Source organism: Serratia ureilytica (genome assembly GCF_013375155.1).
GTDB lineage: Bacteria > Pseudomonadota > Gammaproteobacteria > Enterobacterales > Enterobacteriaceae > Serratia > Serratia ureilytica.
This window is the reverse complement of the sequence record NZ_JABXOF010000015.1, coordinates 1-57671: the sequence shown is the minus strand read 5'-3', so window position 1 is coordinate 57671 and position 57671 is coordinate 1. Positions and strand designations below refer to the sequence as shown.

Sequence of the window (57671 nt, the reverse complement as noted above, 5' to 3'; positions counted from 1 at the left end):
AACGGCCGCCGACGTGATGCCTTTTGAGAGTTTATGCACCACCAACCACCACACCGGCACCTTCGCCGTCTGGCCGTTCATACTCGACATGATGTTTGCGTAGCCCGTTTCATCCGGCTTTTTCGGTGTCCAGGTACCACAGGTCGCCGCCCGGCTGCTGTCGTATTTGATGGTGTCGAGGCTGACATTCATCAGCGGCAGACAACAGGCCAGCATCACAAAGAATGCCCCGTAGAGCAGGTTTTCGATGCGTGGCAGAGACAGCATCCCTTTGTTGCCCTCATCTTCCCCTTCCTCTCGCACCTTCAGCCAGACGGCTGCCACTTTGAACAGCAGCGGCAGCACAAACAGCCCCGTACTGACCAGCAGCTCCCACAGGCCATTGTTAATCAGCCAGCCGAGCAGCGTCAGGAAATACTCCAGATAGCTGTTTGTCATCATAAGGTCAGCCCTCCACCAAAGAGGCTGTATTCACAGGCCAGGGAAAATACCGCGCAGGCGATGGCCATGCGTTTGAGGGGTTGCCGGTATTCTGGTTTGCAGCCCGGCGCATGCCAGACTTTCCAGAACCCCCAGGCCAGCGCGGCGTAAAGCGCCAGGCGCCAGCTCAGCCAGCCATAACGGGTGCTGTGCACCCAGTCACGCAGCGCGGCACTCTCTCCCGGGTGATTGACACCCCAGTGAGCCATGCCCAGCGCGACTATCATCGCTATCACCAGCATGCCCAACATCTGCAGAACACGCTTTGCCCGCAGACCAAACCGGCGCCTCCTGGTAGGCGTCACCGCTTTTTTCTCTGTTCCGGTCATTGATTCATCCTCACAATTACTGGTCGCTTTCCGGCACGGCCAACTGGTTGAATTTAGTATCCGGGCTGTCAACCGACTGACGCTGCGGGTTGGTTTCCGCCCGATTGTTCTCCCTGTCGATGATGGTCAGTACCGCGTTACGCGCAATTTCACGCTTCATCTCCATCTCGTTCTTGAGCGCCGTGATCTCACGATCCAGCGCCTCGATACGCCGATCACCCTCTTCCATCGCGACTTTCTGCGCAGAGGCATTCGGCTCAGACATCCCGGTGGTGATCATGCGCCGCATGATAAAGGCCGTTTCGATGGTATCCGCCATCGCCAGTTCACTGGCCAGGCGCCCAACCAGGGCGGCATTATCTGGATCGCGCTGCAGTGCCTTGATAACGCCGGCGGTCACCGTCAGGCTACCCGTCTTGAGTTTGGCCAGGTTGCCCGCGGTGGGTTTTTCTGCCCCATTGACCAGCTTGGCCAACTGCTCGTTATTCGTTTTCGTCGCCTCTTCCAGCATCGGCGCAAAACCTGTACCGGCTACGGTGCTGCCTGGCTGTTCGGTCCCTTCGCCACTGGTGCATTGCGCGGCGTCCTTGCAGGTGCGCAGCGAGGTGTCGCCCAACACCTTCACCACAGCGGCTGCCGCTTCTTCACTGCTGGCATATTTGGTACAGGCACCGCCTGTACAGCTGCTGCCGGATACGCTGGAGGTGCTGGTGACCGGCAACGCATTCATCATGTTGTAGCCGGCTGCAGCCAGATCGTGCGTCGGTTTGATCGCCGGCTGACCGGCGCCGCCGCGCTTCTGTCCACCGATCCAGGTCTGGCCGGATTGCCCGGTTACTTTCTCGGTGGCATTCATCGACCGCACTGCATCGGCATCCCCGTTATTGATCAGGCTTTTGGCCTCCTCCATCGCCGCCGCCTGGCTCCAGCCGCCGGAATCCGCCATATCCATCATCCGTTTGGAGAGGTTCTGGCAATTGAGCTGGGCTTTGTCGAATGCCATATTGGCCTGCAATACCCCGTTGGTCAGCATTTCATACAAGCCCGGGTTAGCACGCTGGATAGCCATCGCAGGCAGACTGGCTACCGCACCGGTAGCGCCCTGAATAACGTTACCCATCAGGCTCTTGAACCCGTCCGTCACGCCATTAAGCTGGTTACCGATGGTGCTCTTCAGGTCGAAGTTGCCGCACATCAAATCCGAGCTCCAGCCCAGATTCATCCCCAGGCGCTGCATATTGCCGCGCGTCGCCGGCTGCGATATCACCGAGCCTCCGCCCAGGGAATAGAACAGCTTGTCCGAGACGGCGCCGCTTGCGTTCTTACCGTAACCGATATTGCTGTCATTCACCTGGGGCAGTGAAATACCAAACAGGGTGCCGTTATCGTCATTGTCGTCAGCATGTGCGCTCACACCGGCCATCGCCAGGCTGCCGGCAACCACCAAAGGCAGTAGACTGCGTCGTCCCCAGAGAGATTTATTCATTGGTTTTTTCATCATTTATGCCTCAAAAATCCGTGCTGTAGAGGAAACGCTGCCCGCGGCGCTGGCAGCAGCTGTAGGGTTGCCACAGGGCAAAGGCAGCGTTCGCATCCGCGGCTGGCGTATGGTCACCGTCCGGGAACACGGCGCAGGACTGGCTGAGCTGCGGCGCCAGGCGTTGCCATTTGTGGTTGCTGGTTCCGGTATTTTCCTGAACCGCACCTGGTGGCCAGTACCCTTCCGAGCGCTGGCCCATCAGGGGCTGGTAGACGTGCGGCTGACCAGAGCGAGTGATGATGTCCGCCACCCGCTGTGCCACCAGAGCCCCCGCCTTGTCGTCATCGACCTGAGTCACAAATCCCGAACGGGGGTAGACGTTGCCCCACATATTCGCGGCCGCCTGACTGCCGACCTCACGCTGACCAGGCACCAACGCTTCGGGATAAAGGGATTCCGGCATGCCTGTACGCCATGCCAGGCTGTCCAGCGTGCTGAGGAAATACGGCACGAAGGGGGTCGCCGCACTGCGGCACGAATAGCCGGCAATGCTGCCGCCAATCAGGGTCGTCGCCGGATGGCCAATGGCGTCAGCGTATTTGAAATGCAGGTTGGTTTTGCGCTGCCCGGGGGTTTTCAGCTCATTGTTGCCACCGCCGGCTGCAACGCCGCCCAGTGCGCTGGTGATACTGCTCTCGAGTCCGCCGGCGGCCTGACTGACCATCGACATCTCACGCCATGGGTTGCCTCCTGGAGCGTTATACGCTGATACCACTGCCTCCGGGATGAAATGGGAAACTTTGACCGAGGTTCTGACGGTGCATCCGCCCCAACTGCAGAACAACCAGTAGCAAATGCCGCTGACTCGCCAGCTGATGCAGGACTGTGACACGGCACTGGCAACAATCTGCGCGCTGTTGAGCGCGGCATTCGCCGCCGGCACACCGGCCGCAGACAGCATCATGGCCACACCGAAGGATTTAAGGGTCAGCCGGGGTTGTCCGGGTGATGCCAACTGCAAAGGAGATCGTTGCATATCACTGGCCCTCCAATGACTTCACGCGCAACGCGGTGGCCCGGGCGATATCGGCGGTGCCATACACCACATCTCGATCGTCAAACACGACCGCGGGGACTTTTTTGACGCCCAGTTCCCACGCGCGCACCACCGCGCGGTAAACCGTGGCCAGCTCCTGTTCATGCGCCTGCCATTGTGGTGACTGCAGTACGGCTTGCGCCTGCCGCTGCGCTTCATCCGGGTTCGACGACAGTGCGCCGAAGAGCTGCGTCTGCAACTGCTCCGGACCGTCAAGATAAATCACGGTCACGGAAGCATCATTATTCGTCGGGGGATGGTGGGAATCGGTATACAGTACCGTGCCGGCAAGCACCGATGCCGGCATCAGCAGAGGGAACAACGTCAGCAACGTGCTGATTTTCATGGCGTACACTCCTGCGTGGATAGAATCCACACAGGATGCTATGGAGCGCTCAGAAAGACAGCAAAGAAGTCTTTATTGGATTGCGATAATTTCCCTACCAAACGGCGGAATGAAGCTCTGCCATAGCTCACTCTCAAAGGCTATTGACTTGTACAGCTTGAATTTTCCAGCGGACAATGTACTGGCCCAGACTTTTGGCCCACGAACCAACGAAACCTGCCGCGAATTATTGACGCTGCTCAAGCCTTTTAACATTGGGATGATAACCAGCGACGACTGGGGGAGTTATGCCAGAAAGGTGCCGAAGGAAAAGCATCTGACCGGCAATATTTTTACTCAACGCATTGAGCGCAACAACCTGACGCTGAGAACCCGAATCAAACGCCTGGCCCAAAGAACCATCTGCTTCTCACGCTCTGTAGAGCTTCATGAAAAAGTCATTGGGGCCCTCATCGAAAAATACATGTTCTACTAATTGGAGTCATTACCAAAAATACATTGATTAAACTTACTGATTAGTAAATTAAACCATTTATCTACGGCGTCAGGGCCTTAGATATAGGAATCCCGGTCACATTGGCCGGGATTTTGTTACTTTTATTTAAGAGTATCGGTATACGGATTTTTAGCGAGGATATCATCAATTTCATCCTGAGCCTTTAATCTCCATTCATCACTAATAACACCCATAAGATCAAGCACTTTATTAAATGCAACTCGCCGCCCATCTCTGTTCTCAACATGATTTTCCAGTTCATATTGAAAGGCAACTTTATAAATAAAGTCAGACATAATCCAAAAAAGCAACTCATCTTTTGAATTCGTTGTTTTTCTAAAAAACTCCACCCCTCTCTCAGAGTATATATAATTGTACAACCCACCATCATAGGAAATATGTGGCCTACCATCACCAGGTGATGATGAGAAAATGTGCAAATCACTTTCAGGAATCCCCACACTCTTCCCTAGATCGTTTACCTTTTTTTGTATCTCAGAAAAAGAAAGCAGCATAATTACTTTATCTCCCGTAGATATCCATTTTTCACCAGCCAATCAACATTCACTCGTTCTTGCATGTTAGGTAATATTTGAATCCCCCCACCTGGTTCACCAAAAGCAGGAGCAATTTTTCCTTGAATGGCAGGCAATGGTTTTACTACCTCATATTCATAATATTTTTCAGCTTTAGCACCAGGCGCAAGTGCACGTTGTTCGTAAGGTGTTCCTTTTGGTGCAAGGAAAGAACCACCAGGCTCACCATATCTATCCAAGCGAGTGCCTACAGGTATTGTGGTTTTGATAGGATCCCCTTCAAATCCTAAATTCTTAGGCCAATCCCATCCCCCATTGGCATTCTTGAATTGATCATAGTAAGAATACCCGCCAGCCTCAACATCGGTAACGGCACTTGAACTATTGGGGTTATTAGATGGTTTTTTAAGGTTTGGTGATTCAACTTTGCCAACAACATTGGCCGATGCTCCCTCTGAAGGAAGGATCTTCGCTGAAATTAGAGCGCCTGATAATACCCCAGCAAAACTCTCCAGTGCCTTCTGATCGCCATTGGCCGCTTTAATGGTTGTGGATTTAATCCCTTCCCACGCATCGCCATTCATGATGGCAGTCAGTGTGGCTGCCGCTCCTGCATCTTTTTTCGCTAAATCACTTTGGGCCTGACCGCAGTAGCTGCCTCCGGTTGCACAGGTCGCCAGTGCTGCTGTCAAATCGAATGCAGTATCCCCACCGAGCATCACGAAGTCACTGGTTTCACTGCTGGCATTAATCAAACCATTGACAAGCTGGGACGCGATATTTTCCCCCAGTTTATCCCTGACCTCAGTTTTCCACCATTCTGCGCTTTGTTTAACTGACTCCCGCGCTTTGTCCCCGGCCAGCGAGTTATTCTCAACAACAACCCCAGCCGCAAAGGCTGGGGTTCGTCAGCTTACTTATTCGGCTTTTTACTGCCCTTACGTTCTTGTATCCTCGCTTTTATCCATAGCCCCAGACCAAGAGCTGAGCCGACAATTCCCCCTTTTTGAAGCGAGAGCAGGATAGTTTCTTTCCAGTTTAATTCAAAATAACCGATTTTAAAATAAACCAGCAACGCGCCCAAAACACTTGCCATAAAACAAATTACAAAAAACACAAAAAAGCAGCGATAAATTAGGGTAAAAAGCTCATATGTTTTATTTTTTTTCATCTTTATGCTCCGCTTTATCAAGGGCATCTTTTGCAGCATCGCTGACTATTTCACTAGCTGTAGAACCACCAACAGCTCCAATCACCTCAGCCGTCCCCTCTTTAACTGCTGTCGATAACCCTCCAGTAATATATTTTTCCGCTTTACTCCCCGCAACGGAACCTAGTCCAGCCCCAATAACCGAATTAGTAGGATCCTCCCCTTTAATACCACTGCCAATGGCAGCCCCCCCCATATTTATAGCTGCTGATGATCCAATACCTTTTCCTGTTGTCGCGGCTGATGTTATCCCTGCCATTATTGCATCGACATAACTGAACGGTTCTTTTCCTGACAACTGAGATACTGTATTAACACCAACACCGATTGCAGCATTAAGCGCCATACCTTCTTTTATGGTAGTACCTAGCACATTGCCACCAAACATCAGCGGCGCATCACCTATGCTGGCATTCGATTTATGGTAGCCCCAGGTGTTCATGATGCTCTGAGCTTTTGACATGGCTTCAGAGTCAGGGTTACGTTTCATGTAATCCTGGCCAGAGAGCAGCCCGGTAACCAGCTGTTGTGCTACCGCTGGCCCGTAGGCTTTTTCCATTTCAGAAGCATAAATACGAAGATACCCGGCCAGTTCAGCCCGCTCATTACTGCTCATCAGTGAAGGATCTTTAGTAAATTTAGAAACCAGCGCATCACTGCGTTTGTCGGCATTTTCCAGCTTAATAAGCTCATTGGCTGTAGCTAATGACTTATCACCGTTCTTAATTTTCTCAACTGCTTTGTCGAGCTTGCCTGAAGATGTCGCACCAAGGAGGTTATTCTCAACCGCATTCTTGCCGGTCTGCGCCGCCGTCATGCCTCCTGCAGTATCGCCCGTCGCCAGCCCGCCTGCAAGTCCTGCCGCCAGTTGACTCAGGGCGCTCACCTGCTGTTTCTGCACGTCGCTCAGTTGCTCCGCCGTCTTGCCCGGGAACAGCTGGCCGCCAATGTAGCGCGCCGCCAGTTCACCACCGCCGGCACCCAGCCCACCGGCCAGCGCCGACTGGTTATTCAGTTGCGCGGTCACCGCGCCCAGAACAGCGTGCGCCATTGTGTTGGCAGCAACGTCGACTTCACCGGTCAGCGGATTGGTAGTCAGTTTCTTGATTTCCGTCGCCAGGTACGGCGAGGCCCCGCTCGCCAGCGCTCCCGCCAGGTTGTTGCCCGCCAGTGCCGTCAGCGCCCCCGTCACCGCCTGCGCCGCCTTCTGCAGGTCGCTGCCGGTGCCGTACTCCTTCATCGCCTTTTGGTAGGCGTCGGTCTGCTTCAGCGCCGTCTCGTTGCCCTTAAGCTCGGGATGCGCCTTCAGGGCCTCTTTAAGCCCCGCAAGGTCGCCCTGCGTGCGGATAACATCCATCGCCTGACCGCCGATTTCTCCTATCAGCTGCGCCTGTTTGAGCCGGTTCTGCTCCTTTTCCTTGTCAAAGATGGGGCTGATGCTGCCGGCGTTGGCGTTATCCGTATCCCGGTTAAGCTGCGCCACATCCTGCTGCTGTTTGTCGGTGTTGCGGATAAGCAGTGTACCCTCACTGACGCCGGCCTTGGTCGTGCCTTCGACATGCCCGCTGTTGTTGGCGCCCGACAGCATGCCGCCGGCCATATTGGTCAGCAGGTCTTTGCCCACCGGTCCGCCGGTGCTGAGACTGCCGCCGCTGTGCTTCGCGCTGTAGTCCGCCTGGTTGTGGATGTCCGTCCAACCCAGCGTACCAGTCTCCAGACGGTTCTTGTCTTTTTCCGCGGTACTGGCTATCACCGCGCCATCAAGCTGGGTGTGTTCTTTAACCTTGATGTCATAGCCGCCCTTGCCCGCAAACAGCCCGGTCTGCTCTTTCACCGAGTCGAAGTTGCTGTGCAGCTTGTCCTGACTGGCGCTCAGGTTGGCCGAGCCGGTCCCGGCGCCAATCGGCACACTGACGCCGCCACTGACGCTGCTCTGCTTCGCATCATAGCGGTCGCTGTCCTGCCGGCTGCCGAGCGTCAGGTTGCCGCCGACGTCGGCAGTAATTTTCTCCCCGCTGACCTGGGCGCCGGCAAGCGTGGTATCCCGCCCGCTGTGCAGCGTCACCGAGCCGCCGCTGTCCACGGTCGTCTCGTTCCAGGTGGTGCCGTTGCCACTCTCGCGCCCCTGGCCCTTGTTGGCGTTGGCGAACACGCTCACGCCGCTGTTCTGACCCACCCCGACGCTCACGCCCACGCTGCCACCCCGGCTACTGTTGCTGCCGTCGGTCTTTTGCGTGTCGTCCACAGCCGTGAGCCGCAGGTCGCGACTGGCGTCAAGCGTCGTCTCCCTACCGGCCTTGAGCTGGCTGCCGGTAATGCGAATATCACCGCTTTGCCCTGTGTGGTTTTTACCGGTTGCGGTAACCGACAGGGTCTGCCCGGCGGTGAGCGTACTGCCCTGCGACAGGTTGCTTTCGGTGTGGGTCTCGCTTTTCGACGACTGGCTGCCCAGCGAGGCGCTCACCCCAAAGCCGGCGGCCTTGTCGTCCCCAATCAGGTCACCCTTGGCCTGCGCCTGCGCCGCCTGCACGCCGGACAGCGCCGCCTTGGTGTTTTGCAGCGCATTCAGGCGCCCATCGCCTTCCTTTCGCGCCTGCTGCGCCGAGCTGACGGCGGTGTTGAGTGCGCCGCCCACGGTGCCCGACAGCGCCACGCTCAGGCCGCTCTGCTTCTGCTCAAAGGTTTCCTTGCGGGTGCGCTGGTCATAACCCGGGTCGATGGTCACGCTGTCACCGGTGAGAGCCAGGTCCTTGCCCGCCACCAGGTCGGCGCCGCCAATGTGCAGTTGGTTGCCCGCCGTGATGTTGACGCTGCCCTGGCTGCTGCCGACGGTGCTGACGCTCTGGCTCTGGGTCCGGCCTTTCTCGTCGATTTCGTGTTTGCTCGACTGTTTGCCAATGGTGAACCCAATACCACCGCTGCCCAGCAGGCCGCTCTTTTTCTTCTCTTCCAGCCGGTAGTGTGTGTCGGTCTCGGTGGCCGCACCGATATCGACGTTATTTCCGGCCTGCAGGTTCACGTCCCGGTCAGCGGCAATGGCCGAGCCGGAGACCGTCAGGTCATTGCCGGCGTTGACGCTGACACTGTCGCCGCTGAGCAGGCTGCCCTTCTCGCGGGTGGTCGCATCGTTGGCAATACTGTGGCTGCTGCTTTTTTTCAGAAAGCCTTTTTTCTGAGACCGTTCTTCACTGAAGGTCGACTCGCGTTCGGTGGCGGTATTGAGGGTGATATCCTGCTTCGCCTGCAGGGCAACGGCACTCTGTTCGCTGTGCAGGGCGCTGGCCGTGGCGGTGATGCTACCGTCCTGCGCCACCACCGTGACACCATCACGCCCGCTAAGGGTGCTGCCCACCACGTTTTCCCGCAGGACTTCTTCGGCGCGCTCACCCTTGGTTTTCCTGCCGCGGCTCTCCTCATTGGAGACGCGATGTTCGCTGTCGGTGGTGTGGTTAAGGACCACATCCTTTTTCGCCTGCAGGGCAATGGCACCCTGGTCACTGTGCAGGGTGCTGCCGGTGACCGTGACATCCCCCTCACGCCCGATAACCGTGACGCCCTGCTGACCGCTGAAGGTGCTACCGGTGCTGATTTCACGTTCGGTTTGCTCTTCCCGATGGCTTTTGGTTTTGCCCTCGCGTTTGTTTTCGCTGTCCTGGTCTTGCGTGCGGGTGCGCGCGTCTTTAATGGTCACGTCCTGCGCACTGAGTCCAATGCGACCACTTTGGCTTGCAACCTGCGCGCCTTCGACCAGCAGTTGGTTACCCGCCACCAGGGTGACGCCCTGGTCGCCGCCGAGCGTGCTTAATGTCAGGCGCTCTTCCTGGCGGTCGTTGCTGACCGAGGAAGTACGGCTGTTGGCGTCCAGGTGCGTGGTGTTGGTGGTCGTCTCGGCCTGGATGTTGATATCATTCCCGGCCCGCACGCCGAGCTGGCCGCCGGCTTTTGCCTGGCTCCCCGTAAGCAGAACGTCGTGCACGGCCGTGAGCGTGAGATTGCCGCCGGCGTTAAGCGCGCTCCCCTGTGCCTGCTGCCACTCGCCGCCGACGTGCGTCAGCCGCTCACCGGCCGCTTCCGTGCCGCCGCGGGTGCGGTTGCCCATAGAACCCGAGATGAACTCGAGGTCGGCGATATGACTGCTTTTGGCGGCGGTGATGGTCAGGTCATTGCGCGCGCTCAGGCTGAGCGTATCGGTCGCATTGAGCTTCGCCCCCGTGAGCGTGATATCGGTGCCGCGCAGGCGAATATCGCCGGCGCTCATGGTCGCCTGGCGCAGTGCGTCCTGCAGATTAGTGCTCAGGGCCAGACTGTCGGCCTGCACGTCAATGCTGCCGGCTTTGATGTCGCCGCCCTGATGCAGGAACTGCCCGGCGTCGACCGTCAGGGCTTTGTCGGCAAACAGATTGCCGGCATTGGTGATGCTGTTTGCCGAGAGTTGCAGGTCGCCACCGCCAATCACCGCGCCATCGCCGGTCAGGCGCAGCGTAGTCTGTGCCAGGTACACCTTCGGTAGCCACACCGTTTGCGGGCCGCCTTCCGTTTGCACCGTCTCGCTCACCAGCCAGACGATATCCTGTTGCAACGCTGCAATTTGCTCCGGCGTCAGGGCCACGCCCGGCACCAGATGGAAGTCCTGGGCGACTTTGCTGCCATTGTTCATCAGTTGCTGATACTGCTCCATCGCATCCCAGCCCTTGACGGACGGTTTACCGGTCAGCGCCAGCACCTGCTCGCGCACCAGACGCTGCTCGTAAAAGCCGTCGCCCAGGCGCTTATGGGCCTGCGCGGGGTCATACCCTACGCGTTCTAGCATATAGTCGCTGCTGATAAAGTTGTCGCGGCGGGTAAAGCGTTCATCGGTCACCACCAGGAACGGGCTGCCGGTCGCCGTATGCTGACTAAACAAGCCGTTATTGGGGATGGCGGTGGCCACATTGCCCAGGTGCTGTAACTGCGTCAGCGCCAGCTCAGACGGCAGCAGTGGGCGCCCCAGCGGCGAGGACGGCGCGGCGCCCGGTCTTGTCATTTGCTCGCCCGGCGCCAACGCCGTATCGCCGTCAGGTCGGGCAGCGCCCTCTACCGTGAAGGCCAGCGGATTGCGCTCAAGCTCGGCGCGTTCGGCATCCACCGCCTTTAACGCCGCATCAAGTTGACTGATTTGCGCCTGATTGACCGTGGTGTTGGTGATGCGGGCTCCGTTGATGGTGACCGTGCCATTGCCGGTGATCACCCCGTCAACGGTCGCCAGCGCCGTGGTTTCGTCCCGGTTGAACGTGGGGTACCAGTGATGCGTGTCCTTGTCATAATGGTCAACGATAGCCGCCTGGCGCCGCTCATTAACCGAGTAACCGCGGTTGTCCACGCTGCCGCCGCCGTCCTGCGTCAGATTGCCGTTGGCGGTAATGACGCTGGCGTCATTGAGCAACGCTCCCGTGATGCGCAGCACCATGTTGCCGCCCGCCAGAATACGCGCGCCGATCCCCTCACTCACCAGCTTGTCGCGCGTCACCGTGCCGCTCTCGGTACGTTCGCGGAAGTTGTTGTAATCGGTGATGAACGGCGCGCTGTCGATATCGACATGCTTTTCGGGATCCCAGGTCATCACCTGCGTCCAGTCGTGCTCCCAATGGAAGCCGTTTTGGTAAGGCGTCGGGATATTCGACAGCTGGTTTCCCCCCCGCGTCTCGTAGAACGTCATCGCATAGCTGCCATCGGCATTCGGCTTGAGCGCCAGGTAATTGACCCACAGGTCGGTCAGTTGGCCCTTATTGTCCTTGACCCGCACCTGTGCGCGCTTGCCCGCCGCATCAATGGCCAGCAGAGTGCCGTAGCGGGTGGTTTGCGCCGCCGCATCATCCTGGAAAGTCAGCTGTTGGGTAGTCGGCGCCAGGGTGCTTTTGTCAGGGTTGACCTTTGAACCGTAGGAGCGCCAGTAGTAGTTGTAGCGGTGCCATTTGTAGTCGCTCTTCTCCGCGTCACGCTCAATCACCAGCCCTTCGCGCTGGTTGTTCAGGCGACGGGCCTCGACGGTGGCGTCACCGTCTGCTTCGATAAAGCTGGCCCGATTTTCAATCAGGTCATCGCTGTGCAACTGCAGGCGGTCGGCGCTGTAAATCAGCGCGCCCTCCCGATTGGTCAGTCGCTCACCGGCCTGCACCGTCAGGCTGTGGGTCGCCGCCATCACCGCAGGCGCACCGTGGTTGTCGATAATGCGCCCGTTCACGGTGATGTCGTCGCCCATCAGCGCCGCGGTGTTGTCCAGGGAATCGACGTTCAGCGTCATGCTGTCCGCCTCAAGGCGCCCGGTGTTTTGCAAGGCTCCGGTCGTCAGCAGCAGCGTTTTGCCCACCAGCGTCGCCGGATTGGTGATGCTGGCCGCAGTGAGCGCCAGATTGCCTGGCAGCAACCAATCCGCCAGGTTGGTAAAGGCGCCGCTCAGGGAGAACGTCACCGTGCCGTTACTGCTGATCGTTTCGCCGGCCTGATGGGTGTAGTCCTGCTGCGCGGACAGCGTCAGCGCCTGCAGCCCCAGCAGGGTACCGTTCTGATTATCCAAGGTACGCGCATGCACGGTGAGTTGCCCGGCGCTCTCCACGCGCCCGCCCTGGTTGAGCAGCGCCAGCGGCGAGTCGGTCTGTGACCGGTCAGTATTGATATTGAGGTTGCCGTTGGCCAGGATACGCCCCTGGCGGTTGTCCAGCTGCGTTACCCCCGCGAGGGTCATCTGGCCGCTACTCTGCAGGCGGCCTGCGGTATTGTCGATATCATGAGAGGTGATATCGGCGCGTGTGGTGCCCAGTATCAACCCACCATCACGATTGTTCAGACGGTCGGCCTGTAGATTGAGAGCCGCCTGGCTGCTGAGCGTGCCCTGACCGCTGTTATCGAGCGTCCCGGCCTTGAGCGCCAGCCCCTGGGTTGACACTAATTGCCCACCCCGGTTGTTGACCTGCGCCCCCTCAAGGGTGAGCGAGTCGCCGCTGTGCACCTTGCCGTGCTGATTGTTAAGCCGGTCGAGTCGGTAGATGCCCGCCCCCTGACTGATGAGCGTACCTCCGGCGTTGTCCAGCTGCTTTGATGCCACCGCGATGCCGCCGCGGCTGCTGAATACGCCGCGTGTATTATTGATACCGGCGGCCGACACCTTCTGGTCGCCATTACTGCGCACGGCACCGTCGGTATTCTCCAGCAAGCCAAGAATACGCAGCGCTACGTGTTGCTGGCCGTCTATCGTCCCGCCGGCATTATTCAGCGTTTGTGCGTCAAGCGCCAGCGCACCACCGCCCTGTATTTTCCCGCCGCGGTTGTCCAGCCCACCGTTCAGATTGAGCCGCAGCTGCTTCTGGCTGTAGAGTTGCCCCGCCTGTGCGTTATCAAGGCTAAGGGCGGCAATAGTCAGCGCCTGGCCCGCCAGCCACTGACCACCGGCGTTATTGATGGCGCCGGCATGTTCGCCATCTTTGGCGCCTGCAACAGCAAGCTGCCCCTGCGCCGAGACCTTGCCGTTGCGATTATCGATATCCTGTTTGATGCGCAGAGCCAGGTTTTGCGCCGATTGCATCACGCCCCGGGCGTTATCCAACCAGTCAGCCGTAAGCTGTGCTTCCTGCTGGCTCTGTACGCTGCCCTTCGTATTGTCAAAACCGCCGCTTCTGGCCCGCCAGCTCCCCTGGCTGCCCATCCAACCCTGCGCGTTGACGATATCCTGCGCCTGCAGCATTTGAGACGACTGACTAAAAATCCGCCCCTGGCCGTTATCCAGCTTGTCGGTGAACTGCATGTCCAGGCTGCCCAGCGCGTTGATGGCGCCCTGAGCATTGAGCAGACTGGCGGCGCGCACCTGCGTGCGGCCATTGCCGGTCAAGGTGCCGCCCTGATTGTCCCAGCCGCCGGTCAGGTTCAGGGAAAGCGCCTGCCCGCCGAGCACCACCCCTGCAGCGCGGTTGGTCAACTGGCCTCCCTGCAGAGACAGGTCGCCACCGCTCTGCAGGGAGCCGCCATCATTATCGAACAGGCTGGCTGCACCGCCTTTAACGGCAAGGGCTTGCTGCGCGGTCAGTTTGCCGGTGCGATTGAGGATATTGCCTGTAGCATCCAGCGTCAGGCCTCCGCCGGACTGCAGCCGCCCGCCGGTATTGTCGAGCGACTGCGCGCTGGCGGTGACCTGCTGGCCACCTTGTGCGGTGCCACCCTGGTTGTCCCAATCGCCATCGGTGTTGACGGCGAGTGTGCTGCCGCCTTCAAGCCAGCCGGCGGCGTTGCTCAACCCTTGCTTCGCCGTCAGGTTCGCATCCTGCCTGGCGACCACCTTGCCCTGAGCGTTATCGAGGCGCTGCGCCGTTAGCGTGAGCGACTCGCCGCTGATTTCCCCCTCGCGGTTGCCAAGCACGCCCGACGTAGTGAGAGAGAGCCTTTGCCCACCCAGCAGCTTGCCGGCCTCGTTGTGGACGTCTCGCGCTGACACCGTGGTTTGCCCATTTCCCTGCACCCTACCGTGATGATTGTTCAGCTCGCCCTCACTGCTCACCGTCAGCATCTCACCGGCGCCCAGCAGCCCCTGCGTGTTGTCCAGCCCCTGACGGGCATGCAGCTCAAGCCGTTGTCGGCCAATCACCTTGCCCTGCGTGTTGTCGAGACGGTCAGACTTCACCGTCAGCACCGCGGCGCTGATTTCGCCGCCACGGTTACTGGCATTACCCGAGGTCGTCAGGGTTGATGCCTGGCCGGACAGCAGCTTGCCACCGTCGTTGTTGAGGGTCGTTGCCGTTGCCGTGACGGCCGTTTCGCCTTGCGCCGTGCCGCCACGGTTGTCCCAGTCGCCGGTATGGATATCCAGCGCCTTGCCGGCACCCATCAGGCCGCGTTGGTTATCCAGGCGGCTGGCCGTCAGGTCGAGATTGCCCTGACCGATGATCTGCCCCTGCGCGTTATCCAGCCGTTGTACCGCCAGACGCACGTCATCGCCACTCAGGGTGCCGGACTGGTTATTCAGATCGCTACCTGCCTCAAGCGCCAGGCCGTTCCCGGCCAGCAGGTTGCCCCCGGCATTATTCACCGCACCATCAGCATGGAGCGTGAAGCCCGCCTGGGTTTTTACCGTGCCGCGCTGATTATCGAGGCTGCCGGCGTCGAGGCGAAGAGCTCCGTTGCTGCCCATCGTGCCACCGCCATTGTCGAGCAGGCCACCCACTCGCCAGTGCTGCGCCGTTTCCCCCAGCGCCACCAGGCGACCACGCTGATTGACCAGCCGGCCGGCCGAAAGCAGAAGGCTCTGCGTCTCGATGGTGCCGTCACCGTTATCCAGTGCGCCTGCCAGGGTGAAACGGCTTTCACCGTCACCGGTCTGTGACCAGGTCGCCTGTTGGTTGGACAGGTTGTCGGCATCTACCGTCCAGCGCCCGGCCTTGACCCTGGCCTGCTGCGCATCCACATTTCCCTTCGTGCTCACGGCCAGCTCACCGCTGTCTACGGTGGACTGGCGCAATGCCACCCCGCCCTCGCGGGCCGTCAGCGCGGTACGGCCGGCTCCGACCTGCGCGCCGCTGATATCCACCCGCCGCCCGGTCGCGTTGACGTTCTTTTTACTGAGCAGACTGCCACTGGCGCGAATTTCGCCCTGGCTATCAAGCTGCAGATTGGCATCATGGACCAGCGTGCTGTCGGCATTACTGCCCGCCAGCAGGTGGCCACTGCTTTGAATGCCGCGCGCGGCGTTCAGGTGCACATTCCCGGCCGCCGCCAACGTACCGGATTGCGTTAACATTCCCTCGCGACTCTGCACGGCCAGTTGGCCACCGCTATACACTTTCCCGTGCGTCTCGATGTCGCCTTTTGCCGCCAGCTGAATATCGCCACCGGCCTGCGTGGCCGCATCCGGCGCACCAGAGCGCCAGCTGAGCTTGCCTTCGCTGCTCACGGTGAGCGTTTTGCCCGCCTGGACCTGTCCGCCCTGGTTACGCACGCCGACGCCGGCTTCAGTGCCAATCATGCGGATACTGCCGCTGTACATGCCGCCCATCTGCCCCATATCGATGGCAAGCTCAGGCCTGGCGCTGCCGTCGCCCGAAAGCGGCGCGGCGGTTTTGCCGTCCGCGCTCACGCGATTGCGGCCAGCCACCAGCGTCACGCCTTCTTTAGCCCAGACGCCGGCGTTGACCTCCACCGCGCGCGCCAGAATGTCGACGTACTCGGTATCATGACGGGTATCGCCGTTGAGCCCACCGCCCTCGATGCGCACCACGCCACGCTCGACCTGGTAGCCCGCCACACTGCCATCGGCGTTCAGTTGCGGTTTACCGGTGGTCAGCGTCATGCGTCCGGCGTTGATGGTGCCGCAGCCGTTGCAGACAATGCCGGCGGGGTTGGCCACAATCACCTGCGCCTTGCCGCCGGCCACTTCCATAAAACCGCGCAGCTGGCTGGGATTGTTGCTGTTGACTTCGTTGAGGATGACGCGCGCCGGCGCGGAATTGGGATTGAGGTTAGGGTTACCCTGGATCATTCCGGCCATCTGGGTCGCGGTCATCCCCGCCGAGTTGTTGAGGATGGCGCCTTTGGCGTCGACGTCGAACTGCTGATACTGATTATGTGAGACCCCAGCCTGGTTGGGGGCGGTGATGTTGACCTGCGGCAAGCCGTTCTGGGTATTGATGACCTCCGGCCGCTGGGAAGGATTGGCACCGCCGTCCGCGACAATGCCGTCTGCCATGACGGGGCCGGCGAACATCAACAGCCCAAGCAGCCACACTGACCGACGCACGGTGACCCACAGACGACTTCCACCTGTTATTCCTGAACCGATGCGTTGCCCCGGCTCGCTGCTGCAGCTGCGGGCCAGTTCGGACACCACCCGCAACTCCCCGTGGGTGCGGCTGAAGATAAGGCGATAGCAATGTTTGTTCATAGGTCACATCCGTGAGAAAAGTCAGTCCGTTCAGGTCAGCGCAGCAACGCTGCCGGTATCGCGATGTTCAAATTTCCAGATTTACGCTAAAACCCGCGGTCGCGCCGGAGGTGTGGAACCCCGCAGGCTTGTAGAGCGGAACGCCGGCAAACAGGTCATAGCTGAATCGCCCCCACAGCGCGCCGCGCACGCCGAGCGCGCTGCCCGCCAATTGATGGCCAACCAAGTGGCGGGTGTTTGGGCCGTCCACCCGACCGTAGTCGGCGGCCAGATACAATTCATGCCCGCGAGAAAACACGTTCCAGGCGATTTCATTGCGCCACAGCAGGCCCTTTTCGCCGGACAGCATCTGTTCGCCGTCAAAGCCACGCACCGTGTAACGCCCGGCAATGGCCATCCGCTCCTGCGGCGTCAGCGCATTCTGGCTCCACTGGCCCCGCACGCTGGTATAAAACCGCCAGGGCTGCTCACCCCAGGAGAAAGGCCGGTTGATGCCCAGGTCGGCGAGCAAAATGCCGGTACGCGCACTGCCTTCGTGACGCGATTCTTCCGGCGCAGGCAAGGCATTGAACGCCCCGGTACCGCGGCGCCAGTTGATATTGCCGTCCAGCGTAGTGGTACCGAAGTAGCTGCGCTGATTCAGCCCCAGCTCCCAGCCGGCGGTCCGACGTTTTTGCGACACAATATCAACGTCGTCCACGGCGTTAGTCGAGTGCTTGCGATAGCCGCGCAGGTTGAGCGTTAACTTGTGCGACTGGTCGCGGTACAGCAACCGGGAGACGGTCAACTGAATGTTGTCGCTCTTGCCGCTGTAGCGCAGCACCTCATTGGCGTTGGGGATGTTCTGGTGATAGGTGTAGTCGTTGTAATTGGCCGAGAAAGCCCAATATCCCACCGGGAAAAAGTAGTTCAGCGTATGTGAACGGTTGCCAAACGGCCCGTGCTGAAACACATCCTTGCCGATGTTGGCGTAGAAAAGGTCGTTTTGCGCAAACGGCGCATCGAGTGCCAGGGTGGCCGAACCCAGATAGCGCCCGGTACTTTTGGAGCCGCTGTCGTCCAGCCCCAGACTGAGCCGCACCGGCCGCCCCTCGTGCCAGTTGACCTGCAGGTCACTGGTGGCCTCCTGGGCACCGGGCACGATTTTAATGTCGGCATTGGCGCTGGGCACTCGTCTGAAGTTCTCCAGCCCCTGTTCGATATCACGCAGGTTGAGGATATCGCCGCGCGAGGCCGGAATAGCGTTCCACAGCCGCCCACGCCAGGAGACCGGCTCCCCAAAGCGGATGTCACCAATACGCCCCGGCTGCAACGTCAGCGTCAATACGCCCGTGGTCAAGTCCTGCTCCTGCGCCATCACGCGTGTTGTGACATAGCCCTTGGCCAGTATGACGTTTTGCACCTTGTTGATGGCAAGCACAATGCCCTGGCTACCCAGACAGCGACCTTTGGCATCCGCAGCGGCGTCCAGCGCCCACTGAAAGCGGCCGGCCGCTTCCCCGACCAACGTTAGCCGATTGATGGTGAAGCAGGGGGACTCATTGACCGGGTAATCCGGCATCACGGCCTCGGGGCGAGAAAGACGCGCATCGGCCTGCGGGGCATTTTGCTGTTGCAGAGCGCGCTCACGCTCCTGCTGGCGCTGTTGCTCACGGACATCAATGGTGGAAGCTGCTCGCTCCGGGGTATCAGAGGGTGTGGCGGCCATGCCCGGGAAAGTGCCGGTGAAAAGAACACCCGCGAGAACGTGGCTCAACGCCTTCGATGTGGATCCGTGCGACAGAAAGGTCCTTTTCATGAAAATCCATTTCATAAAGTGTCAAGATATGTAATTTTTGGCGCATTATCCACCCGTAAGATCAAAAAGCAAGCAAATCGTGTTCCGGGAGGAATGATATTGCCTGCGTTGTCAGTTGAGTCACACACAATCCTACTGTGCGGTCAACTGTGCCACGTGGTACATCCTGCAGCGTATAAACACGCTGATTTTCTTCGGCGTCACGGTGCTTAGCTTAGATTCAGGATCTAAACTTAATTCGATACATGATTTTTAATCATCACGCTCCAAAAACTCAGCCCCCAACCATGCAGAAGTACCATTACGCGTTTTTCCCACATTCAACAAAAATACTTGCCCATCCAGCCCACCTTCAGAAAAGTCAATACCACCATCTTTTGGGGTATAACGACGGGAGCCATTTTTCGGTCGAAATGCCGAGAGACGGTATCGTTGGCCATCATCCAGGGAGGTAAAATAACAGACAAGGTGGCCGGAGGACGTGGTATTCGACCAGACTTTGAAATCGAGTCGAGCGGCCCAGTCGCCGACAGGTACGGACTGCCATGCAAAGCTACCCGGATCCATTCCCGCATCCAGTGCACCGTTAAAGCTAAAAGCACGAAGAACGCTCTCATTCATAAAGCCGCCTTAAATCATGGAGGAAATAATACTGACTATCAGAGAGACAACAAACAGAAGGATCAGGAGCCCAACAAGCACCATAATAAAATAACGCAATCTGACCAGCAAAACGCCAATGACATTAAAGGGGATCAGGGTAACAGGGAAACCAATCATCTTATGCCACAGAACCATTGCCAGCAGCCAATTGGTTTACAAAACCGTACCGGATGGGCTCACAATCGTTCGAAACGTACTCACTGCAGCAGAAATTGAACATCTCGCTTTGGCTTACACCAACGTCAAACTTCAACAAAATAGTGATGCGGTAGATTTGGCCCCGGTTACAGAACCCCTTCTCACCCAACCGATGTTAACAAACAGCCCAGACGACCGCCTTGAGCAATCAATCAAAGATCCACGATGCGGTTGCATCGGAACGGCTGGAGAACCTAAGCCAGGTATCTCAAGGCCGCTTCGAGGTCATCGTACTGGATGTGCTGCACCGTTTAGGTTACGGCGGCCATCACGATTCAGAGCGTGTTGGCGGCAGCGGTGATGCTGGAATTGATAGCGTTATTTCTTTAGACAAGCTCGGTTTAGAAAAGGCGTGTGTGCAAGCCAAACGCTGGCAAAACACCGTAGGCCGCCCTGAGTTGCATGCATTCTAAGGTGACCTGGTGTGGCAAAAGGCTAAATTAGGGTATTCATTACGACTTCTGGCTTTACTAAGTATGACGTTGCCTACGCGCAATCGATAGAAGGCATGGTACTTATCGATGATAATCGGCTAGTTTATCTGATGATGGACAACGAGGTGGGTACCAGTCCGACGCTAATGAAGGTTTCTAAACTCGATAGCGACTATTTTGATTGGTGATGCACCAGATGAAATGGCAATCTTGGTAGGAATCGAGATTGTAGAACTACTTACTGCAACCGACTAGTAAAGCCCTGCAGCTAGCAAGAAGCTCTTATGAAACGTACAATCGAAACCCTAAAATAGACTTTTTCGAAAAAGAATTGCTTTTAACAGGACTTATTGTGAATAAACAACAACTTGCGGCAAAAATCTGGGAATCTGCCAACCAGATGCGTTCTAAAATTGAAGCCAACGAATACAAAGACTACATACTCGGCTTTATCTTCTACAAGTACCTAAGCGACCAGCTAGTGCAGTTTGTCACCAGACAGGGGATGACGTCTGAAGACATCAAAACCCTCAATGAAGAAGACACCGACACAGTTGAATACCTGCAAAGCAACCTGGGCTACTTTATTGCCTACGATAATCTTTTTTCTACATGGATTGATCCAACATCCGAATTTGATGAATCTAACGTGCGAGATGCGCTCTCGGCCTTTAGCCGTTTGATTTCGCCAACTTACAAAAAACTGTTTGATGGTATTTTTACCACCTTAGAAACAGGATTGAGCAAACTTGGTGAAAGTGCAGGCAAACGCACCAAGGCCATCAGCGACTTACTTCACCTGATCAAAAGCATTCCCATGAATAGTAATCAAGGGTATGACGTACTGGGCTACATTTACGAATACCTGCTTGAGAAATTTGCTGCCAATGCGGGTAAAAAAGCCGGTGAGTTTTACACGCCTCATGAAGTCTCGGTACTCATGTCAAACATCATCGCCCACGAGTTAAAACACAAAGATACCATCAAAATTTACGACCCAACTTCAGGCTCGGGTTCGTTGCTGATCAATATTGGTGAGGCGTTCGAGAAATACGCTAAAAACAAAGACAGCATCACCTATTTCGCCCAAGAGTTAAAAGCCAATACCTACAACCTAACCCGTATGAATCTCATCATGCGCGGTATCAAAGCCAGCAACATCAAAACTCGTAATGGCGATACCCTGGAAGAAGATTGGCCGTATTTTGATGACAGCGATCCTCAAGGTTCATACTACGCCTTACATGTCGATGCCGTGGTATCCAACCCGCCTTACTCACAAAACTGGGACCCCAGCTTTAAAGAGAGCGATCCTCGCTATTCACGTTTTGGCCTGGCACCTAAAACCAAAGCTGATTTTGCTTTTTTACTGCACGACCTCTACCACCTAAAACCCGATGGCATTATGGCTATCGTCCTTCCGCATGGTGTCTTGTTCCGTGGCGGTGAAGAAGGTCAAATTCGCAAGCAACTCATTGAGCAGAATCATATTGAGACCGTTATCGGTTTACCGGCCAATATCTTTTTTGGCACCAGCATTCCCACGGTGATTTTAGTAATCAAACAAAAACGCCAAAACACCGATGTATTGGTAGTCGATGCCTCCAAACACTTTATAAAAGAAGGCAAAAACAACAAATTGCAAGCGAGTGATATCAAACGCATCACTGATGCGGTGATTAACCGAGAGAGTGTCGACAAGTACTCACAACTAGTGAGCAAAGAAACCCTGCGCGACAACGGTTACAACCTTAACATACCGCGCTATGTGGATTCCTCTGCGACGGCACAAACCTGGGATTTACATGCCACCATGCTCGGCGGCATTCCCAACAGCGAAATTGCCGAGTTAAATAGCTTTTGGCAAACCTTCCCACAATTACGCAGTACCCTGTTTACACCAAAATCCGCCGCTTACAGTGAGCTGGTCATTGACAAGCAAGACGTCAACGCCAGCATTAGCGGGCATCCGCAAGTGTTGGAGTTTATCAGCGCCTACAACCAGACCTTTAATGGCTTTGATGATCACCTAAACACTCAGTTGATACAAAACTGGCAAAGTGTAAAGCGTAATCAGCAAGAGGCGGTATTAAGTACCGCGTTATTTACTCGCTTAGCCCCCATTGCCTTAATCGACAAATACCAGGCTTACCAATTTCTAAACAATCAATGGCAACTGATCAGCGCCGATTTAGAAATGATGCAAACCGAAGGCTTTGCTGCCACCAAGCAAGTTGATCCCAATATTGTTATAAAGAAAAAAAACGGCAATGACACCGAAGTACAAGAGGGGTGGAAAGGCCACATATTGCCCTTCGATTTAGTGCAACAAACGTACTTAAGTGATGACTTACAAGCCCTGGCGGATAATGAAACTCGTCTGGCAGAAATTGCCAGCAGGCTGGAAGAAATTTTAGAATCACTAACCGAAGAAGAAAAAGAACAAGATACGGTCAAAGAGAGCAAGGACGGCTTTGCGAGTGCAGAATTAAGCAAAGCCGCCAAAACCTTCCTGAAAGAACAAAAAGACAGCAAAGTTAAATTTGCAGAAGAAAGCTATGAAGCCAAAGTTATTCGTGCGAACAAATTAATCGATGAAGAAAAAACCCTGAAAAAAGCGGTCAAAGATACCGCCACTGCCCTGCACCTAAAAACCAAGACGACCATCGAAGCCTTAACCGATGAACAGGCGAATAGCCTGCTGTACCTTAAATGGATTGCACCATTAAGCGCCGAACTCGCCGGCATGCCAAATGCCGTGATTAGCCAGCTCTCCTGTCAGGTACAAGCCCTGGCTGATAAATACGCCGTCACTTATTCGCAGATAGCCCATGAGATGAAAACCACCGAGCAAGAGCTAGCGAAGATGATGGGCGAGCTCACGGGCAATGAGTTTGATATGCAGGGCCTGGCAGAACTCACTAACTTACTGAAGGGTGAATAAGATGAGTATGGATAACAAGGTGCCAGAGATCCGGTTTAAAGGGTTTAGTGGGGAGTGGGTTGAACACAGTTGGAGCAATACGGTTGATGTTTCAACAAACATGGTAGACCCGAGAAACAGTCAGTACGAGGAATTGTTTCATGTAGGCCCAGGAAATATCGAATCTTTCACAGGAAGATTTTATAACAATGTTTTGAAAGTAAAAGATAGTAATTTGATAAGCGGAAAATTCCATTTTAATAATGGTGATATAATTTATGGAAAGATCAACCCTCAGCTAGCAAAGTATGTAATCGCACCTTTTGAAGGACTTGCTAGTGCAGATGCATATGTATTAAATGCCAAAAATGGAGTGATTCAAAATTATTTATTTGCAATTCTTCATACCAAAGAATTTTACAAGTATACTGTTTCAGTTTCATCGCGCACAGGCATGCCAAAGATAAATAGGGATGAACTGAATACTTATAGTTATATGGCGCCTTCTGAGTCAGAACAAACCGCCATCGGCAAATTTTTCCAAAAGTTAGATGTGCTGATCAACAAACACAAAAAAAAGCATGGCAAACTCAGCAGCATAAAAAAAGCCATGCTGGAAAAGATGTTTCCCAAACAAGGCAAAACCATTCCAGAAATCCGTTTTAAAGGGTTTAGTGGGGAGTGGGAAGAGAAGATGTTAGGTACTGATATCGCTGAAATTATTGGGGGAGGCACACCCAGCACGTCAATTTCTGAATTTTGGGACGGTGATATTGATTGGTATTCACCTACTGAAATTGGAGAAAATGTGTATGCGAAAGGTAGTCAGAAAAAGATTACACCTCTAGGTTTGAAAAGTTGCTCAGCAAAGATACTTCCTGCTGGTAATACGGTTCTCTTTACTAGCAGAGCGGGCATAGGTGACATGGCTATTCTTACAAAACCAGGCTCCACTAATCAGGGTTTTCAATCAATTATAGTTAAAGAGGGTTATTCACCCTATTTTATCTTTTCAGCGGGTAAGCAAATCAAAGATTTTGCGCTCAAACATGCATCTGGCTCCACTTTTTTAGAAATTTCAGGCAAGCAACTCGGGCGTATGAAAATTCTTATGCCTAGCTTAGAGGAACAAACCGCCATCGGCAACTATTTCGAAAAACTCGACAGCCTGATCAACCAATACCAACAACAAATCACCAAGCTTAATAACATCAAGCAGGCCTGCTTAAGTAAAATGTTTGTCTAACAAGGAGCGCCATCATGACCACCTTTAAAACCGAAGCGCAATTTGAGCAGGCCTTTATTGAGGCACTTACCCACAAGGGCTGGGAAACAGAGATAATCAAAAACAAAACCGAAGCCGATTTACTGCAAAACTGGGCAAACATTTTGTTTGAAAACAATCGCCAGCGGGATCGTTTAAACGATGTTCCGCTTACTGCGACTGAAATGCAGCAAATTATTGAGCAAATCAAAGAGCTTAAAACCCCGCTCAAGCTCAACGGTTTAATTAATGGCAAAACCGTGGCAATTAAGCGTGATAACCCAGCCGATGCTTTGCATATGGGTAAAGAAGTCAGCTTAAAAATATACGATCGCCAAGAAATTGCTGCTGGCCAAAGCCGTTACCAAATTGTGCAGCAACCTAACTTTGAACGCGGCAGCCCTTTGCGTAACGACAGACGCGGTGATGTGCTGCTACTGATTAACGGTATGCCGGTGATCCATGTGGAACTAAAGCGCAGTGGCATACCGGTTAGTCAGGCTGTCAACCAAATTGAAAAGTACAGTAAAGAGGGCGTATTTAGCGGTCTGTTTTCCCTTATCCAAGTGTTCGTGGCAATGGAGCCAAATGAAACTAAATACTTTGCCAATCCCGGACTAGACGGCAAGTTTAACCCCGACTATCAGTTTAACTGGGCCGATTTCAATAACGAACCCATGAACCACTGGAAAGACATTGCCTCTACCCTGCTTTCTATCCCTATGGCGCATCAATTGATCGGATTTTATACCGTCGCCGACGATACCGACGGCGTGCTTAAGGTAATGCGCAGTTATCAGTATTACGCCGCTAATGCGATATCTGACAAAGTGGCCAAAACCAACTGGCAGCAACTGGGTAGCGCGGCCAATAATCCCGATCGCCTCGGGGGATATGTGTGGCATACCACGGGTTCGGGTAAAACCATGACCAGCTTTAAATCGGCGCAGCTGATCGCTCAATCCAAAGATGCCGATAAAGTAATTTTCTTAATGGACAGGATTGAACTGGGCACCCAGTCGCTCATGGAATACCGCAATTTTGCTGGCGATGGCGAGGACGTTCAAGCCACCGAAAATACTCACATACTCATTACCAAACTAAAAAGCACCGCCCCAGCCAATACCTTAATTGTTAGCTCCATTCAAAAAATGAGTAATATTTTTGAAGCGGAAGATGGTGAAGGCGTGACCACAAACACCGCGGATATTGAAAAAATCCGCGCTAAACGCTTGGTGTTTATTGTCGATGAGGCGCACCGCTCCACCTTTGGCGATATGCTGATTACGATTAAACGTACCTTTCCGCGCGCCTTGTTTTTTGGCTTTACTGGGACACCGATTCAAGAAGAAAACGAAAAAAACGGCAATACCACCAGTACCGTATTTGGCAACGAGCTACACCGCTATAGCATTGCCGATGGCATACGCGATGGTAATGTACTCGGTTTTGACCCTTACAAAGTACCAACATTTAGAGACAGTGACCTAAGGCAAGCGGTGGCGTTAGAGCAAGCCAAGGCCGGTTTAGTGAACGAGGCCATGGATAATCCTGTCAAAAAGAAAAAATTTAACCACTTTATGAATGATGTACCTATGGCTGGCCATAGAGATGCTACAGGAAAATACCACAAAGGCATTGAAGACTATGTGCCTAAAAGCCAATATTTAAGCGATACTCACCAAACTAAGGTGGTGGAAGATATTCTGCATAAATGGGACGTGCTCAGTCAAGGGACTAAATTTCATGCCATTTTGGCCACTAACAGCATTGCCGAAGCCATTGACTATTACCGCCGTTTAAAAGCCGCCAAACCTGAACTTAAAGTATCGGCTTTGTTTGACCCAAATATTGATAACGACGGCAGTGGTGACCGTGGCCCCACCTTTAAAGGCGATGGCCTAGACGAAATAATGACCGACTATAACGCGCGTTATTGTCAAGATTTTGACTTTGCCCGCCATGCGGCGTTTAAAAAAGATTTAGCGGCACGCCTTGCCCATAAAAAGCCCTATGAGTGCATTCATACCGAGCCTTCAAATCAATTAGATTTACTGATTGTTGTAGATCAAATGCTCACTGGCTTTGACTCTAAATGGCTTAACACCTTGTATTTAGATAAGGTAATTAAATACCAAAATATTATTCAAGCGTTCTCACGTACCAACCGCTTGTTTGGTCCGGACAAACCCCACGGCATCATCCGTTATTACCGTTATCCACACACCATGGAGAAAAATATCAATGATGCGGTAAAACTCTATTCCGGCGACAGACCTATCGGCTTGTTTGTAGATAGGTTAGAAAGCAACCTTAACGCCATGAATGAATTAGTGTTAGAGATTACCGGGCTGTTTGTCAGTGCGGGTATTGAGAACTTTGAAAAACTGCCAGAAGATATAGAAACCTGTGCCCAATTCGCCAAATTATTTAACAACTTTAGCCACCACCTAGAAGCGGCTAAAGTACAAGGTTTGCATTGGGAGCAGTCGATCTATTCATTTACTGAAAATGATGTAGAACATGAGGTAACGCTGTCCATAGACGAACAAACTTATCTGAGCCTGGTTCTGCGTTACAAAGAGTTGGTTGTCAAAGGTGATGGTACTGGCGTAGGTGGCAGCGATGTGCCTTTTGATATCAGTGGCTATTTAACCGAGATAGATACCGGAAAAATCGATGCCGACTACATGAATAGCCGCTTTGATAAATACTTAAAAGAGCTGAACAAACATCAAGGTTCTGCGAACATTGAAATCACATTAAATGAGCTGCACAAGTCGTTTGCATCACTCACCCAAAGCGAGCAAAAGTACGCCAAGCTCTTCTTACACGACTTGCAGCGCGGTGATGCGCAATTAATTGAAGGCTATACTTTTAGAGACTATATCAACGCCTACAAAGACAACGCAGAAAATGCACAATTAAACGCTGTTGTTGATGCTCTTGGTTTAGATAAAAAACTACTCATAGCATTAATGACTGATAGTGTTAATGATAAGAATCTCAACGACTTTGGTCGTTTCGACGCATTAAAAGAATCGGTAGATAAAACGAAAGCCAAGGCCTACTTTGAAAAACAAGACGGCATAACCATACCTCTATTTAAGCTGCATATTCGCATTGATCAGTTTTTAAAGCAGTTTATTTTTGCACAAATGGATGATTTCTTAAGTGACTAAGATATTGTTAGTGATGTGATAAACGTTTATCCCTCAGCATAAGTTTTCCCACACTTATGCTGAGCTTTCTCTTTCGTGAAATATTTTATCATGATGAAATTGATAAAATTTGTTGGGATTGTTTTAACTAATTGACCCTAAATCGATCGCACAGTTCGCTTAAATGGAGCAGCAGATACACCACATCCGCGGCATCCGGTACGGTGACATACCAGCGCGGGTGATCGTACTCCTCCGACTGCGGCCACAGCGTACTGCCGGTCACCGAGATCAGAACATCGATGCAACGCCCCAGTCGGCCCTCGAGATGCAACGCCACGCTGGTACGACTCCCGATGCGATGCGGGTGGGCCGTAAGTTGGACCGGCCCCAGGAGTCGATCGCGGATAGCCGCACAGAACGTCTCAAGCCGCCGCGCATCTGCTTCGCTTAAGGTGGCCACGCCCTGCGGAGGGAGGGTAAACAACGACGGTTCACGACAGACCAAGCCATGCGGTCGAACAACCGGTTCCGGGTATTTCAGGGTCATCATGCTACCGCTGCCTCCCCGTTAGCCGCCAGGCCGCGCAGACGGTCAAGCTTTTGCGCTACCCTGCGCGCCGCCTCGAGCTCGCTGCAGCCAAATTCCTGCATCAGCGCACGGCGCTCGGCCTTCTCTTCTTTCTCCGTCATCCCCAGCGCCAGGTACAGGCTCGGCGGTACTGCACGGAACAGCGCCTCGAGTTTTTTCGACAGCACCACACCTTCGGTATAACAGCCGGAAAGTTTGCTGGCTGACAGCAGCACCGCCTTTTGCTCCTCGGTCAGCGCCTTGAAGCGGGCAATGTCGTTGACCTCCTCCGGCGGCATGGTCAGACAGACCCACCACTCCGCCATGTTCAGCATCTTCTCGGCAATGTCCGGGAAGTCTTTCAGGTTCTGTGTTGCCAGCCACAGCCAGGCCCCGAGCTTACGCCACATCTTGACGATTTTGGTCATGTACGGTGCCAGCAGCGGGTTCACCGTCACAATGTGCGCCTCATCCACCGCGAACACGATATCCCGTTCCGAGTACTGGTCTCGTTCGGCAATGTTGTTGATGGTATTGGTCAGGCTTACCATCGTCAGCGCCATCTGCGCCTCATACCCCTCACGCGCCAGATGCCCCAGGTCAATCAGGGTCACATCCGCCTCTGGCCACAGGCTACCTTCTCGGTTAAACAGCTCTGCTTCGAAGCTGCCGGCCTGGGTAAACATGCCCAGCGCTTCGGCCATTTCGGCCGCTTTCGCCCGACGCTGTGGATTGCGCTTTTCGTTGGCTGTGTCGTTGGAAATCGCATACAAGGCGTTCTGCAAATCAGACGGTAGCATCTGGCGCTGCTCGTCATAGGCGCTCTTCGCCGCCATCAGCAAGGCTTCACGGATCATTGCCCGGTCAGCCCGTTTTAACTCCGCTTCTTCCTTCTGGTCACCGCCGGTGACCATCATGCGCGCCGAGATCTCCATTTCCCCCAGGTAATCGCGTTTATCCTCATCGTCGTCATCCGCATCGATATCACGCAGCTCACTTTCATCCAGCTCCAGTGAGCTCAGTTCCTCGATAAGCTTATGCGCGAAAGAGAACGGCGGCAAAGACACGCCACTGCCCGGTTTGATGCTGACTTTATTGACCGTCAGCCCCTGGCTTTCAAAGTAATCAGCCAGCAGCCCAAACGAGTTCCCCGCCTCGGCAACGAACAGACGTGGGCGATGAACCGCCATGGTTTGTGTCAGCGTGGCACACAACGTCGCCGATTTCCCCGCGCCGGTCGGACCAAAATACAGCATATGCGCATTCTGGCTGCGGTCATGTTTGTTAAGCGGATCAACCGTCAGAATATCGCCCCCGCGGTTGAAAAAACTCAGGCCTGGATTGCCCGTTCCCGTTTCACGACCGGTCACCGGTAACAGGCCGGCCAGATGCTGTACCCAGGTCAGACGGGTGTTCCAGTGTTTCTTGTCGGTCTCCGGGTTAAAGCACATCGGCAGCGCGCGCAGATAGGTATTGAGCGGCGCCACATCAAACTCCGGGCGAACCGGCTGCAGGCCGGCACCAAGCAACACGTTGGTGAGCTCGACACGCTTGTGATTGAGCGTGGTCAGGTCGCCGGCACGCAACAAGAAGGTGATGCCGGCACGGTACAGCTTGTGACGATTACCCAGGTATTCCTTGACCTGTGCCACGTCCTGACGTACTCGCCCGGACTCGGTATTTTCGCCGACGGCATTTTTCGACAGCTTGTTAAAATCGTTTTCCAGCGTGTCCTGCGGCTGCACCACGATGGTCATGCACAGCATCGTCCCTTCCGGAAACATATCCATCAGCGCGTTGATTTTTTTCTCGCCACGCTTCATCTCTCCGGTGATGGTGCCGGGCTCTGGCGGGCGGCGCAACTTCTCGACCGGGATCGCGCAATGCGCCTGATTATCGAACCACCACACCCCCTGGTCCGGATCGGACACGGGCGGGGTGAACAGCAGGGTTTCGGCAAAATCATTCTGCACCGGCATTGCGCCTTCCGGCGTATCACGGCTGTCAAAATAGGCGGCATCGCGGTACAGAACCCCTTTATCCACCCACTCCGGGCTGGGGTTAAAATGACGCAGCAGCCAGTCGTGAACCTGGCCGCCATTTTGCCGCACACATACCACGCCGGCCCCGTTCAGCGCCCCCGTCACACGCTCACAGGTCTGATTCAGCATGGCGATCGGTGGCATCGGATCATGATTGCTCTTACCAATCCAGCGATAGACCACCATGCGGGTCCGGCGTTGCTGCCCACGCCATGGCTGGTCTGTTATCAGCGTATCTTTAAACAGGCCTTCCGGACGGGCAATCCCGCGCAGATGACGCTCGGTTTCTTTCAGCCATGACTCAGACAGCTGAGAACCCTGCGCATGCGGCTTGATATACCCTCTCAGCCGGTCAAGGTACGCATCGACGTTGTTCTCGTCCTGGCAAAAGAACTGCACGACCCAGGGGTTTTCATCATGTTCGTCAAAGGAGTCCTGCAGGGCATCCTCCACCGTATCGCGCATCTGCTCCAGGCGATCGTCTGTGCGTCCCTCGGTGGCCACCGGTGTGATATCAAAAACGGCCCCGACGGACACCCCGTCATCGAGCAAAATACACTGCTCACGGTCGAGAAACTCCGCCCAGGGTAGGTAATCAACGATGGACGGATTGGCGTGATACACCTGCTTCTCATCCTTTACCGTCATCTTGCCCGGGCGCCGTAACGGCTCTCGCCCGTCGACAGACAGCGGCACACCGTCCTCAGTTGCGATCACCGTGTCCTGGACATCCGTTGCCGGCACTGCCGGCTTTTTGCGCATCAGGCGCTTTTTATCAAACAGGGAAAATCGCATCAGTAGGCCTCCGTCCGTTCACCCGGCATCGCATACTGCACCTGACTGTAGAACGGGAACACGGTGCTGTAGCCCGGCACCGGCGCGTTGCCATCCGCCAGGTGCGGGAACACGTACATCACAAGGTCGGGATTCGGCAGGCGCGGGAACTGCTGGCTGATTTCGCTTTCCTGCGTGCGGCTGTAGCTGCGATCGCTTGCGGCTGTTGCCTGGCTTTCGTTCTCGGTGAGCGGCCGGCGCAGGCTGTCGCGTGCCGCCACCGCATTACGCGCTGAACCGCCACCGTCTTCACCCTGCCACAATTCCAGCATCGAGCTGTCGCCTGGCGGCAGCATTTCCTCTTTCGACGTCGAACAGCCGGCCAACGCCATGACGCTGACAATGACAGTGATCGCCATAACTCGATTAAACAGATTTTTCCGCATGATTATCATTCTCTTATAAGCAAACACAGCAGGAGCAGCACACCCAGCCAAAACGCGCAGCAGGACAGCAAAACCAGCGCCCAACCCTGTGGGCGATTCATCCTTTCGCATTGACGCCACAGCATGCCTTTTCTCCTCCGAATGACGCGTTAATCCAGCCCGCCGGTGTTGCCGTCTTCGCCAGGCAGGCTGAAGTCGTCGTAACGCACCTTGCGCCCTTTGGTCTCAAAGTCGATCGCCAGCTGGCGAGTAATGTGCACGGCCAGCTTCTGGCCCGGCGGAACGTACACGGCGTCGAACATCATGCCGTAGCGCTCACGCACCCAGTCGGCGGTCTCTTTCATCCCGCCTGACAGCGCCTTGCCTAGCACGGCCTGGCCGGCATTACCGGTCATGGTCGAGGTGATGCCATTCACATTGTTTTGCGTGGTGTATTGCCCCTGACTGATCCCTTCCCCGGCGGCGCTGGCGGCCGACAAGGCGGCGATCGTCGGCAGATAGGTCGAGGCATTGGACTTACGCTCTCCACCGATGCACGGGATACCGTTGTCATCGGAGATCCAGCCGATGCCGGCGGTGGTGCTGACCTCCTTCGCATTACTGCCGGCATTATTGTTACTGCCGTTGGCATTCATGTTGGTGTTGGGTTTTGGCAGGGTGCGGACCGTCCCGTCCGCAAACACGAAGGTGATGCTGTTGACCTGGCCGCGCACGCACGACAACGTCCAGTCCCCGCTGGCGGTCCCCGAGACAATCGCACCCTCGACGTCCGGCAACTCGATGCCGTTCGCCGTCAGGTTGTCTTTGCCAATCATCAGCTTGAACGGGTACGGGTCAGTCACCGTGCCGTTGATCGGCACGCGGCCCAGCAGCGCCGTCATGGCGCGGCTGCCCACCAGGGTGGAATTCTCAGGCAGGGTAAACACCGGCTCGGCGTTCTCCTCCGCCCCTTTTTCATTGGTATGTCCTTTAACCTGCTGCTCATAGGCAGCTTTTTGGCGTGTGATCGCATTGTCCGACAGGAACGACGTCGGGAACTGCGGGCCGTCTTTGACGCTGTTCGGATTACGCGGGTCGGGTTCTTTCATGTCTTTCGGACCGACCCACATCAAGCCATCCTGACCAGGAGCGGCCCCACCGTCCCCGGCACCCAAGCCATCCAGTCCCAGCCCCAGCGGAATATCACTGTCGCTTTTTGCCTTGTCCTTGTTCGCACTCAACTGCTCGGTCAGCGTCTGGATTTTTCCCATCAGCGTTTGCTGCTCTTGCTGAAGCTGCTGCTGGCGCTGCTGTGCTTGTTTTTGGAAGCCGGCCACGGCCTCATTGACCTGACCGGACACATTGGTATTGCGCTTGCGAAGTTCTTCGTTTTCTTTCAGCACTTTATCAATGTTTTTCTGCAACTCGGCCTGCTGGGTTCGGGTAGTACGTAGGGTGCCCACCAGGGTACGCAGCGTATCTTCTGGAGTATCCCCCTCTACACCCAGCGCCCGCAGCTCTTCCGGCGACATGCTGGCCAGCACGTTATGCGCCTGCTGAGTCTCCTCCTGTGCTTTACCGCCGCTGCAGGCCTTAAGCCCGACGATGATCGCGGTGGCCAGCACGCCGAACACAATGACCTTCGGCAGCATGTTGGATTTCACCTCAGTCATGGTTTGCCCCCTTCTTCACCGCTTTTACGGCTTTGCGAACCGCCGATGGTTCCGCGACAAACGCCCCGTCCGGGCGACCGGCGGTAACCAGGTACAGCGTGGTGGTGTCTTCCGGAGTCCCCACCGGGCCAAGATAGCGGTGCTGGAACGTCGCCGTCACAAAATGCCCCTGCAGTACCCGGGGATCGAGCGTGATTTTGCGGCTGGCGGTGTTTTGCACCTTCAGCGCTACCACGTTGCGGCTGCCAACACCCCAGCCGCCCAGCGGCGTGATGGTCACCGGCTCTGACGGGTACAGTGTGGTGATACGTTTCGGCAGGTGCGGGTTGACCGGATGAATGCCGGGCACCGCTTCAACCGTACGCACCGGGCCGTACAGGCTTTGTGCTGCGTAACGCGTCAGGACAACCGGCAGCGGCGCGTTGTATTTGACTTTTTTACGCTTCGCCTGGGTACCGTTATCCGCCCCAGGCGCCGCGTTGTTTCCCCCTGAAGCAGCTGACGCGTCACTGCTGCTAACTGAGGTCACGTCACCGCTGTAGACAATACGCACCGGTTCGGCCGAGCCTTTGTCCGATGCCGTCACATCAAGGAGAATAACCTCCCCGTTTTCCACGTCCTGCAGCTGCAGACGCGTTGGCGGGAAAGCGGCATCCGCTTTCAGATAAACCGCACCGCCACTGCTTTGCACTCGCAGCTTACCGTTCAGCGCCGGCGGGAAGCCGACGCGGACATTTTTATCGGCAAACAACACCCGCTCCTTGCCGACGGCCAGCGGGATTTGCAACGGGATACGCTCCCATTTCATCAGCTCTTCCGCCTGCGTAACCGGCACGATAAACGTCGCCGCCAGGGGAAGTACACTCAGGGAAAGCGCCAGAACACGTGCTTTCATCATTGGAATACTCCTTTTTTCTCAGGCGCGGGTTCCGCCGGCGCCGCAGCAAGACGCTGTGGCATGCTGTCGTAACAATCCAGTGCCAGACCAAACTCATTACGTTCCGGATCCCCTTCTGCGCGCACCACTTTCAGCGGGTAACGTGTCAGTGCGCGTTTCACCGGTTCGCCGGCAAAGGACTCGTCCGCCACCAGATCAAGGCGTACCACCCAGTTATCACGGCCTTTGACCGTCACCGGGCTCTGGTTATAACGGCCGTTGTAACCATGCTCAGGGATTTCGAATACCACGCGCGTCCTGCCGGCAAGTTCACCGCTTTCGCTACGCTTTTTGGCGTCCGCCTTCAGGAAACGTGCGCAGGAGTCGGTCAGATAAGGAGACAGCGCGGCAATTTTGGCCGGGTAATCGACATCACCGTTCTTAGGCCAGGCATTGAGTTGCTGGAAGATATAAAAACCGAAGCTGTAGACCGTGGACGGTGGTACCTCCCACCAGGCGCGGGTAGAGCCGCTGCGCAGGTCTGGCGGGTTATGGATGGTCAAATTGTCTGGCGCCCGCATCCAGCCGATGCTGGCTACCAGAAGGAAAACGACCAGCACGCCACAGGCAACACGCAACGTGAGAATATGCTGATCGCGGTTTTTAACCGCATGTCTGAAACGGCTCATGTGGACCTCTTAACAACGCGGCTGCGACGCAACGACCAGCCCTGTTTGTCGATAATCAGGGTGGGATCCCCCCACCCCATGCGACGTTTACGCGCCTCGAGACGCTGCCAGATATAATTCTCCGGTTTACCGCGCTTAAGGCGCGTCAGCCGGCTGCCCCCAAACCAGATGACGAGAAGCGGTGTCACCAGCATGCCGGTGGGTATCACAACCCAGCCGGCAAGAGGAAGAAACGGCAACGACACGAGCAGACCCAGCCCTACGCCCGCCAACGCCGCCAACCCCATCTCCGGGGTGGTGAAACCCCGGAAGACGACAGGCTCGGCATTGAGGCGGTCAGGTAAAAATCGGATAGTCTGCATGGCGGGTCACCTTAGAACAGGATTTCGGCGGACTTGCCGACCAGCCAGATAACCGCAACCAGCAGCACAATACCGACCACGATAATGGCGCCGAACTTACCCCAGTTGGATTTACCTTCGCGCACCTCATGGAAGGTGGAGATTGCAGAGTTTGCTACCACAAGAAACGCCACGGCGGCTGCGACCAGCCCCAGGATGACGATGCCGTCCTGAATGTAACCTTTGAGGGTATCCATCAGTCCACCGCCACCTCCGGAAGACGGCGGCTCAACGCTCGGCAATGCAGCCTGCGCCGGTTGACTGGCGGCATAAGCTAGAGAAGTCGCTACCGCGACACGCGCAGAAAAATGACGGAAAAGACGAACTACAGCATTCATAAAGCATTCCTTTTTGCAGAGTGAAATTAATAACGTGAAAAACGGTCCAGCGTCTCAGCGGGGTCAGCTGGCAAACATCCAGGTAACAACGAGCAGCAACAACACGAGCCTGACGGCAAACTGAACCATCGCTGAGTTGCGAAGCTTTTCGTTGCTCCATCCCTTCCAGATATCGGTCAGTGCCCAGGCCGCCCAGACAAACAGCACCGCCAGTAACCCACCGATGCAAATCAGCGACAAAATATTGACTTCAACACCGCCGCTGGCCGCCTTGAAGGCCTGCTCCTGAGCACCGGTCATGGCCATCAGGGGCGCTCCCGACGGTAGTTGCCGGCCACCGCACTGCCATCACGTGGTTGGGCACGCGAGGGTTCCAGATAGCGGTCAATGCCGGCATTGATGGTCTTGAGATCGGCGGTAGCGCGGGCATAGTCGAAGAAGAAACGACCGCGCTCCGACGGGTCCGCCTGAACGGCGGCAACACGCGCACGTTCAAGTGCTACCTGCACCTGAATCAGCATCCGCTGGGCAGAGGCCAGCTCATCTTTTTCAGCAGCAAAGGCAGGCAGTGCGGTCAGCAAAGTCAGGCCCAGCAAGCAGCCGGCGCTGAGGCCACGAACAACGGGGATAGGCATACACAAGCACTCCTTGATGATTTAGGGTGCTCTCAGGGTGCGATAGATGGGGCGGGAGGTCAGCGGATAACTCTTTATGGAATTTTGATAATTTTTAGCCAGGGGAAGCGCATGAAGCTAAATAAGCGGTCTGCAGACACTATTGTTGTACAAAGGCCTATTTTGTACATCAACAGCAATAAGAAAAGGAGGTATCAGTTTTGCACCGTTGGTAACACCAACGGCAGTAATACCAGTATCAGAATCAGCCCGACCTCATAAATGCATCACGACACTGAAAAGGAACATGGATCCCCCAATACACAAGATCGCAAATACTTGTAGGACACGTAACCAACGTTGAACACGGTTTTCCGGAGGGGCTTTCTCTAAAATAGGTTTAAGCAGTGTGGCTAGAATAACAGCCTCAAGAGCAATAACAGCGCAAATATACAGATTCATTCAACACCTCGGTTTCGATTAAATTGCAGAGCCACAAAAATATTTAGGGGGCATTCAGAGGACAATAAATGGTTCGAACAAGAAGGACAGTAGGAAACTCGTTATGAAATTTAGATGATTTTTAACCAGGGAATACTGCCGCGCCGCACGGCGGCTTGTCTGCTGACGGCAGCGCACAAAAGCCAGTTTTGTACGCCGCCGTCCAGCCTGGATTTCAGGCACCTACAAATATTTCTTAAACGACGCTGTCGTCACTGTCACCGCAATGCCGAGCAGGATAGCGGCCGGCAACAACAGCAGATTGGGGTATACCGCTGTTGGCCAGGACAAGTACAGCATGCAGGGGATATACACCGCCGGTTTCACCATCCGCTTGGCGTGGTGGTACACAAAGCTCGACTCATAGCCGGCACCGTAGCGCCGAATATCACGCCGCCCCAACCCCTCGGTCAGCGCAACCAGGACCACCAGGATAAACAGCGGGATGGACAGCACCAGAATGGTCACACGTACCAGGGTGATCACGGTGACGTACACCGTCGCCATCAGGTACTCTTTAAGCGTGGTAGCCAGCCAACCGCTCCAGCTGTTCAGCTCCCTGGCTACGGCATTCTGGCTGTGTACCTGCGTATCATACGCCTGCTTAATCCAGCCCAAAAAGCCGCTGTCCACGAAGGTCCATTGATACGCCGTCATAATCCAACGGGTGACGGTCACTGACGGTTCAGACAACAGCAAACTACGCGTGAATTCAGAGGACAGGTACCCCAACTCGGTGTTCATCACCGCTTCACTGTGCGACGCGCCAAGCTCTGGCCAGAAGAATGCCATCCCGACATATTCGATCACCAGGCTCACCAAAAGCGAAGCCAGGAACATACCGATCAGCATCCACGGCCAGCCCCACAGTACATTGTAAAACAGCCCATGCTTACGGGGTTGTACGGGCTGCTGAGGCTGATTATTCACCGCTTGCGACATTCAGCCCCCCTTTGATGGCAACATCCGGCATTACCGTGCTGGCAGACCACCAGGACTCACTGGTACGGTAGTTGCGCTGCATCTCCTCGGCAATCTTCTGCAGGTTCGTTGGCATAAGCGCATCATCCCTGTCACCGCTGGGCAGTGGCATCCGAATCTTCCACAGTTGACCGCCTTCCAGCAGCGCGAACGCCTGTCCTTTCGGAAGATTAATCACATCCGCCGGGGCAAGCAGTGGGGCTTTCACAGTACCGACACGGTCCTGGGTATTGGAGGTAAAATCCTGTCCCTTCTCCACATCGGCCGTATCGGCATGCCCTGATACCAGGGTTTTGGTGTAAATATCCACTTCCGGCAACTGTGTCGTCAGCAGCTGTGCGGTACGGTTCTCACGCACACGGAGCATGATCAGGGTATTGAAGTTACCCGTGACCTGGGCAGCCTTCGCCGTGCTACCGATGCGGGCCTCGATATCCGACTCGGTTTGCGTGTAGGCCGTCACCTGCATACCGGCGCCGCCCCCTTTGTTGATAAGCGGGATAAATTCGTCCCCCATGAGTTCGTTGAACTCGTCACAGTGCAGGTTGATCGGCAGTTTACCGTCTGCCCGGGTCGGCAACCCGCCGTGCATACCGTGTTTATAGATATGACCGGCAACCGAAACCAGATCGGCAAACATGCTGTTACCAACCGCAGAAGCGACAACGCCGTCAGATAGTGCATCGAGCCCCACATAAACAATGCCGCGCTTACGAATGACCTGCTCCCAGTCAAAAATGGGCCTCGGGTCGCTCATATCCATGTAGTTAGGCGCCAGAAGCTCGGCGGTCTTGCCGGTGGTGAGTTTTTCCAGCAGCGGCAACAGGGACGCCACAATTTTATCGAAGTAGGTGCGGTCATAGCGCACGGCTGACCGCAGGCCATCCAGGATAGGGTCGTACAGTTGCTTGCCGGCTTCCGAGCTGAGGACCATTTCCACCGCCATGATTTTTATTGCGTTTGGCTGGCCCTGCATATTGCGCGGTACATCGTCCTCCGTCAGCACCTGCAGGCTGTTGTCGATTTGTTGCTGCAGCGCCGGCATACGCGCTTCAATCACTTTCTTCGCGTAGGTCTCATACAGCTCGCTGATGTTGTTCACGTAACGGGTGATCAACTGATAGTCCGGACGTTGCCCCAGGGCGACCAGGGCACGCGCCACAATATTGACGAATCGCCAGGCAAACTCACGGAACGCCGCACTGTTACCCTCCCCGCTCAATTGCCCGGAGATACGCCCGGCCACTTCGGACACACGCTCAAAGCGCCCGACGGCGTTATAGCGTGCCGAGATATCCGGCCAGCCCAGATGGAAGATGAACAGCTCATCTCCGCGGCCGGCTCGGTGCGCTTCCGCCCAGACTCGGCGGAGCAAATCCGCATCCCCTTTTGGATCAAACACAATGGTGATGTCACCGCGGCGAATATCCTGGGTGATCAGCAGTTCCGCCAGGCGGGTCTTACCGACACGGGTAGTGCCCAACACCAGGCTATGCCCTACGCGTTCGCCCAGTGCCATCGATACATCGAGCTCATCGGGTTCAATACCATGGATCGCCGGGTTCCCCCCGACCGGTGGCAGCGGCCGCACCGGGTTAAGCGGTGAATCAGTGCGCAGCAGTTGGGACAACCACGGCAGGGTGTATTCGATTTTAAGCTCCAGGCGGCGCGCCATCTGGTACAACTGCTGAGGCTGGACGTATTTTTCCACTTCCGGACGACGGGTATCCATCAGGCGCTGGGTGTGCTTTTGCTGCCAACGGAAACCCCGCCCTAGGAACAGCCGCTGCCGGCTCACCGGGATCTGTGCGCTAGTCATAACATAGCGCGGCAACCGACGCAGATTGCGGCGATAACGGACCACCCGCAGGCCCTGCCGTGCCCGTACCGCTGACAGCACCGCAAACCCGCCGGCAGTAACATAACTCACCGACGGCGCCAGGGCGACCGACCAGGGAGCAGCAAAACAAATCGCTGCCGCAGCACCGGCAACGATCGCGGTATTCAATTCTACCGCCGGGCGCAGCAGCGCTTCCATCACATGGCGATTACTCATGACGACCTTCCTTATCATTCAGGTTGGTGACCGAATTCACGGTTAAAAAAAACATCCACTCTGTATTGCCGGCAAGTAACGCCAGCAGCTTTTGGCCACTGACCAGGTGGACGTGGGGATGGTTCTGCAGCAAAGCATGGCTCAGTTGGCCGGTACGGCCGGTATGAATGAAAAAACCGTCGCAATGGTGATGTCTCAGCAATGCACCAAAACTCTTGATATGAGACGGTGTGATTGCCCGGCCGTACCGTTTGGCCTGGATGAAATAGGTCTTGCCTTCAATAATGACCTGACCGTCCAGGCCGCCGTCGCCGCTGTAGGAGGTATTGCGGATAACCGCATACCCCTGACGCTCGAACGCCAGGAGCAGCAGCTCTTCAAAAACGTAGGGATTGATTTTGCGCAGATAGGCCAGACGCTGACCATTGCCGCCCAACTGGGGCAGTCGCTGCAGAACACGGGCAGCAGTCGCACGGTAACGCCGGTGGCGGCGTACGGAGGCCGACTCACGGCCACGCAGATTCAACCCGGCCATCACCGCAATAAACAGCCCTGTCAGCAGGACGGCCAGCACCGGATTCGCCATCAGCGCGATACCGACATGCTGCGGAGACATCATGGTGTAACCTGCTGGGACAAACCGGTATCGGTGATGAGTACCGGGTAATTCGACAGCTGCAGCCGGCGCGCCAACTCACTGCCGGAGGCTGGCGCCATCGGTACCCCCGGCGCCAGCTCACGCAGCGCCTGCAGGGCAGGCAGGTTACTGACGTTAACGACGAGACCCGCAGCATGCCGGGATTTGAGTTGTTCCGCATTCGCCTGCAGCCAGAGACGACTGGCATCGTCATCCCCCACAATAAACAACGAACCAATCCCCGGTAACTGCAGCGGTCTGTCAGCCACATCGCCGGGTGTCAGCTCTGGCGTTGCCACAGGCAACGCGGCAGCCTCGGCCTCAGCGGGCGATGCCGGCGCCGGCGGCACGACCGGAGACGATTGCGCTCCCTCCTGACGGTTGATACCTTCAAAATATGGCGAAGCATCTTCACCACCGATATCGGCGATCACGTTCAGGTTGGCCAGCGCAGTGGTGGTCACCAGACTCAGGCCGAACAGCAGGAAATTCACTTTTTTCATAATTATGTGTTCCTCAGTATGAATTCCAACTCTGCTACGCGCTGCTCGGCATTTTCCGCTCGTTCTTCCTGAGCCAGTGCCTCCGGCGTAAACCCCGATTGCAGCTGAGACTCCAGCTCTCCGAGGTGCTGATGCGATTTTTTCAGCACTGCAAACACAGCGAGTACGTCAGCACTGGCAACAACGGTGTTGCGTTCTGCCAGGTTTTTAATCATCTCAAGCGTTTTCATGCGTCCTCCTGCTCATGGCCATCGAGTAGCTCAAGCAAAGCGCCGATGACTTCAGGGTTAGCGGCAGGCATCCATCCAACGGTGATTTTCCCGCCTTTCGACTGCTGCCATGTAGCCAGCGCCGCCGGCAATTGGTCTTTCAGTTCTTCCAGTTGCTTCGTCAAACTAACGTTCATCATGCTTACTGGCTCCGTGGTTCAACCCACGTCAGCGCCACCGTTTGTGCCGGTAACGCCGTGGGCGTGGGGGTTGTACTGATCTTCCGATTCGGAGCGGAACCCCTGCCGTTCAGGCGTGCCAGCTTGCCACTCACGATGGATTTATACCGGGCTGCCGGTGCGCCGCCGGCGGGATGGTGATAACACCCGGCGGCAACCAGCCAGCTTCCGGGATTGCGGTCATAGCATTCCCGCAGGATGGCCGCTGCCGCGTTGAGATTGGTGTAAGGGTCAAACGCCTCCCAGGTCGACGTGAAGTGATGGCCGTTCCAGCCCAGATTGACCTGGGCAATACCGACATCGATGCGCTTGCGAGGATGTGTTTTCAAAAAGCGCTGCAGTGCTTCCCAGGCCTGCAGGCGGCTGGCGTAACGATATCCTTTGCCGGCCACGTTAATGGTCCAGGGCCAGGGACGCTCAACATCCGGGGCCGGGCCAGCCCCGCGAGTCACCGAGATGATGCTTTTCGGCGCCATCGATGTCTCGGCCAGTGCCACCGAGTACAGGGACTCCGGCGGCACCCCGTGGCGCAGCGCCACCTCCCGATAACCGGAAGGAACCTGTTGGGTGGCGGCGTGAACGACGCCACCGCTCACAACGGTGAGGAGGGCAAACAGGGGCAATAGCCCCCGGGTCAGAATGCGGCGAGTGTCCATCCGTTTTCCCCTTGTTGCAGCACCACTGGCATCAGGCCGTTGCCGAATTTCATCCAGCGGCCACCGTCATGATTCAGCGTGATTTGACGTGCGCGTACCTTGTCGACGGGAATGTGATGCGCCCGGGCCCACTCGCGCAGCAGACTGTCATTACCCTTGCTGTCAACCAGGTAAATGTCGACCGGCCGGTTATCTGCCAGCACCGCCGCCAGGCGTGCATCGCACTGCCCGCAGTCCTTCGCTTTCACGAACAGCGCCAGTCGCCCGCCGGTGTCATGTGCGATACCGGCCGCATTCCCCATGTTCACCGGCAACACACCAAGGCGCTGCCAGGCCGCATCCACCTCACGCTGGAACTTGAGTTCTTTTTCTGTGCGGGCGAACTCCTGCTTTACCCACAGCTGCGCGTACTTTTTACGTTCGGCATCGCTCTGTGCCTCGATACCAAGGGCAGTTAACGGATCAAGCCCCGGAGACTGCGTCCCGCGAGGGCCATCCATCAACTGCTGATAACGCTGGTACTCTTCCCCACTGAGGCCCCACTGTCTGCCCTGCTGCGCCGTCTTGTTGGCCTGGCTCTGCTGAATCTCGCTCAGGGTAGACTGGCTGTTCTCAATAGTCGTCTGCTGCGCTGCCTGTGATAACGGGCTCAGCAGCATCAGGGCAATCACGCTGTATTTCAGTTTCATCATCTTCTCCTTACTGAGCGCTGACAGTCTGCAGGCGGCCGTTCACACGAAATGTCGCCTGCCCATAGCCGGCACTGACCAGGATCCAGCCGGCGACCGACTCCCCTTCCCCGATTAACCGCACCTGCGACAAATCACTGAACCCCAGCGGCGCCACAGCCGCAAAGGCCGATGTCCCGCGCTGCTCAACCCCGGTCAGCACGAATGGCGCTTTGCGCGCCGTACGAGGTACCGCATTACGCGGGGAGGATTTAATTGGCGTGGGCTTGTGCTTTGGGATGATTTTGGCGGTGGCTGACGGTGCAGCGGGTACGTCCGTTGAGGGTGCCACTGCCGGTACAGGCTTTTCAGTCGCTGACTTTTTCACGGATTCGATGCTGTCTTTCAGCGCATTTAACTCAACCTGTTGCACCTGCAGCTGCTGCTCAAGTTTCTCCGGTAGCCCATTGGTTAACGTCAGCGCCCCAATCTGCCGCGTGATCGAGTCCTGGCGTTCAGCCAGGCTTTTAAGCTGTTTAGCCTGCGCCTGCAGCTCATCGGCCATAGAGTTCATGCCATCCTGCGGTGCCAGTGCTTTCTGTGCCTGCTCAAGCAGGGCAATACGCTGGTCGATATGCCTGATAGCCCCTGAACCGACGAGGCCTGCAACCAGGACAACAACAACGCCGGCCGTTGTCCCCCAGAAGGCCCTGCTGCGAAGCAACCCTTTTTTTGCCGGTGTCATCGGCATCATTTCATCATTTTGCTCAGTCATTTTTTCAGCCACCCGCCGGTTGCCGGTACCGTGTTAACGGACTGAGGTGCTATGACCGTCGCAGCAGGATGCGCTGAAACCGCCCTGGCTGGCGCCACCGTCAATGGCGGCAGCTGTGTCGCCGGCAACTGATACCCGTCACGCAGGCTGTGGCAGACAACACGTTGCACGTCGTCTACCTCAAGCTGCCACGCGGGGCCTGCCAGTACCTGCAGCGCGGTACGCAAACGCATCGGCCCCAGCTGGTACTGCACCGCCGGCAGCGCCTGGCGGTACAGCACGCCGTTTGCAGGTCCGGTCGCGCACAGGGAATAACCAGACTGGCGCAGTGCATAACGCAACGCGTCAGCCACCGTCGGTTTTACTGATGCCGGAATACGGATATCGATGATTTGCGAGAGCGGATCACGCTGAACGGCCGCCGGGTCGGTGCTGACCAGTAAATAACGGTCGTAGCGCACGACCTCAGGCACCTGCCCGTAAGCATCCGGGCTCACCGGTTGAACGTTGCGGGTGACGGTAACCGAAGGCGTGACAGGGGAAATATCGCGCTGCTGCAGTGGCTGCTGAGTAACGCACCCGGTCAGCATGAGTGCTGCCAGGGAAGAGACGAGAATTGTTTTTTTCATCCGGAAGATTTCCTGTTCAGTGACAATTGGCAGGTGTCACTGTGCGGTTACCGTCCAGGAGGCTCAATTAACAACTCTTTATTGCTAATCAAAAAAAACGCCAACCCGAAGGTCAGCGTTATCGAATCATGCTAACGAACCCAAATTAGGGTTCTGGGTAATAATCCTGGTTCAGGATCTGTTCTGCAGTCCAAATGCAAGAAGCGGGTAATTTATCCAGACCGATCCCCGTTTCTTTTGATGCTATAGCCAAAGCATCAAACCAGGTATCTTCCAACCACTCCCGATCGACCATAGCAACTTTCAGACTGGGGGTTTTCTTTAAACGGCGCTCTATCAAACCGCGTTGCCCCTTGATCGTCAGTTCCCAACTTGTACCACGGTGAGTAGGTTGAAATTGCCACTTCAGAAGGTGAGCCAGTAAAACCGCCATCCGGCTGGCCAGTTCGCGCTTTTCACTCTTGCCCACGTCCTCAATCTCCTCGGCAATGTTTTCGATATCCAATTGGCTAAGTTTACCGGCACGCAGTAACGCCGCCTGTTCATTCGCCCAGGCGACCACGTCGGTATCGTAACGAGTTCCCATGGGAGCCTCCGGTATAGTAGATAGAAAAACTGCACACAGCAGACGCTATGTGCAGTATGTCAATGAATGCCATCCAGGTCAAAATGGGATGTCATCATCAAAGTCCATCGGCGGTTCATTGCCGGCAGACGCCTGAGTGGGTGTGCCACTGTGGGTCGGTTGCTGAGGTTGCCCCCAACTACCAGACGCTGAGGGCCCCGGGTTATCGGTCTGACTACGACCACCCAGCATCTGCATCGTGCCGCCCTCGTTAACGACTACCTCGGTAGTGTAGCGATCCTGGCCACTCTGATCTGCCCATTTACGCGTGCGCAAAGCGCCTTCAATGTAGACCTGCGAACCTTTGCGTAAGTATTCGCCGGCAATTTCAGCGAGCTTGCCGAACAGCACGATACGGTGCCATTCGGTTTTTTCTTTCTGTTCGCCGGATTGTTTATCACGCCAGGTCTCGGAAGTCGCAAGCGACAGGGTGGCAACCGCGCCACCATTTGGCATGTAACGGACTTCCGGATCCTGCCCAAGGTGGCCAATCAATATGACTTTGTTAACGCCGCGAGACGCCATAATCAAATCCTCATAGGGAATAGAGTTAGAAAGGGGAAAAACGCCCCGAAAAATCGAGGCGTAAAGGGCGTTATCAGAAAGAGTTTTCCGCGTATTGTTGCTGTGCGGAACCTTGCTGAGGCGGCGTAGAGTCGGATTTCTCAGCCTGATATACCTTTTCCTGACCGATTTTGATCCAATCGACCTTGATAAGGCGGGCTTTGAGACTGACGCGCTGTTCACCGGCATGTTCGCCGCTGTTGAGCGTGAAGATGTCCGTCTTGGGATTGCTGAGTACAAAACCAATCAGGACCTTTTTGTCTTCATCAACCGATTTTTGACAGCGGTTGATCAGGCTGCTGGCTTCTTTACCGGCGACCGTCACATCGAAACGCGTGTAACTGGCGTTATCGGTAGGACCGGAGAGTCCATTGACGACACAGCTGATAAAGGTGCCATTCGGGCCATTGACTTGACGAATGTTGCTGAGGTACCCCATGCCCTTGATAGTCAGGTTGAAGTATTCAGTTTTAGTAGATGCTTGCTGTGATTGGGTAGACATGATGTTTTCTCCAGGAGTAAAGATTCGGTGACGGAGAAATACACCTTCCCGACGGGAAAGTGTTTCCCGTCGGGAGTCTGCAAAGTCATACGTCAGTGCAGACAGTCTTGATTGTGAAATGGGCCTTCATCACCGCTAAGTGATCCCCGTTCTCAAAGGCTAAACGGTGTTACCGCCACGTGGGCTTCCTCTTTCAGGCTACGAGGCTATTGGCAGTCACCCGAGGGCGTTTCTCACAGACCGCTGAAACTTTGGCTGGCACTCACCCGAAGGCGCTTCTCACAGAGTGCTGAAGCATTGGCTGGTTGTCCGAAGACAACAAGTAAGCCTGTTCATTTTTAATGCAAGCATCGAGAGTGTCAACCGCAATATTCCGTTTTGAGAACCATAAAATAAAAACGGCGTTGATCCGAAAATCAACGCCGCACGGCCGGTACCTGAGCCTTCAGTAAATTCTGTCAAACTCCGGGGAGGAACCTAGTCTCCCGACGCGTTTTTCACGGAGTTGCCTGCGTCTTGACAGCCAACCTGAGTGTGGAGGCCGCTGACCGAACTGAAGCAGAAAAAACCATGGAAGAATTTTCCCACCACCGCAGTTACGGGGTACCTATGCATTCTGCAAGAAAGCCAGATAACCTTAGCAAATCTTCCTAACATTAACATCAGGCAATCTCTTACTCCGCTCCGGTTGTTTTATTTTTAGCCGGTGATTTTGTTTTATAGCGCTTGGCCTTACGACCACCTTTTGCATCAATGTTGATGATACCCTGGCAAGTGGGATAATGACTGCAGCCCCAGAAGGCACCGCCACCTTTCTTGCCTGCACGCCGGCGCATCGTCCCACCGCATGTCGGGCACGGCGGTGAAGGAGGCGCAGTGAACTTCACCGCCTGCGTCTTCCCTTTCTCCACTAGATGGCTCGTCCACTGTGCCTGGCGACTCATGAACGTCTCGAGTGTCATCTGGCCCTGGGCAATCTCGTCCAGCGACTGCTCCCACAGCGCCGTCATCCCAGGGTTGGTCAGCGCCGTCGGTAACGCATCTATCAGTTCGCCGGCAATCGGCGTGGAGAGCAGGATTTTTCCCTTTTTCTCCAGGTAGCCGCGTTTAAACAGCGTTTCCAGGATACCGGCACGTGTCGCTTCAGTACCCAGTCCCGCATTCTCTTTCAGCACCTTCTTCAGTTGCGGGTCACTGACGAACGCCGCAGCATTTTTCATGGCGGCGATCAGTGTCCCGTCAGTAAAATGCCCCGGGGGCTTCGTCTGCAGCGTTTTAAGCTCCGCGCCGGCAACCGCGACGGATTCACCTTTTACCAGCGCCGGCATCCGGACATCATCCGTGTCCGCCGGCTCCTCTTTCACCTCGCTCACGCCATGCTGGAACAGAGCTTTCCAACCTACCACCGCCTCGACCTTGCCACGGGTGCGGAACAGTTGCCCGCCGATATTAAAGGTAGCCTCAGTCACATCCACTTCATGCAAGGGCAGGAACTGTGCCAGGTAATGCTGACGGATCAGCTGATAGACCTTCAGCTCATCGGCAGACAGCTTGCTCAAATCGAACGGCTGCTTAGTCGGGATAATCCCATGGTGCGCCGTGATTTTTTTGTCGTTCCAGATGCGGGAAACAAAGGCCCTGTCGAGCCTGGCCACGTTTTCGCTCTGCGTTGGATCCGTGCGGGTAACCGCACTCAGCACATCGGCAACATCTTCCCGCATCGATGTCGGCAGATAGCCGCAATCCGTCCGGGGATATGTGGTCGCTTTGTGCGTTTCATACAGCGACTGCGCGATACTCAGCACCTGGTTTGCGCTCATCCCCCACTTGCGTGAGCAAGCCTGCTGCAGCGTCCCCAGGTCAAAGGCCAGCGGCGCGGACTCTTTCTTACGCTCGGTCCCTACCTCAAGCACAACCGCATGACCTGTTTGCTGACACAGCTGCACCACGGCCTGCGCCACATTCTGCTGAATACAGCGCTTCTCTTCATCGCAGTAGTTGGCAGCCGGCACCCAGTTCGCAGGAAAAGTAATGCCATCCTTTTGCAGGTTCGCCCTGACTTGCCAGTACGGCTTGGAAATAAAGTTGGCGATTTCGCGGTCACGGTTCACGACCAGCGCCAGCGTGGGGGTCTGTACCCGCCCGATCGACAACACCTCGCCGTATCCCTGTTCCCTCGCCTTTAGAGTATAAAGTCGGGTCAGGTTCATCCCCGTCATCCAGTCAGCCCGGGCGCGTGCCAGGCCGGCCTCATACAGGGGTGCAGTCTTCTCGCCAGGGAGTTTGTTTGCCAGAGCATGCCGGATACTGGCCTCGTCCAGCGCAGACAACCAGAGCCGTTGGACCGGGCCGGTAAAGTGGCAATGCTCCAGTAATTCGCGTGCGATCACTTCCCCCTCACGATCCGCATCGGTCGCAATCACTACAGAATCAACTTGTTTGAGCAACCCACGGATGACCGCAAACTGATCGGCAGTGTCTTTTTTTACCGTCATTTTCCACTGAGCAGGCACGATAGGCAGCACAGACTCCCGCCAGGGGTTACCGAATTGTTCACCGTAGGTCTCCGGCTGAGCCTGCTCCAGCAGGTGCCCGATAGCCCAGGTAACGATGACGCCGGCGCCCGCCAGATAGCCCTGCTTACGCTGGGTCGCCCCGAGAATGGCGCCGATATCTTTACCCTGGCTGGGTTTCTCACACAGGTAGAGCTGCATCAGATAACCTCCCTCAGCCCTGACCTTTGGCAACCTGCTGCAACTGCGTCATCAGTCTCCCAAGGTAAGCATCGGTCAGGTGTGACGCATCCGGTGAGCTGTATGTCACTTTCAGACGGCTGCCAACGCCGGACTTGACCACTTCGAGCTCAAGGCGATCATTGCCTTTCCATTCCTGCCCCATCTTGTAATAACTGCCCCGATTTGCTGACCAGACCGGACGTGCTTCATCAATGGAGCTCGCACTCCAGTCACCGTGCTGATCACGCTGGCGCAGACTTTCAAGCTCCTCGGAGGAGATGAACTGATAATGACTTTTCAGCCGCGCCGCCGCGGTATCAACGTCCACCGGGAGGCTATACGTATGTTGCACGTCCTGCCGGGGCCCCGAAATACCGGCCCGGGTCATCCAGGGCATGCTACCCTCACTGGAGCCGCCGCTGCCACCGGTTGCCAGCGAATGGGCAGCGTCACTGATTTTTTTGTTCCATTCACCCAATTCGGTGCCTGCGCACCCCGTTAACAATAACGCGGTGCAGAGTACACCTGGCATAAAAAAAGACGTTACCTGTCGATTCATACTCATGATTTAGCTCCTTTTTTAGAGGAAATTAATGCAGAGGTCTTGAGTGGTGGAGAGAAAGAGGAGCGTATTGCGCCCGACATAATATCTTCGTCAGGCATACCCAAACGGGTGATCGCATCCTTACCTGCGGGCGTTTGAAGGCGAATATCATCACGCGTTACAGCTACAGATCGATACTGCTGCACAACCCCATAAACCTGCCGTACCCAATGCCCCCCCTGGCTCAGCAAGTCATCCCGCTTTTGACGGGAGATCAACCCATAGTGCCATGCCTGAAATGCTTTCATCGCCAGTTGATCAAAGCCAACGAGTAACCAGACACAACGATACCCGAGCGGAGTACGACTAAATACACCGATATTCAGCGGTGATACTGATGAGACTTCTGACATCGAGACCTGACCCGGCAAGCTGGATAAGACGTTATCAAGTTCTGCGACTGCACTCTGCAATCGCGCGGTGCCACGTTCAATAGCCTGCTCCAACGACAACATCGCGCCATCGGCATAAGGGTTGTCAGCGTTTGAATCAGCATTAATTTTCCCTGCTCGGGCGATGACCTGAGGCATGCTGACTATTTGTGGTTTATTTGACTCTTTCTCACGCTGCCGTCCCTCCCATAACAATATTGCATATTGTGTATGCAATTGGACGGTTAACGTCGATTTGAGCGCTCCTGCGCGAGTTGAAGAGGGTTTGTTTTCTTTATTGCTTGATGAATCAACCATTTTAAGCATCCTGTTTAACTTATGTGTGGCTTGAAATAGTTGCGCCAGCTTGTCCTGGCAACAATCCAAAACTCTTTTTGCATGACGAACAAAAACTCAAAAGGCTATCCCGTTCACTTCTATCCATTGCTGCCAGTGGCAACAGTGCATGCTTTTTAACCAGTGCTGCCAGTGGCAGCAGCGCGCACTTTTTAATCAGTGCTGCCAGTGGCAGCAGTGCATACTTTTTAATCAGTGCTGCCAGTGGCAGCAGTGCATACTTTTTAATCAGTGCTGCCAGTGGTAGCGCTGTGTGTTTTTTTGAACACCTCTTATTGTTCAGATTTATGACTTATTTTTTGCGCGTGCCATTCCCAAACGTAACTTCGCAACTATGTCGCTGACATGCTCCCGCGAAGCAAGGTGTTGGCGGACCGTATCTGTTGGTTTTGCGGGCGCCGCAGAGCAAGGTATTTGGCGTCGCGGTACAGGCCTGGCAGGTTCTGGGGATTTGGCACTCGCATACAATTCACCGTTTCTGGCGCGCTTGATGACCGCCAGCAGCCAGCCAGTGGGATTATTCAGGTTGCCTTTGGCCATTGCCTGCTCAAGACTCTCCAGCACCTGACGGGAAACCTCTGCAGGCAATGCCTTAAGCTGGACACCAATCTGCCGCTGATCATCCGTCGCTATGATGTTCTGCAGTTCGGCCGGCAACTCAGGTACGTACGTTGTTTTATTCACACTCTGTGTGAAAGAACGTACGTTACAGTTCGGTTTCGTTGATACACCGTAAGTAACTGATTTCACAATGAGTTCGGAAAGTGAACTCGGTGTTTTGCCTCCCTGTTTTACACTGAGTTCGGTATCCGAACCGGGCTTAATTTGACTCAGTTCGGTATCCGAACCCGGGGATTTCTTACTGAGTTCGGCGTCCGAACTGGGGATATTTTCCTGTCGTTGAGACACTCTGACGGCCATCTGTTGCGGGGTTTGTGGCGACCCCAGCCGTTCAGCAATCGCCGCCATCTGGGAATGCTGATGACGCATTGTCGGGTCATGTTGAATATCGGTCAGTACCGACCAGGCCGTCTGGCTGACGGTGCGGTTTTTATGCGCGCAGCCCATGGCGACCGTATCCAGCCAGGTCGGATCCAATGTCTCCGCATCACGGGCCGAGAGTGGTTCATCATGTTGGGCATAGATGTTGCCCTTCACCCGCCCCTTGTCGTCACGCACACGCCGGCACAAACTGAGCCAGCCGGTCAGGCGTAACATCAGCAGCACGCGGCTGACGGTCTCGCGGGACGCCTTACCGTTAAACGGCGAGGCGAGCTGCAGCTGCAGTTCGTCATAGGTCGGGAACACGGCGCCCTGGTTCTGTTGTGCGTACAGGCGGATCATTATCCACGCGGTTTTATCAAGCGGTGACAGGCGGGTGTCCAGGAGCAACCGGCGGGGGATGGAGTCATGCACATTGCCCATGTACAGCAGGCCGCTGCGCAGATTCGTGACATCGGGACTCCCCGCGTGCTTTTCCGCGCCTATTCGTTCCGCCAGGCGGGCATTCATTTGTTCGAGCGTAAAGGTGATCAAGCTGTCATCAGGTGTTTTATTTATGCTCATCGATTTTGCGCATCCTTTTACGCTGCTCCCGCCCACAGGGCGAAAGCATCAAGCGGTTGTTGGCCTAACGGCACTCAGGCCTGTACCCGATACCAGGTACAGGGTCAGTGTCATCACTTCCACAGTTCGTTGTTGTAGCGTTCATGGGTCAACAACTCCCAGTCATCACCACTGTTTCGGCTGAGCAGTCGCCAGCTGGTACCGATATCAATCTTCATCCAGGCTCGCCCGGGGGCGTGCTTGCCTTTGACATGAAGGTGCTTGTAGTTACGCTCCCCGCGGCGGAAGCGCCTGACCTGCTCCTTCGCCTTTCTCTGGCAGGATGGCGGCGCCGAACGGGGGACCTGCAAACCCGGCATTAACATCACAGGCTTCATGCCAGCCTCCTTGTATTTCCTCCCGGCGTAGCGCGTGGCGTACGCACCGCCTGAATGGCTTTTCTGGCGGTCGCCGTCTGAGGGGTATCGAAGCTGCGAACGGCGTGCCAGACAGCCGTCAGAGAAACATCTATCTGTTCGGCGGCCAGCATCATGACGTCCAGTCCATCGGCACTGGAGGCGTCATCGATGTCGGCCTTTTGCCACTGGCGCCACAAGGCGGCATTCTCATCGTCACTGAGCGCTGCACAGCGCCCCTGGCGAATGTTGATACCGGTCATGCGTCGGCGGGCGGCAACTTCAACGGTCGAGAGGCCAAAATAATGCTGCATCATTTCGATAGAGCCCCCCAACGCCAGTGCACGGTCAATCCGCTGCATGCGCTGCTGCTCACGGCGCGCATGTTGCAGCATCAGGGAGAAATTCTCGTGATGGATTTGGAAGGTCAGCACCGATACCGAGCTGTTCATCAAGTAATGCAGATCTTCAATGGTCAAACCGTGCAGCAGTTGCATCTCCTCCGTGGTCAGCCCCAGAGATTCACAGCGGCGGATATAGCCTGATTTAAGTTCCATCACGAGCTGAGTGAGCAGGCTGTTCGTCGCCTGAGACAAGCTATTACTCATAGTGATCCCCCCTGGATTTTGGAAAAATATCTCGAAAAAACAGCAAACAAGCATGCCAGCAACACCATGGAAACGAACAGGAATGGCAACGCTGAAATGAAGTTTTTGCCCTTGTCCTTAAACCACGTTCTGGGATCAGGAACGTCGCGCATAAACAGGAACCAAAAAATGAAGGACAGCATTGTGATAAGGAATAGATAAAGGTTCATGAATTGCGTCCTCCCTGATAACCAATGCCAGTGGTCGCAGCCCCCTGAACACCCTGGTGTAAACGGGCGTTCTGGCCTGCTTCGAATCCACGTAAACGGGCAATATCATCACCGCGGCAGGTTTTCGAGGCGCGCGTTTGCAGCTCCCCCATCTTTTGGCTTTCCAGCCAGGCTCCCATCAGCTCGCATTCCTGTTCTGACACGGTAAACGTCGTGATGACTCTGCGAACGCCGGCAACCCAGCCGGCACGAAACTGCTCAGCTCGGGCACGCCGCGTGCTCATTTTCAGGCGCTTATTCTGGGTTTTCAGGTAGTCTGCAGTCGCATCTTTCAACTGCCGGCTCAGCACATCGAACGCATAAGCCGCAACGGCCGGCCGCTCACTAAAACCGTAGAACGTCACGTTGCGGCGCGGGCCAGACTCGCTATCCCGCCAGGAAAAATACAAACGGCATCCAAAGGCGCGGGCAATCGCCCACGCCAGCCCGGACATCCATTCAGGCAGTTTTTGTTTCGCTTCGGAAGGCGCTCCCCGGCTCGGTGCCGTCTGAATAGATGACAGGCTGGCTTCCAGCTCGCTGATACCGTATTTCTCCATCAGTTTTTGCGCCCGGGCTAACGCCAGTCCAGTCTCATGCGCATTACTGTTGCTACGGGCCAGCTCTAGCAGTTTTCGCACCAGTTTCACCAGGCGCACCTGTCGTTGTGAATGGCTCATCAGGCTGTCTCCTCTGTTGCAGATAAGTCACGCTGTAGTTCACGCAGACGGCGTAAGACGCGAATAAGGCGCATCAATTTCACGGCATGAATATCATCAAGCAACGGCCAGTCAGCAGCATTTTCCGACCCGATGAGGGCTTCATTGAGCGAGCTGGATAAGGCGCCGTCCGGGTTGTTGCCGGCAAGGGTCAGGAGTAACGCGGTGAAGCGAGAGGGACGTTCGGCAGTCAATGCGTAGCCGGCAGCCTGCAAGTCGGCTTTATCAGCTTTGATTTCAGCCTCGCAGCCCGCCACTTCGGCCAGTTCGAATGCCAATCGGAAGGTGATCACCTGCAGGTGCTCGATATCATCCTGCAGGGAAGAAATAGCCCAAATGGAGGAGACCGGCTCAAGCCCTACCTCGGCAAAAGGCACCTCTGCAACAGGGGTTACACCTTGCTTTGGCTGTGCCACGGTATTGCTGTGAGGGGCTGTCGACTCACGAGGGTCCGACAGGGGGACGCTGGTATTCTCACCATCTAAAGCCGTTTCAACGTCACCCGACAACACAGAAGGCGCACCATATAGGTCAGGCTGAGTTTCAACACGTGGTTCAGTTTGAGTTGCAGGCGTTTCCTCTTCCTGAACGTTCTGTGATTCATCATCGGCATCTCCCGTTGATTCATGCAACGCGCTGTCCAGAACCAAAGAAGATCTTTCTCCCTGTACTTCAGGTACCGTCGGTCCGCCGGTATTTCCCTGCTGCAGTGCTGGCGCCAGTTCGACAGTATTGCCTTCGCCTGACAGCTCAGGCGTTAATGCCGGCTCAGGCTCACCGAGGTGCTTGCGCCGGTTTTGCTCTTTGGGATCGAGCTCCAGTAGCCAGCGGTCATAATTGAGCAACGGGTGTGGCAACGCGTTGATGAGCGCACCAATCAACTCATCACGGAACATATCCAGCGAATAGTCCTCGGGCGAATCAAAATGGCTGCATACATCACCGAAAACGGTATCAAATGGCTGCTTTGGTTCTTGGGTAATACAGTGCTTCTGCCACGTGGTTTCTGCATGGGATCGCATAGCCAGCAACTGCAGAATTTGTGGACGCCCCAGGCCTGTCTCCAATAAGTGAGGCATATAGGGATACAGGTACTGCACCGCATCCTCCATCCGACTGATACTGGAATTATGGACGGGGTAACCTTGTGCGGTAAGAAGTGTCGAGAGTTCACGCAGTGAGACGGCTTTCCCCAACTCCGCTTCATATAAAGCCCGGGCCTGTCGAATGCCAAACGCTTTTTCAATGAAGCTCAGATCACCACGTACCTCATTCTCGGCAAGATGACCAATCACGCAGGATAATCGTCCTGGCCAGGGCTTGAATACACAAGAGAAGCGATAAAACCGTTCTTCTCCCGTTTCCTGCCAGAGCTCGGAAAGAATGGCATAACGCGTATTCCCTCCATCACTGAAAAAATACCCCAGCTCTGGACGTTCCGGATCACGGGTCACCTTCGGTACCGTATCGAGACCTCGAGCTAGAATTGATGACTTAATTTCCTCATATCTCGGGTTACGCGAGGTTCGTGGGTTATCCGGATTCGGGTTCACTTCATCCAGGGTCAATACCAACGGCATTTCACTGACAGGGGTTTGCGCCAGCACAGGGGCTAAAGGTTGTGTGCCTGCTGCAGTCTTGCCCTGCTGGAGCAAAGCGCTGTTCAGATCGAGGATCTTGGTTTTAGTACGCACCATGGTTACGCCCTCCCCGAGTATTGGTCATACTGACCATCATGGAAGTCACTGAACGCGGTGAATTGCCCTTCAAACTTGACGCGAACGGTGCCCGTTGCCCCCTGACGCTGCTTACCAATGATAATTTCTGCCGTGCCGGCATCATCAGAGTCAGCGTAATAGACCTCATCCCGGTAGATGAAGGCGATCACATCGGCATCCTGCTCCAGCGCACCAGAGTCTCGCAAGTCACCATTAAAGGGACGTTTGTCAGCACGGTTTTCCAACTGTCGGTTCAGCTGAGATAGCGCCACAACGGGACAATCAAGTTCTTTGGCCAGCGCTTTCAGACTGCGGGAAATTTCTGAAATTTCCTGAGTGCGATTTTCCTGGCCAGGGCAACGCATCAGCTGCAGGTAATCGACCATGATTAAACCCGGATTACCATACAACCGGGTATAGCGCCGAGCCCTGGAGCGCAACAGTCCGGGGGTCAAATACGATTCATCGTCAATAATCAGGCGGTTTTCCAATGGCAACAACCGCTCCATCGCTTTGGAAATACGCGCCCAATCTTCATCATCCAACTGGCCGCTGCGCAGCCTTGAAAGTTCAACCCGCCCGTCAACAGCAATCAGGCGTTGGAGCAACTGCTCACGCGGCATTTCCAGGCTGAAGAAAAATGCAGGTTTCTCCGTGCCACGAAGCGCGCCAGTGTAAGCGCTCAACGCAAAGGCGGTTTTACCCATCGACGGCCGTGCGGCAAGCAAAACCAAATCTCCCGGCTGCAAACCACACGTCATCACATCGAGCTCAGAGAAGCCGGTCGGGGTGCCTGTGATCCCATTACCGCCATTCACCGTCTCCAGATAGGTCACGACAGCATTCAGCCCATCGGTCAGGCTGACATTCTGCTGTGAGTGGGTTTGCTCAGAGAGCAGGAACAATTGCTGTTCTGCCCTTTCGGTCAGGGCGGCAGAATCTGCGCGGGGATGAGCAGCATCAGCGCTCAATTCACGCCCGAGTTGCAACAGGCTACGCAGTCGGCTGCGTTCAGCGACAATCCCGGCATAGGCGACAATATTGGCTGCGCTCGGTGTGTTTTTAGACAACTCCGCCAGATAGGCAAAACCGCCGACCTGCTCGAGCTCACCGTTTTGTTCCAGTGACTCATGGAGCGTAATCAGATCAATCGGCTGCTGAACAGCCATCAGACGAGCCATCGCCTGGAAAATGCGACGATGCACCGCCAGATAAAAATCACGATCTCCAACTAATGGCAGAATGTCATCCCAACGCTCGTTATCCAGCATCAATCCGCCGAGAACGGCCTGCTCGGCATCTGGAGAATAAGGAATGTGCATATCAACCATGGCGCACCTCCGATCCTTCACCGTCAGTTGTTAACGGGTGCCCAAGAAAAGTCGGGCAGCAAGAACAGACACCCAGCCCAGTATCACGATTGACCTTGAGCCAACTGCATGATTTGCTGTTTTTATCCAGGCAAGCATGGCCATCTGTACAACCGCACCCTACGCAAGTTGCCCCTTTTAGGTGAGCATTCTCGGCATCGGTGCCACAGATATGCTCAAGAACCGCGGTGGCCTCATACGGAGCCTCGGCCATTTCGTGAAGACATTCAGCATCATAGAAGCTGGCAGCATGATTGGTTTTTGCCATCATCAACGCATGCATTTTCAACATGAGGCGCAGCGCATTCTCCGTGGTTTCCAAATTACGGTTAAGCACATTGACGTAAGCCAGTAGCTGTGGTGCTGCAGCGGCCAGATAACCATTAGCCCGTTGCTCCTCAAGACTCACATCACGGCTCCCACCGTTATCCGACCAGTGCTCAAGCCCAAGTTTTTCCCAGTCTGGAACAATCGCGACATTAGGGATTTCCACATGCTCGAAGCCGTTGACATCCACGACAGTGACGCCATCGCTATAGAGTTCAAGAACCTGCCAGGGTGCAGGTGCGGCTAACTCGCGCTGTTCATTAAGAAAGGTCACTAGCTGTTCAATATTCATTGATTTGCCTCCTGACGCAGAACGTCAAAGTCGGCAACCCAGTGAGGGAACAACTCGCAGGCCAGCTCATACATAGTGTCCGCAGCAGCGAGCGTTGATGTGCGTGTGGTGGTTCTTTCAAGACGATGAACTGGTTGGCCGGAAGCATGCCCCATTTTGTAAATTTCAAGCTTGGGAATGATGGTGTCGAGAAGGGAGACGTCGAAGGTATCTGCACGCAGATACTGCCCGTTTGCGATAATGCCGCGCAGACTGTTCAGGGTCTGCCAATCCAGATTCGTATACTCCATGCAATTCGTCAGAATACGGATACGCGGTAACGCAATGCCGTAGCTGGTCAGCGGCAATAATCCTTCCATCAACCCCAATGTGCCACGCAGAAACTCACGCGTATCCGGCAATATAGGCTTGATAACACCGACAGCGAACTCCGTACTGGCAACCAGAATCAGTTCGAGCATCACAGACGCCGCGCCTTTGGAGTCAATGATGATGACGTCGTACTCGTTGAACAAAGGGTGCTGCAGAACATTCTTCAGCCGCATACGGCCATCAGGGGCATGCAACATGGCGGAAGATAAACGGTCGTGGGGATCGTTGGAAACGATGACATCGAGATTAGGGATAACAGAACGGGAGATGATTTCTTCGGGTTGGTTGAGATCGACAGTCTTCATCAACAGTTCATACAAACCGTTGGGTGCCTCGTATTCCAGGGAGAAAATGCTGCTTGCGGTGGGTTGGGAGTGGTCACCATCGATGAGGAGAGTTTTTTTACCTGCATCGGCAAGGAAGCCGGCAAGGTTGGCGCTTTGAGTAGATTTACCTTCGCCCCCTTTGGTTGAGACCATAGGGATAACACGAGGCTTAGTACTGTTAGAAACAGTAGCGGCTTTTGTGACGATATTTTCCATGTGTACACTCGAATAAAGTATTCGATGAGTACAAATTCGATGCAGAAATTAATTTCACACTGCGATAATTCAACTTGCTAGCGAAGAGAGGATTGAAAATCCCCGTGTCCTTGGTTCGATTCCGAGTCCGGGCACCACTTATTCTGCATGAAAGCACGCTGGTTAGAGGTAATCCCTTTAACGG

General features: G+C 55.3%; 50 protein-coding genes (1 of these 50 running past the window's edge). 5 read left to right on the top strand and 45 right to left on the bottom strand.

Translation table 11 applies throughout. The features are described 5' to 3' along the window. The 5 genes from HWW83_RS23345 to HWW83_RS23325 all read right to left on the bottom strand — a co-directional run. Nucleotides 1-441, bottom strand: the start of a protein-coding gene (locus HWW83_RS23345; RefSeq protein WP_176589606.1) for a conjugal transfer protein TraG N-terminal domain-containing protein. 1098 nt of this gene lie to the left of the window's left edge; 441 of the gene's 1539 nt are visible here — the first part of the coding sequence; it begins with the start codon at nt 439-441; its stop codon lies off the left edge, out of view. Continuing rightward, a complete protein-coding gene (locus HWW83_RS23340; protein WP_176589605.1) occupies nt 438-809 on the bottom strand; it encodes a hypothetical protein in 372 nt (123 codons plus the stop codon). The genes HWW83_RS23345 and HWW83_RS23340 overlap by 4 nt, the downstream gene beginning before the upstream one ends. Before the next feature lie 16 nt (nt 810-825). After that, nucleotides 826-2307 carry an integrating conjugative element protein gene (locus HWW83_RS23335; protein ID WP_176589629.1) on the bottom strand — a complete coding sequence of 494 codons (1482 nt, stop codon included), beginning with the start codon at nt 2305-2307 and terminating at the stop codon, nt 826-828. A 10-nt stretch (nt 2308-2317) separates the two neighbouring features. After that, entirely contained in the window at nt 2318-3253 is a 936-nt protein-coding gene (locus HWW83_RS23330) for a TIGR03756 family integrating conjugative element protein (RefSeq protein WP_255326672.1), read from the bottom strand. 73 nt (nt 3254-3326) lie between these two features. Further along, nucleotides 3327-3731, bottom strand: coding sequence for a TIGR03757 family integrating conjugative element protein (locus tag HWW83_RS23325; RefSeq protein ID WP_176589603.1), 405 nt, complete (start codon nt 3729-3731; stop codon nt 3327-3329). Here HWW83_RS23325 and HWW83_RS23320 point away from each other — a divergent pair. After that, nucleotides 3730-4206: an IS1 family transposase gene (locus tag HWW83_RS23320; RefSeq protein ID WP_369523016.1), complete on the top strand. Its 477-nt coding sequence runs from the start codon at nt 3730-3732 to the stop codon at nt 4204-4206. The two genes, HWW83_RS23325 and HWW83_RS23320, sit on opposite strands and share 2 nt — an antisense overlap. 122 nt (nt 4207-4328) lie before the next feature. Here the strand turns inward: HWW83_RS23320 and HWW83_RS23315 are convergent, their stop codons facing one another. From HWW83_RS23315 to HWW83_RS23285, 6 genes are all read right to left on the bottom strand, one after another. Then, the gene (locus tag HWW83_RS23315; protein WP_141972663.1) at nt 4329-4742 is read right to left on the bottom strand and encodes an Imm63 family immunity protein; all 414 of its coding nucleotides are present in this window, start codon (nt 4740-4742) and stop codon (nt 4329-4331) included. Nucleotides 4743-4744: 2 nt separating this feature from the next. Then, on the bottom strand, nt 4745-5518 hold the full coding sequence (locus HWW83_RS23310) for a TNT domain-containing protein (protein WP_176589602.1): 774 nt from the start codon (nt 5516-5518) through the stop codon (nt 4745-4747). A 158-nt stretch (nt 5519-5676) separates the two neighbouring features. Continuing rightward, nucleotides 5677-5934 (bottom strand): hypothetical protein, encoded by a 258-nt coding sequence (locus tag HWW83_RS23305; RefSeq protein WP_176589601.1) that lies wholly within the window; start codon nt 5932-5934, stop codon nt 5677-5679. Further along, nucleotides 5921-16873 carry a hemagglutinin repeat-containing protein gene (locus tag HWW83_RS25740; RefSeq protein WP_255326668.1) on the bottom strand — a complete coding sequence of 3651 codons (10953 nt, stop codon included), beginning with the start codon at nt 16871-16873 and terminating at the stop codon, nt 5921-5923. Before HWW83_RS25740 ends, HWW83_RS23305 begins: the two co-directional genes overlap by 14 nt. Before the next feature lie 67 nt (nt 16874-16940). Then, the gene (locus tag HWW83_RS23290) at nt 16941-18671 is read right to left on the bottom strand and encodes a ShlB/FhaC/HecB family hemolysin secretion/activation protein (RefSeq protein ID WP_176589600.1); all 1731 of its coding nucleotides are present in this window, start codon (nt 18669-18671) and stop codon (nt 16941-16943) included. A 252-nt stretch (nt 18672-18923) separates the two neighbouring features. Next, nucleotides 18924-19292 carry a hypothetical protein gene (locus HWW83_RS23285; protein WP_176589599.1) on the bottom strand — a complete coding sequence of 123 codons (369 nt, stop codon included), beginning with the start codon at nt 19290-19292 and terminating at the stop codon, nt 18924-18926. Between the two features lie 380 nt (nt 19293-19672). On the opposite strand from HWW83_RS23285, the gene HWW83_RS25780 reads away from it, so the two are divergent. From HWW83_RS25780 to HWW83_RS23265, 4 genes are all read left to right on the top strand, one after another. Further along, nucleotides 19673-19945, top strand: coding sequence for a restriction endonuclease (locus HWW83_RS25780; RefSeq protein WP_304413825.1), 273 nt, complete (start codon nt 19673-19675; stop codon nt 19943-19945). A 373-nt stretch (nt 19946-20318) separates the two neighbouring features. Next, entirely contained in the window at nt 20319-22910 is a 2592-nt protein-coding gene (locus HWW83_RS23275) for a type I restriction-modification system subunit M (RefSeq protein WP_176589598.1), read from the top strand. A 1-nt stretch (nt 22911) separates the two neighbouring features. Further along, nucleotides 22912-24135, top strand: a complete 1224-nt coding sequence (locus HWW83_RS23270; protein WP_176589597.1) for a restriction endonuclease subunit S — start codon at nt 22912-22914, stop codon at nt 24133-24135. Between the two features lie 14 nt (nt 24136-24149). After that, complete coding sequence (locus tag HWW83_RS23265; RefSeq protein WP_176589596.1) at nt 24150-27335, top strand: type I restriction endonuclease subunit R; 3186 nt, start codon at nt 24150-24152, stop codon at nt 27333-27335. 127 nt (nt 27336-27462) lie between these two features. Here the strand turns inward: HWW83_RS23265 and HWW83_RS23260 are convergent, their stop codons facing one another. The 34 genes from HWW83_RS23260 to HWW83_RS23095 all read right to left on the bottom strand — a co-directional run bounded on the left by HWW83_RS23260 (nt 27463) and on the right by HWW83_RS23095 (nt 57487). After that, nucleotides 27463-27867: an acetyltransferase gene (locus HWW83_RS23260; protein ID WP_176589595.1), complete on the bottom strand. Its 405-nt coding sequence runs from the start codon at nt 27865-27867 to the stop codon at nt 27463-27465. Then, nucleotides 27864-30722 (bottom strand): conjugative transfer ATPase, encoded by a 2859-nt coding sequence (locus HWW83_RS23255; protein ID WP_176589594.1) that lies wholly within the window; start codon nt 30720-30722, stop codon nt 27864-27866. The genes HWW83_RS23260 and HWW83_RS23255 overlap by 4 nt, the downstream gene beginning before the upstream one ends. Then, nucleotides 30722-31147, bottom strand: coding sequence for a TIGR03751 family conjugal transfer lipoprotein (locus HWW83_RS23250; protein ID WP_176589593.1), 426 nt, complete (start codon nt 31145-31147; stop codon nt 30722-30724). The genes HWW83_RS23255 and HWW83_RS23250 overlap by 1 nt, the downstream gene beginning before the upstream one ends. Before the next feature lie 149 nt (nt 31148-31296). After that, a complete protein-coding gene (locus HWW83_RS23245) occupies nt 31297-32799 on the bottom strand; it encodes a TIGR03752 family integrating conjugative element protein (protein WP_176589592.1) in 1503 nt (500 codons plus the stop codon). Next, a complete protein-coding gene (locus HWW83_RS23240) occupies nt 32792-33697 on the bottom strand; it encodes a TIGR03749 family integrating conjugative element protein (RefSeq protein WP_176589591.1) in 906 nt (301 codons plus the stop codon). Before HWW83_RS23240 ends, HWW83_RS23245 begins: the two co-directional genes overlap by 8 nt. Further along, nucleotides 33694-34365 carry a PFL_4703 family integrating conjugative element protein gene (locus HWW83_RS23235; protein WP_127146359.1) on the bottom strand — a complete coding sequence of 224 codons (672 nt, stop codon included), beginning with the start codon at nt 34363-34365 and terminating at the stop codon, nt 33694-33696. The genes HWW83_RS23240 and HWW83_RS23235 overlap by 4 nt, the downstream gene beginning before the upstream one ends. Continuing rightward, a complete protein-coding gene (locus HWW83_RS23230) occupies nt 34362-34727 on the bottom strand; it encodes a TIGR03750 family conjugal transfer protein (protein WP_086580534.1) in 366 nt (121 codons plus the stop codon). The genes HWW83_RS23235 and HWW83_RS23230 overlap by 4 nt, the downstream gene beginning before the upstream one ends. An 11-nt stretch (nt 34728-34738) precedes the next feature. Next, nucleotides 34739-35104 (bottom strand): TIGR03745 family integrating conjugative element membrane protein, encoded by a 366-nt coding sequence (locus HWW83_RS23225; RefSeq protein ID WP_176589590.1) that lies wholly within the window; start codon nt 35102-35104, stop codon nt 34739-34741. 63 nt (nt 35105-35167) lie between these two features. After that, nucleotides 35168-35410 carry a TIGR03758 family integrating conjugative element protein gene (locus tag HWW83_RS23220; RefSeq protein WP_176589589.1) on the bottom strand — a complete coding sequence of 81 codons (243 nt, stop codon included), beginning with the start codon at nt 35408-35410 and terminating at the stop codon, nt 35168-35170. Next, nucleotides 35410-35739, bottom strand: coding sequence for an integrative conjugative element protein, RAQPRD family (locus tag HWW83_RS23215; RefSeq protein ID WP_176589588.1), 330 nt, complete (start codon nt 35737-35739; stop codon nt 35410-35412). The genes HWW83_RS23220 and HWW83_RS23215 overlap by 1 nt, the downstream gene beginning before the upstream one ends. A gap of 663 nt (nt 35740-36402) precedes the next feature. Further along, on the bottom strand, nt 36403-37161 hold the full coding sequence (locus HWW83_RS23210; protein WP_147880856.1) for a TIGR03747 family integrating conjugative element membrane protein: 759 nt from the start codon (nt 37159-37161) through the stop codon (nt 36403-36405). Further along, nucleotides 37142-39256 (bottom strand): type IV conjugative transfer system coupling protein TraD, encoded by a 2115-nt coding sequence (gene traD, locus HWW83_RS23205; RefSeq protein ID WP_176589587.1) that lies wholly within the window; start codon nt 39254-39256, stop codon nt 37142-37144. The genes HWW83_RS23210 and traD overlap by 20 nt, the downstream gene beginning before the upstream one ends. Then, nucleotides 39249-39875: a restriction endonuclease gene (locus HWW83_RS23200; protein WP_089186720.1), complete on the bottom strand. Its 627-nt coding sequence runs from the start codon at nt 39873-39875 to the stop codon at nt 39249-39251. The genes traD and HWW83_RS23200 overlap by 8 nt, the downstream gene beginning before the upstream one ends. Further along, nucleotides 39872-40396 carry an integrating conjugative element protein gene (locus HWW83_RS23195; protein WP_060558297.1) on the bottom strand — a complete coding sequence of 175 codons (525 nt, stop codon included), beginning with the start codon at nt 40394-40396 and terminating at the stop codon, nt 39872-39874. Before HWW83_RS23195 ends, HWW83_RS23200 begins: the two co-directional genes overlap by 4 nt. Before the next feature lie 2 nt (nt 40397-40398). Then, on the bottom strand, nt 40399-40626 hold the full coding sequence (locus tag HWW83_RS23190; protein ID WP_176589586.1) for a hypothetical protein: 228 nt from the start codon (nt 40624-40626) through the stop codon (nt 40399-40401). Beyond that, nucleotides 40623-40805 carry a hypothetical protein gene (locus HWW83_RS23185; RefSeq protein WP_176589585.1) on the bottom strand — a complete coding sequence of 61 codons (183 nt, stop codon included), beginning with the start codon at nt 40803-40805 and terminating at the stop codon, nt 40623-40625. Before HWW83_RS23185 ends, HWW83_RS23190 begins: the two co-directional genes overlap by 4 nt. Before the next feature lie 2 nt (nt 40806-40807). Beyond that, complete coding sequence (locus HWW83_RS23180; protein WP_176589584.1) at nt 40808-41500, bottom strand: transglycosylase SLT domain-containing protein; 693 nt, start codon at nt 41498-41500, stop codon at nt 40808-40810. Further along, entirely contained in the window at nt 41479-42189 is a 711-nt protein-coding gene (locus tag HWW83_RS23175) for a TIGR03759 family integrating conjugative element protein (protein ID WP_089186715.1), read from the bottom strand. The genes HWW83_RS23180 and HWW83_RS23175 overlap by 22 nt, the downstream gene beginning before the upstream one ends. Before the next feature lie 10 nt (nt 42190-42199). After that, on the bottom strand, nt 42200-42943 hold the full coding sequence (locus tag HWW83_RS23170; RefSeq protein WP_176589583.1) for a hypothetical protein: 744 nt from the start codon (nt 42941-42943) through the stop codon (nt 42200-42202). Then, nucleotides 42940-43572, bottom strand: a complete 633-nt coding sequence (gene pilL2, locus HWW83_RS23165; RefSeq protein WP_176589582.1) for a PFGI-1 class ICE element type IV pilus protein PilL2 — start codon at nt 43570-43572, stop codon at nt 42940-42942. The genes HWW83_RS23170 and pilL2 overlap by 4 nt, the downstream gene beginning before the upstream one ends. A 145-nt stretch (nt 43573-43717) precedes the next feature. Continuing rightward, on the bottom strand, nt 43718-44158 hold the full coding sequence (locus HWW83_RS23160; RefSeq protein ID WP_060558282.1) for a DUF29 domain-containing protein: 441 nt from the start codon (nt 44156-44158) through the stop codon (nt 43718-43720). Nucleotides 44159-44236: 78 nt separating this feature from the next. Further along, entirely contained in the window at nt 44237-44722 is a 486-nt protein-coding gene (locus tag HWW83_RS23155; RefSeq protein WP_176589581.1) for a single-stranded DNA-binding protein, read from the bottom strand. Nucleotides 44723-44795: 73 nt separating this feature from the next. Continuing rightward, nucleotides 44796-45263, bottom strand: a complete 468-nt coding sequence (locus tag HWW83_RS23150; RefSeq protein WP_060558277.1) for an STY4534 family ICE replication protein — start codon at nt 45261-45263, stop codon at nt 44796-44798. A 674-nt stretch (nt 45264-45937) separates the two neighbouring features. Then, entirely contained in the window at nt 45938-47977 is a 2040-nt protein-coding gene (locus HWW83_RS23145) for a DNA topoisomerase III (RefSeq protein WP_176589580.1), read from the bottom strand. A 13-nt stretch (nt 47978-47990) separates the two neighbouring features. After that, nucleotides 47991-48563, bottom strand: coding sequence for a hypothetical protein (locus HWW83_RS23140; RefSeq protein WP_176589579.1), 573 nt, complete (start codon nt 48561-48563; stop codon nt 47991-47993). Then, nucleotides 48560-49291: a PFL_4669 family integrating conjugative element protein gene (locus HWW83_RS23135; protein ID WP_176589578.1), complete on the bottom strand. Its 732-nt coding sequence runs from the start codon at nt 49289-49291 to the stop codon at nt 48560-48562. Before HWW83_RS23135 ends, HWW83_RS23140 begins: the two co-directional genes overlap by 4 nt. Nucleotides 49292-49615: 324 nt before the next feature. Further along, nucleotides 49616-50896, bottom strand: a complete 1281-nt coding sequence (locus tag HWW83_RS23130) for an STY4528 family pathogenicity island replication protein (protein ID WP_176589577.1) — start codon at nt 50894-50896, stop codon at nt 49616-49618. A gap of 113 nt (nt 50897-51009) precedes the next feature. Beyond that, entirely contained in the window at nt 51010-51273 is a 264-nt protein-coding gene (locus HWW83_RS23125) for a ParE family toxin-like protein (RefSeq protein WP_043143926.1), read from the bottom strand. After that, nucleotides 51270-51899, bottom strand: coding sequence for a DUF2857 domain-containing protein (locus tag HWW83_RS23120; RefSeq protein WP_147880868.1), 630 nt, complete (start codon nt 51897-51899; stop codon nt 51270-51272). The genes HWW83_RS23125 and HWW83_RS23120 overlap by 4 nt, the downstream gene beginning before the upstream one ends. A gap of 205 nt (nt 51900-52104) precedes the next feature. Next, nucleotides 52105-52827 carry a DUF2786 domain-containing protein gene (locus HWW83_RS23115; RefSeq protein WP_176589576.1) on the bottom strand — a complete coding sequence of 241 codons (723 nt, stop codon included), beginning with the start codon at nt 52825-52827 and terminating at the stop codon, nt 52105-52107. Continuing rightward, nucleotides 52827-54563: a ParB family protein gene (locus tag HWW83_RS23110; protein ID WP_176589575.1), complete on the bottom strand. Its 1737-nt coding sequence runs from the start codon at nt 54561-54563 to the stop codon at nt 52827-52829. The genes HWW83_RS23115 and HWW83_RS23110 overlap by 1 nt, the downstream gene beginning before the upstream one ends. A 2-nt stretch (nt 54564-54565) precedes the next feature. Then, a complete protein-coding gene (gene dnaB-PI / locus HWW83_RS23105) occupies nt 54566-55915 on the bottom strand; it encodes an SPI-7-type island replicative DNA helicase (protein ID WP_176589574.1) in 1350 nt (449 codons plus the stop codon). After that, nucleotides 55908-56573: a hypothetical protein gene (locus HWW83_RS23100; protein WP_176589573.1), complete on the bottom strand. Its 666-nt coding sequence runs from the start codon at nt 56571-56573 to the stop codon at nt 55908-55910. Before HWW83_RS23100 ends, dnaB-PI begins: the two co-directional genes overlap by 8 nt. Continuing rightward, a complete protein-coding gene (locus HWW83_RS23095) occupies nt 56570-57487 on the bottom strand; it encodes a ParA family protein (protein WP_176589572.1) in 918 nt (305 codons plus the stop codon). Before HWW83_RS23095 ends, HWW83_RS23100 begins: the two co-directional genes overlap by 4 nt. Between the last annotated feature and the right edge of the window lie 184 nt (nt 57488-57671).

Excerpts from the sequence above, each read along its gene's own strand:
- HWW83_RS23340 (WP_176589605.1), bottom strand. The coding sequence starts at position 809 with ATGACCGGAACAGAGAAAAAAGCGGTGACGCCTACCAGGAGGCGCCGG.
- HWW83_RS23315 (WP_141972663.1), bottom strand. The coding sequence starts at position 4,742 with ATGCTGCTTTCTTTTTCTGAGATACAAAAAAAGGTAAACGATCTAGGG.
- dnaB-PI (WP_176589574.1), bottom strand. The coding sequence starts at position 55,915 with ATGGTTGATATGCACATTCCTTATTCTCCAGATGCCGAGCAGGCCGTT.
- HWW83_RS23260 (WP_176589595.1), bottom strand. The coding sequence starts at position 27,867 with ATGATGACCCTGAAATACCCGGAACCGGTTGTTCGACCGCATGGCTTG.
- HWW83_RS23175 (WP_089186715.1), bottom strand. The coding sequence starts at position 42,189 with ATGAAACTGAAATACAGCGTGATTGCCCTGATGCTGCTGAGCCCGTTA.
- HWW83_RS23115 (WP_176589576.1), bottom strand. The coding sequence starts at position 52,827 with ATGAGCCATTCACAACGACAGGTGCGCCTGGTGAAACTGGTGCGAAAA.
- HWW83_RS23230 (WP_086580534.1), bottom strand. The coding sequence starts at position 34,727 with ATGCAGACTATCCGATTTTTACCTGACCGCCTCAATGCCGAGCCTGTC.
- HWW83_RS23135 (WP_176589578.1), bottom strand. The coding sequence starts at position 49,291 with ATGGTTGATTCATCAAGCAATAAAGAAAACAAACCCTCTTCAACTCGC.
- HWW83_RS23145 (WP_176589580.1), bottom strand. The coding sequence starts at position 47,977 with ATGCAGCTCTACCTGTGTGAGAAACCCAGCCAGGGTAAAGATATCGGC.
- HWW83_RS23100 (WP_176589573.1), bottom strand. The coding sequence starts at position 56,573 with ATGAATATTGAACAGCTAGTGACCTTTCTTAATGAACAGCGCGAGTTA.
- HWW83_RS23150 (WP_060558277.1), bottom strand. The coding sequence starts at position 45,263 with ATGTCTACCCAATCACAGCAAGCATCTACTAAAACTGAATACTTCAAC.
- HWW83_RS23200 (WP_089186720.1), bottom strand. The coding sequence starts at position 39,875 with ATGATGTCTCCGCAGCATGTCGGTATCGCGCTGATGGCGAATCCGGTG.
- HWW83_RS23220 (WP_176589589.1), bottom strand. The coding sequence starts at position 35,410 with ATGGCCATGACCGGTGCTCAGGAGCAGGCCTTCAAGGCGGCCAGCGGC.
- HWW83_RS23320 (WP_369523016.1), top strand. The coding sequence starts at position 3,730 with ATGGCGTACACTCCTGCGTGGATAGAATCCACACAGGATGCTATGGAG.
- HWW83_RS23325 (WP_176589603.1), bottom strand. The coding sequence starts at position 3,731 with ATGAAAATCAGCACGTTGCTGACGTTGTTCCCTCTGCTGATGCCGGCA.
- HWW83_RS23265 (WP_176589596.1), top strand. The coding sequence starts at position 24,150 with ATGACCACCTTTAAAACCGAAGCGCAATTTGAGCAGGCCTTTATTGAG.
- HWW83_RS23125 (WP_043143926.1), bottom strand. The coding sequence starts at position 51,273 with ATGAAGCCTGTGATGTTAATGCCGGGTTTGCAGGTCCCCCGTTCGGCG.
- HWW83_RS23255 (WP_176589594.1), bottom strand. The coding sequence starts at position 30,722 with ATGCGATTTTCCCTGTTTGATAAAAAGCGCCTGATGCGCAAAAAGCCG.
- HWW83_RS23215 (WP_176589588.1), bottom strand. The coding sequence starts at position 35,739 with ATGCCTATCCCCGTTGTTCGTGGCCTCAGCGCCGGCTGCTTGCTGGGC.
- HWW83_RS25740 (WP_255326668.1), bottom strand. The coding sequence starts at position 16,873 with ATGAACAAACATTGCTATCGCCTTATCTTCAGCCGCACCCACGGGGAG.
- HWW83_RS23335 (WP_176589629.1), bottom strand. The coding sequence starts at position 2,307 with ATGAAAAAACCAATGAATAAATCTCTCTGGGGACGACGCAGTCTACTG.
- traD (WP_176589587.1), bottom strand. The coding sequence starts at position 39,256 with ATGAGTAATCGCCATGTGATGGAAGCGCTGCTGCGCCCGGCGGTAGAA.
- HWW83_RS23155 (WP_176589581.1), bottom strand. The coding sequence starts at position 44,722 with ATGGCGTCTCGCGGCGTTAACAAAGTCATATTGATTGGCCACCTTGGG.
- HWW83_RS23235 (WP_127146359.1), bottom strand. The coding sequence starts at position 34,365 with ATGAGCCGTTTCAGACATGCGGTTAAAAACCGCGATCAGCATATTCTC.
- HWW83_RS23245 (WP_176589592.1), bottom strand. The coding sequence starts at position 32,799 with ATGACTGAGGTGAAATCCAACATGCTGCCGAAGGTCATTGTGTTCGGC.
- HWW83_RS23250 (WP_176589593.1), bottom strand. The coding sequence starts at position 31,147 with ATGCGGAAAAATCTGTTTAATCGAGTTATGGCGATCACTGTCATTGTC.
- HWW83_RS23210 (WP_147880856.1), bottom strand. The coding sequence starts at position 37,161 with ATGTCGCAAGCGGTGAATAATCAGCCTCAGCAGCCCGTACAACCCCGT.
- HWW83_RS23330 (WP_255326672.1), bottom strand. The coding sequence starts at position 3,253 with ATGATGCTGTCTGCGGCCGGTGTGCCGGCGGCGAATGCCGCGCTCAAC.
- HWW83_RS23120 (WP_147880868.1), bottom strand. The coding sequence starts at position 51,899 with ATGAGTAATAGCTTGTCTCAGGCGACGAACAGCCTGCTCACTCAGCTC.
- HWW83_RS23195 (WP_060558297.1), bottom strand. The coding sequence starts at position 40,396 with ATGAAAAAAGTGAATTTCCTGCTGTTCGGCCTGAGTCTGGTGACCACC.
- HWW83_RS23190 (WP_176589586.1), bottom strand. The coding sequence starts at position 40,626 with ATGAAAACGCTTGAGATGATTAAAAACCTGGCAGAACGCAACACCGTT.
- HWW83_RS23290 (WP_176589600.1), bottom strand. The coding sequence starts at position 18,671 with ATGAAAAGGACCTTTCTGTCGCACGGATCCACATCGAAGGCGTTGAGC.
- HWW83_RS23185 (WP_176589585.1), bottom strand. The coding sequence starts at position 40,805 with ATGATGAACGTTAGTTTGACGAAGCAACTGGAAGAACTGAAAGACCAA.
- HWW83_RS23285 (WP_176589599.1), bottom strand. The coding sequence starts at position 19,292 with ATGAATGAGAGCGTTCTTCGTGCTTTTAGCTTTAACGGTGCACTGGAT.
- HWW83_RS23110 (WP_176589575.1), bottom strand. The coding sequence starts at position 54,563 with ATGGTGCGTACTAAAACCAAGATCCTCGATCTGAACAGCGCTTTGCTC.
- HWW83_RS23140 (WP_176589579.1), bottom strand. The coding sequence starts at position 48,563 with ATGAGTATGAATCGACAGGTAACGTCTTTTTTTATGCCAGGTGTACTC.
- HWW83_RS23095 (WP_176589572.1), bottom strand. The coding sequence starts at position 57,487 with ATGGAAAATATCGTCACAAAAGCCGCTACTGTTTCTAACAGTACTAAG.
- HWW83_RS23270 (WP_176589597.1), top strand. The coding sequence starts at position 22,912 with ATGAGTATGGATAACAAGGTGCCAGAGATCCGGTTTAAAGGGTTTAGT.
- HWW83_RS23305 (WP_176589601.1), bottom strand. The coding sequence starts at position 5,934 with ATGAAAAAAAATAAAACATATGAGCTTTTTACCCTAATTTATCGCTGC.
- HWW83_RS23180 (WP_176589584.1), bottom strand. The coding sequence starts at position 41,500 with ATGGACACTCGCCGCATTCTGACCCGGGGGCTATTGCCCCTGTTTGCC.
- HWW83_RS23130 (WP_176589577.1), bottom strand. The coding sequence starts at position 50,896 with ATGAGCATAAATAAAACACCTGATGACAGCTTGATCACCTTTACGCTC.
- pilL2 (WP_176589582.1), bottom strand. The coding sequence starts at position 43,572 with ATGAAAAAAACAATTCTCGTCTCTTCCCTGGCAGCACTCATGCTGACC.
- HWW83_RS23225 (WP_176589590.1), bottom strand. The coding sequence starts at position 35,104 with ATGAATGCTGTAGTTCGTCTTTTCCGTCATTTTTCTGCGCGTGTCGCG.
- HWW83_RS23160 (WP_060558282.1), bottom strand. The coding sequence starts at position 44,158 with ATGGGAACTCGTTACGATACCGACGTGGTCGCCTGGGCGAATGAACAG.
- HWW83_RS23170 (WP_176589583.1), bottom strand. The coding sequence starts at position 42,943 with ATGACTGAGCAAAATGATGAAATGATGCCGATGACACCGGCAAAAAAA.
- HWW83_RS23240 (WP_176589591.1), bottom strand. The coding sequence starts at position 33,697 with ATGATGAAAGCACGTGTTCTGGCGCTTTCCCTGAGTGTACTTCCCCTG.